53 protein-coding genes (2 of these 53 only partly in view) are annotated in these 55,264 nt (G+C 71.0%); 15 read left to right on the top strand and 38 right to left on the bottom strand.

Going from position 1 to position 55,264, the window contains the following annotated elements; all coding sequences use genetic code 11:
* The 3 genes in view from pepN to ACZ6ZP_RS01410 are tightly spaced (at most 52 nt apart) and all read right to left on the bottom strand, a layout consistent with a single transcriptional unit that may run on beyond the window.
* A protein-coding gene (gene pepN, locus ACZ6ZP_RS01400; RefSeq protein ID WP_469405164.1) for an aminopeptidase N crosses the window boundary here: on the bottom strand, positions 1-716 show its start. The gene continues 1,801 nt to the left of window position 1, outside the view; the window shows 716 of its 2,517 coding nt (coding positions 1-716); its start codon is at positions 714-716; the stop codon falls past the left edge of the window.
* A 52-nt stretch (positions 717-768) separates the two neighbouring features.
* Complete coding sequence (locus ACZ6ZP_RS01405; RefSeq protein WP_351162242.1) at positions 769-1,104, bottom strand: chorismate mutase; 336 nt, start codon at positions 1,102-1,104, stop codon at positions 769-771.
* A gap of 11 nt (positions 1,105-1,115) precedes the next feature.
* Complete coding sequence (locus ACZ6ZP_RS01410; protein ID WP_351162244.1) at positions 1,116-2,024, bottom strand: AraC family transcriptional regulator; 909 nt, start codon at positions 2,022-2,024, stop codon at positions 1,116-1,118.
* A gap of 137 nt (positions 2,025-2,161) precedes the next feature.
* On the opposite strand from ACZ6ZP_RS01410, the gene ACZ6ZP_RS01415 reads away from it, so the two are divergent.
* Positions 2,162-3,949, top strand: coding sequence for a glycoside hydrolase family 35 protein (locus ACZ6ZP_RS01415; RefSeq protein ID WP_469405166.1), 1,788 nt, complete (start codon positions 2,162-2,164; stop codon positions 3,947-3,949).
* Positions 3,950-4,022: 73 nt separating this feature from the next.
* On the opposite strand, the gene ACZ6ZP_RS01420 is transcribed toward ACZ6ZP_RS01415, so the two are convergent.
* Entirely contained in the window at positions 4,023-7,100 is a 3,078-nt protein-coding gene (locus ACZ6ZP_RS01420; RefSeq protein WP_366464533.1) for an endo-alpha-N-acetylgalactosaminidase family protein, read from the bottom strand.
* Between the two features lie 968 nt (positions 7,101-8,068).
* Entirely contained in the window at positions 8,069-8,866 is a 798-nt protein-coding gene (locus ACZ6ZP_RS01425; protein ID WP_351162250.1) for a S1 family peptidase, read from the bottom strand.
* 288 nt (positions 8,867-9,154) lie between these two features.
* On the opposite strand from ACZ6ZP_RS01425, the gene ACZ6ZP_RS01430 reads away from it, so the two are divergent.
* Positions 9,155-10,096: a hypothetical protein gene (locus ACZ6ZP_RS01430; protein WP_366464532.1), complete on the top strand. Its 942-nt coding sequence runs from the start codon at positions 9,155-9,157 to the stop codon at positions 10,094-10,096.
* A gap of 63 nt (positions 10,097-10,159) precedes the next feature.
* Here ACZ6ZP_RS01430 and ACZ6ZP_RS01435 read toward each other — a convergent pair whose 3' ends face one another.
* The 3 genes from ACZ6ZP_RS01435 to ACZ6ZP_RS01445 form a co-directional block, all read right to left on the bottom strand.
* A complete protein-coding gene (locus tag ACZ6ZP_RS01435; RefSeq protein WP_361463690.1) occupies positions 10,160-11,029 on the bottom strand; it encodes a pentapeptide repeat-containing protein in 870 nt (289 codons plus the stop codon).
* Positions 11,030-11,189: 160 nt separating this feature from the next.
* The gene (locus ACZ6ZP_RS01440) at positions 11,190-12,863 is read right to left on the bottom strand and encodes a DEAD/DEAH box helicase (protein WP_399977775.1); all 1,674 of its coding nucleotides are present in this window, start codon (positions 12,861-12,863) and stop codon (positions 11,190-11,192) included.
* 94 nt (positions 12,864-12,957) lie between these two features.
* Complete coding sequence (locus ACZ6ZP_RS01445; protein ID WP_160504463.1) at positions 12,958-13,161, bottom strand: cold-shock protein; 204 nt, start codon at positions 13,159-13,161, stop codon at positions 12,958-12,960.
* Positions 13,162-13,550: 389 nt separating this feature from the next.
* On the opposite strand from ACZ6ZP_RS01445, the gene ACZ6ZP_RS01450 reads away from it, so the two are divergent.
* Positions 13,551-14,510 carry a tyrosine-protein phosphatase gene (locus ACZ6ZP_RS01450; protein ID WP_469405169.1) on the top strand — a complete coding sequence of 320 codons (960 nt, stop codon included), beginning with the start codon at positions 13,551-13,553 and terminating at the stop codon, positions 14,508-14,510.
* Positions 14,511-14,556: 46 nt separating this feature from the next.
* Here the strand turns inward: ACZ6ZP_RS01450 and ACZ6ZP_RS01455 are convergent, their stop codons facing one another.
* Complete coding sequence (locus ACZ6ZP_RS01455) at positions 14,557-15,285, bottom strand: vWA domain-containing protein (RefSeq protein ID WP_366464528.1); 729 nt, start codon at positions 15,283-15,285, stop codon at positions 14,557-14,559.
* 83 nt (positions 15,286-15,368) lie between these two features.
* Between ACZ6ZP_RS01455 and ACZ6ZP_RS01460 the strand changes: the two genes are divergently transcribed.
* Positions 15,369-16,100, top strand: coding sequence for an SDR family NAD(P)-dependent oxidoreductase (locus tag ACZ6ZP_RS01460; protein WP_351162529.1), 732 nt, complete (start codon positions 15,369-15,371; stop codon positions 16,098-16,100).
* Positions 16,101-16,267: 167 nt separating this feature from the next.
* Here ACZ6ZP_RS01460 and ACZ6ZP_RS01465 read toward each other — a convergent pair whose 3' ends face one another.
* Together ACZ6ZP_RS01465 and ACZ6ZP_RS01470 are read right to left on the bottom strand one after the other, a co-directional pair.
* Positions 16,268-17,368: a hypothetical protein gene (locus tag ACZ6ZP_RS01465; protein ID WP_469405170.1), complete on the bottom strand. Its 1,101-nt coding sequence runs from the start codon at positions 17,366-17,368 to the stop codon at positions 16,268-16,270.
* A 21-nt stretch (positions 17,369-17,389) separates the two neighbouring features.
* Complete coding sequence (locus ACZ6ZP_RS01470) at positions 17,390-17,608, bottom strand: hypothetical protein (protein ID WP_351162265.1); 219 nt, start codon at positions 17,606-17,608, stop codon at positions 17,390-17,392.
* 124 nt (positions 17,609-17,732) lie between these two features.
* On the opposite strand from ACZ6ZP_RS01470, the gene ACZ6ZP_RS01475 reads away from it, so the two are divergent.
* The gene (locus ACZ6ZP_RS01475) at positions 17,733-18,632 is read left to right on the top strand and encodes a chitosanase (protein ID WP_351162267.1); all 900 of its coding nucleotides are present in this window, start codon (positions 17,733-17,735) and stop codon (positions 18,630-18,632) included.
* Positions 18,633-18,662: 30 nt separating this feature from the next.
* On the opposite strand, the gene ACZ6ZP_RS01480 is transcribed toward ACZ6ZP_RS01475, so the two are convergent.
* The 6 genes from ACZ6ZP_RS01480 to ACZ6ZP_RS01505 form a co-directional block, all read right to left on the bottom strand.
* A complete protein-coding gene (locus ACZ6ZP_RS01480; protein WP_383819534.1) occupies positions 18,663-19,496 on the bottom strand; it encodes a carbohydrate ABC transporter permease in 834 nt (277 codons plus the stop codon).
* Positions 19,493-20,485 (bottom strand): carbohydrate ABC transporter permease, encoded by a 993-nt coding sequence (locus tag ACZ6ZP_RS01485; RefSeq protein ID WP_351162271.1) that lies wholly within the window; start codon positions 20,483-20,485, stop codon positions 19,493-19,495. The genes ACZ6ZP_RS01480 and ACZ6ZP_RS01485 overlap by 4 nt, the downstream gene beginning before the upstream one ends.
* A gap of 19 nt (positions 20,486-20,504) precedes the next feature.
* Entirely contained in the window at positions 20,505-21,806 is a 1,302-nt protein-coding gene (locus tag ACZ6ZP_RS01490; protein ID WP_351162273.1) for a sugar ABC transporter substrate-binding protein, read from the bottom strand.
* Positions 21,807-22,078: 272 nt separating this feature from the next.
* A complete protein-coding gene (locus ACZ6ZP_RS01495) occupies positions 22,079-23,539 on the bottom strand; it encodes a glutamate synthase subunit beta (RefSeq protein ID WP_351162275.1) in 1,461 nt (486 codons plus the stop codon).
* Positions 23,532-28,118 (bottom strand): glutamate synthase large subunit, encoded by a 4,587-nt coding sequence (gene gltB / locus ACZ6ZP_RS01500; protein WP_351162277.1) that lies wholly within the window; start codon positions 28,116-28,118, stop codon positions 23,532-23,534. Before gltB ends, ACZ6ZP_RS01495 begins: the two co-directional genes overlap by 8 nt.
* A gap of 310 nt (positions 28,119-28,428) precedes the next feature.
* Positions 28,429-29,160 (bottom strand): VIT1/CCC1 transporter family protein, encoded by a 732-nt coding sequence (locus tag ACZ6ZP_RS01505; protein ID WP_351162279.1) that lies wholly within the window; start codon positions 29,158-29,160, stop codon positions 28,429-28,431.
* A gap of 213 nt (positions 29,161-29,373) precedes the next feature.
* Here ACZ6ZP_RS01505 and ACZ6ZP_RS01510 point away from each other — a divergent pair, with 213 nt between their 5' ends.
* The 7 genes from ACZ6ZP_RS01510 to ACZ6ZP_RS01540 all read left to right on the top strand — a co-directional run bounded on the left by ACZ6ZP_RS01510 (position 29,374) and on the right by ACZ6ZP_RS01540 (position 37,163).
* Positions 29,374-30,381 (top strand): ADP-ribosylglycohydrolase family protein, encoded by a 1,008-nt coding sequence (locus tag ACZ6ZP_RS01510; protein WP_351162281.1) that lies wholly within the window; start codon positions 29,374-29,376, stop codon positions 30,379-30,381.
* Between the two features lie 77 nt (positions 30,382-30,458).
* Complete coding sequence (locus ACZ6ZP_RS01515) at positions 30,459-31,658, top strand: ADP-ribosylglycohydrolase family protein (RefSeq protein ID WP_351162283.1); 1,200 nt, start codon at positions 30,459-30,461, stop codon at positions 31,656-31,658.
* A complete protein-coding gene (locus ACZ6ZP_RS01520; protein ID WP_361463701.1) occupies positions 31,609-32,796 on the top strand; it encodes an ADP-ribosylglycohydrolase family protein in 1,188 nt (395 codons plus the stop codon). The genes ACZ6ZP_RS01515 and ACZ6ZP_RS01520 overlap by 50 nt, the downstream gene beginning before the upstream one ends.
* Positions 32,793-34,244 (top strand): ADP-ribosylglycohydrolase family protein, encoded by a 1,452-nt coding sequence (locus tag ACZ6ZP_RS01525; RefSeq protein WP_469405174.1) that lies wholly within the window; start codon positions 32,793-32,795, stop codon positions 34,242-34,244. The genes ACZ6ZP_RS01520 and ACZ6ZP_RS01525 overlap by 4 nt, the downstream gene beginning before the upstream one ends.
* Complete coding sequence (gene rbsK / locus ACZ6ZP_RS01530) at positions 34,241-35,149, top strand: ribokinase (RefSeq protein ID WP_469405176.1); 909 nt, start codon at positions 34,241-34,243, stop codon at positions 35,147-35,149. Before ACZ6ZP_RS01525 ends, rbsK begins: the two co-directional genes overlap by 4 nt.
* Positions 35,146-36,333 (top strand): CaiB/BaiF CoA transferase family protein, encoded by a 1,188-nt coding sequence (locus ACZ6ZP_RS01535; RefSeq protein ID WP_469405177.1) that lies wholly within the window; start codon positions 35,146-35,148, stop codon positions 36,331-36,333. Before rbsK ends, ACZ6ZP_RS01535 begins: the two co-directional genes overlap by 4 nt.
* Positions 36,330-37,163, top strand: a complete 834-nt coding sequence (locus ACZ6ZP_RS01540; protein ID WP_351162293.1) for an HpcH/HpaI aldolase/citrate lyase family protein — start codon at positions 36,330-36,332, stop codon at positions 37,161-37,163. Before ACZ6ZP_RS01535 ends, ACZ6ZP_RS01540 begins: the two co-directional genes overlap by 4 nt.
* A gap of 60 nt (positions 37,164-37,223) precedes the next feature.
* On the opposite strand, the gene lgt is transcribed toward ACZ6ZP_RS01540, so the two are convergent.
* From lgt to ACZ6ZP_RS01590, 10 genes are all read right to left on the bottom strand, one after another.
* Positions 37,224-38,195, bottom strand: a complete 972-nt coding sequence (gene lgt / locus ACZ6ZP_RS01545; RefSeq protein WP_469405179.1) for a prolipoprotein diacylglyceryl transferase — start codon at positions 38,193-38,195, stop codon at positions 37,224-37,226.
* Positions 38,196-38,317: 122 nt separating this feature from the next.
* Positions 38,318-39,094 (bottom strand): DsbA family protein, encoded by a 777-nt coding sequence (locus ACZ6ZP_RS01550; protein ID WP_469405180.1) that lies wholly within the window; start codon positions 39,092-39,094, stop codon positions 38,318-38,320.
* Positions 39,095-39,157: 63 nt separating this feature from the next.
* Positions 39,158-39,973 (bottom strand): tryptophan synthase subunit alpha, encoded by an 816-nt coding sequence (trpA, locus tag ACZ6ZP_RS01555; protein WP_361463711.1) that lies wholly within the window; start codon positions 39,971-39,973, stop codon positions 39,158-39,160.
* The gene (gene trpB / locus ACZ6ZP_RS01560) at positions 39,970-41,256 is read right to left on the bottom strand and encodes a tryptophan synthase subunit beta (RefSeq protein WP_351162301.1); all 1,287 of its coding nucleotides are present in this window, start codon (positions 41,254-41,256) and stop codon (positions 39,970-39,972) included. The genes trpA and trpB overlap by 4 nt, the downstream gene beginning before the upstream one ends.
* A gap of 100 nt (positions 41,257-41,356) precedes the next feature.
* Positions 41,357-41,578: a tryptophan biosynthesis modulator TrpM gene (trpM, locus tag ACZ6ZP_RS01565; RefSeq protein ID WP_383819517.1), complete on the bottom strand. Its 222-nt coding sequence runs from the start codon at positions 41,576-41,578 to the stop codon at positions 41,357-41,359.
* A gap of 9 nt (positions 41,579-41,587) precedes the next feature.
* Positions 41,588-42,397 (bottom strand): indole-3-glycerol phosphate synthase TrpC, encoded by an 810-nt coding sequence (trpC, locus tag ACZ6ZP_RS01570; RefSeq protein ID WP_351162303.1) that lies wholly within the window; start codon positions 42,395-42,397, stop codon positions 41,588-41,590.
* Positions 42,398-42,581: 184 nt separating this feature from the next.
* Positions 42,582-43,025: a DUF2752 domain-containing protein gene (locus tag ACZ6ZP_RS01575; RefSeq protein WP_361463715.1), complete on the bottom strand. Its 444-nt coding sequence runs from the start codon at positions 43,023-43,025 to the stop codon at positions 42,582-42,584.
* Between the two features lie 98 nt (positions 43,026-43,123).
* Positions 43,124-43,360: an HGxxPAAW family protein gene (locus ACZ6ZP_RS01580; protein ID WP_351162307.1), complete on the bottom strand. Its 237-nt coding sequence runs from the start codon at positions 43,358-43,360 to the stop codon at positions 43,124-43,126.
* 102 nt (positions 43,361-43,462) lie between these two features.
* Positions 43,463-44,134, bottom strand: a complete 672-nt coding sequence (locus ACZ6ZP_RS01585; protein ID WP_351162309.1) for a TIGR02234 family membrane protein — start codon at positions 44,132-44,134, stop codon at positions 43,463-43,465.
* Between the two features lie 7 nt (positions 44,135-44,141).
* Positions 44,142-45,644 (bottom strand): anthranilate synthase component I, encoded by a 1,503-nt coding sequence (locus ACZ6ZP_RS01590; protein ID WP_469405182.1) that lies wholly within the window; start codon positions 45,642-45,644, stop codon positions 44,142-44,144.
* A 78-nt stretch (positions 45,645-45,722) separates the two neighbouring features.
* On the opposite strand from ACZ6ZP_RS01590, the gene ACZ6ZP_RS01595 reads away from it, so the two are divergent.
* Positions 45,723-46,190 (top strand): hypothetical protein, encoded by a 468-nt coding sequence (locus tag ACZ6ZP_RS01595; RefSeq protein WP_351162313.1) that lies wholly within the window; start codon positions 45,723-45,725, stop codon positions 46,188-46,190.
* Here ACZ6ZP_RS01595 and hisI read toward each other — a convergent pair.
* Entirely contained in the window at positions 46,171-46,551 is a 381-nt protein-coding gene (gene hisI, locus ACZ6ZP_RS01600; RefSeq protein WP_351162315.1) for a phosphoribosyl-AMP cyclohydrolase, read from the bottom strand. The genes ACZ6ZP_RS01595 and hisI overlap by 20 nt on opposite strands.
* An 82-nt stretch (positions 46,552-46,633) precedes the next feature.
* Between hisI and ACZ6ZP_RS01605 the strand changes: the two genes are divergently transcribed.
* Positions 46,634-47,269 carry a TIGR03085 family metal-binding protein gene (locus ACZ6ZP_RS01605; protein ID WP_469405185.1) on the top strand — a complete coding sequence of 212 codons (636 nt, stop codon included), beginning with the start codon at positions 46,634-46,636 and terminating at the stop codon, positions 47,267-47,269.
* Positions 47,269-47,664 (top strand): VOC family protein, encoded by a 396-nt coding sequence (locus tag ACZ6ZP_RS01610; RefSeq protein WP_351162319.1) that lies wholly within the window; start codon positions 47,269-47,271, stop codon positions 47,662-47,664. The genes ACZ6ZP_RS01605 and ACZ6ZP_RS01610 overlap by 1 nt, the downstream gene beginning before the upstream one ends.
* Positions 47,665-47,695: 31 nt before the next feature.
* Here the strand turns inward: ACZ6ZP_RS01610 and ACZ6ZP_RS01615 are convergent, their stop codons facing one another.
* The 10 genes from ACZ6ZP_RS01615 to hisD all read right to left on the bottom strand — a co-directional run.
* Complete coding sequence (locus ACZ6ZP_RS01615) at positions 47,696-48,979, bottom strand: MFS transporter (RefSeq protein ID WP_469405187.1); 1,284 nt, start codon at positions 48,977-48,979, stop codon at positions 47,696-47,698.
* Positions 48,980-48,991: 12 nt separating this feature from the next.
* A complete protein-coding gene (locus tag ACZ6ZP_RS01620) occupies positions 48,992-49,612 on the bottom strand; it encodes a helix-turn-helix domain-containing protein (protein ID WP_361463721.1) in 621 nt (206 codons plus the stop codon).
* 118 nt (positions 49,613-49,730) lie between these two features.
* A complete protein-coding gene (hisF, locus tag ACZ6ZP_RS01625) occupies positions 49,731-50,486 on the bottom strand; it encodes an imidazole glycerol phosphate synthase subunit HisF (RefSeq protein ID WP_351162325.1) in 756 nt (251 codons plus the stop codon).
* Complete coding sequence (locus ACZ6ZP_RS01630; protein WP_361463723.1) at positions 50,483-50,890, bottom strand: RidA family protein; 408 nt, start codon at positions 50,888-50,890, stop codon at positions 50,483-50,485. The genes hisF and ACZ6ZP_RS01630 overlap by 4 nt, the downstream gene beginning before the upstream one ends.
* The gene (gene priA, locus ACZ6ZP_RS01635; RefSeq protein WP_351162531.1) at positions 50,887-51,615 is read right to left on the bottom strand and encodes a bifunctional 1-(5-phosphoribosyl)-5-((5-phosphoribosylamino)methylideneamino)imidazole-4-carboxamide isomerase/phosphoribosylanthranilate isomerase PriA; all 729 of its coding nucleotides are present in this window, start codon (positions 51,613-51,615) and stop codon (positions 50,887-50,889) included. The genes ACZ6ZP_RS01630 and priA overlap by 4 nt, the downstream gene beginning before the upstream one ends.
* 17 nt (positions 51,616-51,632) lie before the next feature.
* Positions 51,633-52,274, bottom strand: coding sequence for an imidazole glycerol phosphate synthase subunit HisH (hisH, locus tag ACZ6ZP_RS01640; RefSeq protein WP_351162329.1), 642 nt, complete (start codon positions 52,272-52,274; stop codon positions 51,633-51,635).
* Between the two features lie 17 nt (positions 52,275-52,291).
* Positions 52,292-52,456: a hypothetical protein gene (locus ACZ6ZP_RS01645; protein WP_351162331.1), complete on the bottom strand. Its 165-nt coding sequence runs from the start codon at positions 52,454-52,456 to the stop codon at positions 52,292-52,294.
* A gap of 4 nt (positions 52,457-52,460) precedes the next feature.
* Complete coding sequence (gene hisB, locus ACZ6ZP_RS01650; RefSeq protein ID WP_135330188.1) at positions 52,461-53,054, bottom strand: imidazoleglycerol-phosphate dehydratase HisB; 594 nt, start codon at positions 53,052-53,054, stop codon at positions 52,461-52,463.
* Positions 53,051-54,157, bottom strand: coding sequence for a histidinol-phosphate transaminase (locus ACZ6ZP_RS01655; protein ID WP_351162333.1), 1,107 nt, complete (start codon positions 54,155-54,157; stop codon positions 53,051-53,053). The genes hisB and ACZ6ZP_RS01655 overlap by 4 nt, the downstream gene beginning before the upstream one ends.
* Positions 54,154-55,264: the 3' portion of a histidinol dehydrogenase gene (gene hisD / locus ACZ6ZP_RS01660; RefSeq protein ID WP_361463727.1), read on the bottom strand. Its footprint extends 215 nt past the window's final position; only the last 1,111 of its 1,326 coding nucleotides appear in the window; its start codon lies off the right edge, out of view; the stop codon is at positions 54,154-54,156. Before hisD ends, ACZ6ZP_RS01655 begins: the two co-directional genes overlap by 4 nt.

The raw sequence follows: 55,264 nt of genomic DNA on the forward strand, positions 1-55,264 counted from the left end.
TTCTCGTGGTACCGGTCGTAGCACGCGCGCGTGACGTCGAGGATCTCGTCGGCGTCCGCGTCCAGGAAGGGCGCGAGCGAGCGGCGGCAGTGGATGCCGAAGGGAAGGCCGCGGTGTTCGGTGCGGACCGAGTGCCAGGGGCCCGAGGCGACGGCGACGAGGTACGTGGAGATCAGCGGGGTGGCGGCGGCCCGCCACGTCCCGCCGCCCACGTGCTCGGTCACGCCGTTCGCGAGGACCGTCCAGCCCTCCGGGGCGGTGACGGTCAGCTCGAAGACGGACTTCAGGTCGGGCTGGTCGAAGGCGGCGAAGACCCGCTGCACGTCCTCCATGAACAGCTGCGTGTACGTGTACACCTCGCCGTCCGTGGGGTCGGTGAAGCGGTGCATGCCCTCGCCGGTGTGCGAGTAGCGCATGGCCGCGTCGACGCGCAGTTCGTGCTCGCCCGCGGTGAGTCCGGTGAGCGCGAGCCGGTTCTCCACCAGGCCCGCCGGGTCGAGCGGCTGCCCGTCGAGGGTGACGGAACGCAGCTCGGCCGGCTTGAGCTCGACGAAGGTGTCCACCGTGGCCGCGCTCTCGCCGAGCGCCGTGAACCGGATGACGGTACGGGAGCCGAAGGTCTCGGCGCCCTGGGTGAGGTCGAGCTCGACCGTGTACCGCTGGACGTCGATGAGCCGGGCTCGGGTCTGCGCTTCGTCGCGCGTCAGTACGGGCATGCGTCCATGCTGCCTGATGACCTCGCCGGTGATGCGGGGTGCCCTCAGATCATCAGGAAGACTTGGCGATCGTCTCGTGGTGGCGGATGACCTCCGCGATGATGAAGTTCAGCAGCTTCTCGGCGAACGCCGGGTCCAGCTTCGCGCTCTCCGCGAGCTCGCGGAGCCGGGCGATCTGGCGGGCCTCGCGGTCCGGGTCGGCGGGCGGGAGATGGTGGTTGGCCTTGAGGTGGCCGACCTGCTGGGTGCACTTGAAGCGCTCGGCGAGCATGTGGACGACGGCCGCGTCGATGTTGTCGATGCTGTCGCGCAGGCGGGACAGTTCGGCGCGCACGGCCTCGTCCGCGGCACCGGCACCGTTCGCGTCACTCGTGTGGCTGGTGGTCATGGTCCACGAGCCTACGTTGCCTCTCCTTCGCCGCCGACGGCGGAAGAGCGCAAAATCGGCGGATGGTCGGGGTCGGGAATCTGCTGCGACCAGCCGCCGGGGACCGTGCGTCCCTGCTGCTCACGGAAGCGGACGGGCGCCATGCCCACGCGGCGCGTGAACAGCCGCGAGAAGTAGGCGGGGTCGTCGTAGCCGACGCGGCGCGCGACGGCCGCCACCGGCAGCTCCGTGGCGGCGAGCAGCTCCTTGGCGCGCCCCAGGCGGATGCCGAGGAGATAGTCCTTGGGACTGCAGCCCGCTCCCCTGCGCACCGCCGTGCGCAGCTCCGCGGGTGTCATGCCGTGCCGGGACGCGTGCTCGGCGACGGAAAGTGGCTGGAAGGCGTCGCGGGCCAGGGCCTGGAGCACCGGGTCGCCGTCGGGGGCGATGTCGGCGCGGGCCCGGCGCAGCGCGACGAGGAGCTCATGGACGGCGGCGCCCGTCTCGACCTCCAGGAGCGGATTGCCGCGCCGTGCCGCGCGCGCGATGCGCCCGACGGCGGCCCGCGCCCCGGTCGCGTCGGAGAGCGGCACCACGGGCCGGCCGGGTTCGATGTAGCCGAGCTCGGTGTACGTCGCCGTGGCGGGCCCGGTGAAGTCGACGAAGCACTCGTCCCAGCCGCTCTCCGGGTCGGGCCCGTAGTGGTGGCGCACCCCGGGGGTGAGCCAGATCAGCGCGGGCGCCGTCACCGTCGTACGCCGGCCGTCGGTCCCCTGGAACCAGCCGCCGCCCGCGCTCACCACGACGGCGACGTGGTGGTCCAGGGTGCGCGGGCCCACGGTCGGCAGGGCGCCGTGCTGGAGGCCGACCCCGAGGCAGGCCAGGCCGAGGCGGTGGTGGGCCGGGCTCGGCGTGAAATACCGCATCCACGTGTGGTACATCCGCTGGTGCCCCTTTCGTCCGGGCCGCGGCCCGCTCGCTGCGTCCAACCCGCCTCGATCTTTGTCCATGGACCCTGCCGCCCGCCAGAGGTGATCGTGGCGGAGCAGTACCTGAGCGAGAGGGACACAGGGACACGATGAACGGCTTCAGGGTGGGCGAGGACGATTTCGAACTGGACGGGCGGCCCGTACGGCTGCTCTCCGGCGCGCTGCACTACTTCCGGGTGCACGAGGCGCAGTGGGGCCACCGCCTCTCGATGCTGCGCGCGATGGGGCTCAACTGCGTGGAGACGTACGTCCCGTGGAACCTCCACGAGCCGCGCCCCGGCGAGTTCAGCGACGTCGAGGCGCTCGGCCGCTTCCTGGACGCGGCCCGGGACGCGGGGCTGTGGGCGATCGTGCGGCCGGGGCCGTACATCTGCGCCGAGTGGGAGAACGGCGGCCTTCCGCACTGGCTGACGGGCGCGGTGGGATCGCGCGCGCGGACCCGCGACGCGGAGTACCTGGGGCACGTGGACCGCTGGTTCGGCCGCCTCCTGGCGCAGGTCGTCCCGCGCCAGCACGACCGGGGCGGTCCCGTGATCATGGTCCAGGTGGAGAACGAGTACGGCAGCTACGGCTCGGACCAGGTCTACCTCCGTCACCTCGCCGATCTGCTGCGCTCCGAGGGCGTGAGCGCCCCCCTCTTCACGTCCGACGGCCCCGAGGACCACATGCTCACCGGCGGGTCCGTCCCCGGTGTCCTGGCGACGGCCAACTTCGGCTCGCAGGCCCGCGCGGGCTTCGAGACGCTGCGCAGGCACCGCCCCAAGGGGCCGCTGATGTGCATGGAGTTCTGGTGCGGCTGGTTCGACCACTGGGGCGCGGAGCATGTCGTGCGGGACGCGGCGGACGCGGCCGGGGCGTTGCGCGAGATCCTGGAGTGCGGGGCCTCGGTCAACCTCTACATGGCGCACGGCGGCACGAACTTCGCCGGGTGGGCGGGGGCGAACCGGGGCGGCGGCGCCCTGCACGACGGCGTTTTGGAGCCGGACGTCACCTCGTACGACTATGACGCGCCCATCGACGAGTTCGGGCGCCCCACCGAGAAGTTCCGGCTCTTCCGCGAGGTGCTCGCCGCGTACGCACAAGGCCCGCTGCCGGAGCTGCCCGCGCCGCCGCCCTCGCTGCGGGAGCACACCCCGGTCGACCTCACCGACTGGGCGCCGCTGTCCGCCGTCATGGAGTCGCTCGGCGGCCCCGTGGCGGAGTACGCCGTGCCGCCCACCTTCGAGGAGCTCGACGTCGACCGCGGCCTGGTCCGGTACGCGCTGACGGTGCCGGGTCCGCGGCGGCCCTACCCGCTGAGCGTGCGAGGGCTTCGGGACCGGGCCGTGGTGTCCGTGGACGGGGTGCGGGCGGGTGTCCTCACCGAGGAGGAGCCGACCCTGCCCGAGCCTGTCGCGGGGCACGCGCGCGTGGAGCTGTGGGTGGAGTCCCTGGGGAGGGTCAACTACGGGCCGCGGACCGGTGAGGCGAAGGGCATCACCGGTGGGGTGCTCCATGAGCGGCAGTATCTGCACGGGGTGCGGGCGCAGGGGCTGCGGCTCGACGCGTTCGACTCGGCGGAGGGCGTGCGGGGGGTTCCCGCCAGCGGGAGCGGGGACGGGCGTCCCGGCCTGTACCGGGGGTCGGTGGAGGTGCGCGGGGCCGGTGACGCACTGCTCGAACTGCCGGGCTGGACGCGGGGGTTCGTGTGGGTGAACGGCTTCAATCTGGGGCGGTACTGGGAGGTGGGCCCCCAGACCTCGTTGTACGTTCCCGGGCCGGTGCTGCGCGAGGGCGCCAACGAGGTGTGGGTGCTCGAACTGGAGGGGGCGACGGAGACGGGCCCGATGACGCTCTCCCCGATCCCGCCCCTGCCCCTGCCCCTGCCCGAGAAGTAGAAGTAGAAGTAACCATCCCCGGACGGACGGTCTCCGGCCCGTCCGTCCGGGGAGGCGGTCACCTGCGGCCCTCTCAGACCTCACGCACCTCGAAGGCGTCCAGGACGAACTCAGCGGTCCCGTCGTCCCCGCTCTTGCGCAGCCCGACCCACGCCTCGCCCTTGGCCGGAGCGGTGAACTCGTAGCTCAGGACGGTCGGTGCGGTCGCGACGGGCAGCTCCTTGCGCTCGATCTCACGGGCCGCGGGCTCATCGACAGCGGTGATCCACGCGTACTGCCCCGCCTTCTCGTTCTCGTACCGGAAGGAGACGCGGTAGCGCTTGCCGGGCTCGAAGCGGGCGGTGTGCGGGACGGTGCGGTAGACGAGACCGGCGTTCTCGCCCCGGGACTTGAGGGACTGCCCGCCGTCGATGACGTCGTCGATCACCTTGCCGTTCCAGCCGCGCTGCGTGAACGGCGCGTGCCGCTGCGCGATGTGCGTACGCGGGTCGGTGACGTCGCCCGCGTCCCCCTTCACGAACGGCCCCCAGCCCTGCGGCACGTGCTCGAAGTCCTCGGAGACCAGGCGCCCCTCCCCGGGGGCCGCGCCGCGCGCGGCGGGGACGACACGCACGTTGTCGAAGCGCACGCGCGCGTCGCCCGCCTCGGCCCGGAGCGTCAGCTCGGCCGAGCCGCCGCCCTCGGGGACGGTGAAGGACACGAACATGCGCTGGAAGCGGGTGCCGTGCTTGCGGTCGGCCGCCACGTAGTTGCCCGCCGTGGAGGTGCGCGTCCAGTTGGCGGCGGTGACCCCGTCGGCGGTACGCACCTCCAAGGTGGCCTTCCGCTCGTCCCCGGCCTTCTCGCCGACCTCGACCTGCACGGAGGCGACGTACCTCCCTGCCTTCAGGCGCCGCAGCCGCTGGCCGACGGCGGCCTTGCCGCCCGAGGGGACGACGAGTTCGTAGTCGCCGAGCTCGCTGCGCTCGACGGACGCGGCCCCGGACACCTTCCAGCCGCGCAGGGAGCCGGAGTTGAAACCGGGGTCGTACAGCGGGGTGCCCTGCCCCCAGCGGGGATCGGGCACGGCGGCGGCACGCGAGCGGTAGAGGACGTAAGGCTGCTTGGCCTGGGCGTCGAGGGTGACCTTGCCGCCGCGGACCGGCACATCGGCGACGAAGACGCGCCCTTGATCGGTGAGCCGGTAGAGGGCGACCCTGCTGAGCCCGGCCCACCCGCGCGGCAGCTGCCAACTCCCCTTTCCGCCCTTGGGGTTGTAGTGATAGAGCTTGCCGGGGTCGGTGGCCTTGCGAGGCTCCCAGGGAAGCAGATAGCTCCCGCCCTCATAGACGACACGGCCGTCGGTGACGACCCGACGACGTCCCCCCGCGTCGGAGACGGTCGTCCCGCCCTCTCCGAAGAAACTGATCTCGTGCTCGCCCCAGGTCTTGATGGGATAGGCCTGGAGATACTTGGCGGGCAGCGAGTCGGTCCAGATCAGGTCATAGAAATAAGCCCAGTCGGTCTTGGCGACCCACCCTTCGAAGTTGCCCATGCGAGCGATGCCGAGAAGCGTCGGCCATTTGTCGGCGAAGACATCCTTCTGATGATTCCGGACGAAGCGAATCAGCCGTGAATTGATGCCGCGGGACGTGTCGGGACCGTAATCCGGCTCAGTGGCCCAGTGCGACCAGACAGAAGAGCGCTCGAATCCGTGACCCCATTCGCTGGTGACGATCCAGCCCTGCTCGCGCAGGGCGCGCTGGAGCCGGTCGGAGGTCCATCCGGACTCGCGGAAAACATCGATGTAGAGAGCATTGAGCGCGCCGTCGGCTTCCTTCCGCAGGTCGGCGAAGCGCTTGACGATGTCGCCGGACACCAGGTCCCGCCGCTGATCGATGCGGTAGCTCTGATCCAGCCAGTCCCACTGCTCATTGGCCTTGTCGACGAGTTTCTCGGAGAAGGCGTTCGCGACGGGATAGGACTCCGTGGCATTCACATGGACACTGAAGTCGCTGTTCCACTTCTTCCCTTCCACGACCAGGGTGTTCATGTCGTCGAGCCCGCCCGCGCGGACGTTGTAATTGCCCGCGTAGTCGGGGTGCGCGGAGTCGTGACCCTCGGACTGGTAGCCCTTGAGCAGCGTGTACTGCCGCAGACCATCCGTGGCCAGGTGAATCCGCTTCACCTGGTCGAGGGTCGCCAGGAACGGATTCGTGGCCTGCGAGGCGAAGTTGAACGGAATGTGCGGGACGACGCGCAGATGCTGCTCGTCGGCGCCGAGCGGCTTCACCATGATGTCGCGGAACGCGATGGCGGCGTCCTGCCAGTCGACCTTGCCGTCGCCGTTGCGGTCGCCGGTGATGACGACGGTGGCGTACGGCAGGGGCTCGGTGTCGCCGACGGCGGCGGTGGCCGCGCGGTGCGTCCACTGGCCGGGGGCGAGGCGGGCCTCCACGTAACCGCTCTTCTTGACCGTCTCCCGCCAGAGCCGGCCGTTGTCCCAGGTGGTTCCGGCCTCGGTGGTCGGCTTGTCGTAGACGGTGTTGGTCTCGAGGGCGCCGCCCAGCGTGTCGTGCGCGACGACGGCGTAGGCGCAGCCGGTGGCCGCTTCCGCTGCGGTGTCCGGCGCGAGCCTGACCTCGGTGTCGCCGCTCTTGGCCTTGTCGAGCTGGATCTTGGCGGCGAGGAGGGTGGCGCCGGGCTGATCGCTGCGTACGGAGAGGAGGGCGAGGCCGGGGATGCGGAGGGTGCCGACGCGCAGGGCATCGGTGTCATCGATGCCCGTGACGCGCCAGTGCAGTTGTCGCCCCTTCAGGGCGATCTCGACATGGATGGTGGCGCCCCCACGGAGGCCAAGGACGTACGCGACCCGACCCTCCCCATCGACCGTGCTGGTCACCGTGGGGGTGTGCGCCACCTCGTCCACCAGGAGGGTGGTGACGGCCTCCGACTGCGCGTGCAGGACCGCTTTGGTGGAGCGGTCCGTGTACGAGATGACGCGGGGGAAGTCGGTGGCGACGCGCACGTCGAGGTCGGCGGAGCGGAGGACGGCTTCTCCCGCCGCGGCGGCTGCGGTGCCGCCGAAGCCGATGGCTGCGGTGACTCCGGCCAGCGCGCCCGTGGCGACGACGGCTCTGCGGCTTGGACCGGACGTGTCTGACGGCTGCATGGCACCCCTCCGTGGGACGGATCTCGGTGCGGTCACCCTGCGCCGGAAGGCGCATGCGCGCCCATGGACAAAGCGGAAGCAGGTCTTGGACTCTCCCACCCACCCACCCGATCACCCCGCATCCACCCCTGCCCGAACACCCCCTCCCTCCCACCCACCCAAAACCCCGCATCCACCCCTCAACGAACAACCTTTCCCGCCCACCCACCCGATTGCCCCGCAGCGCCAAGAGTGATCCGAACAGCGGGTGGGGGGCGGGGGCGGAAGCGAAGAGGCGGGGCCCGATTGCCCGCAGCACCAAGGGGTGGCCCGTACAGCAAGTGGGGGGCGGGGGCGGAAGCCAAGAGACGGGGCCCGATTGCCCGCAGCACCAAGGGTGATCCGAACAGCAAGTGGGGGGTGGGGCAGAAGCCAAGAGACGGGGCCCGATTTCAAGGGTGATCCGTACAGCGGGTGGGGGCGGAGGCGAAGAGGCTGGTAGGGCTTGGGTGGGGCAGTGAATGGCGGCGCAGGTGTGACGTACGCCTGCCACGTGAGCCCGACCCTCGCGCACCCGCAGTCGGCAGCGCACGCGAGGGGACGTGCCGGTATGTCCGCCCGGAGCACAGCTCGCGGCGCTCCGGCGCCGAAGCACCCTCGCGGCCACCGGACGATAGCGAGGACGGACATACCGGCGCGGCACCGCACCCACCCACAGACCGACCCTGCAGCACGCCCCATGACCCGCACGCGGCAGCGCTCGGGAGGGGACGTGCCGGTATGTCCGCCCGGAGCACGGCTCCCGACACTCCGGTGCCGAAGCAGCCCCACGGCCACCGGACGATAGCGAGGACGCACATACCGGCACGGCACCGCACCCACACACAGACCGACCCCGCAGGACCCGCACCCGCACCCGCCCAGACGAACGCGGGGCCGGACCAACCCACTGGTCCGGCCCCGCGCAGCGCCCCGCGTCCAGCGGAGACTCAGAGCTCCGAAGCCGCCTTCTCGATGTCACCCGCGAACGTGGACACCTCGGTGTACACGCCGGGGAACTTCGGCCGCGCACACCCGTTGCCCCAGCTCACGATGCCCACCTGGACGTACTCACCGGCCTCGTCCTTGCGGAACATGGGGCCACCGGAGTCACCCTGGCAGGTGTCCGTGCCGCCCTCCGCCAGCTTCCCGGCGCAGAGCTCCTCGCCGGGCGTGAGGTCGGCGCCGTACGCGGCCTCGCAGTCCGCGTCGCTGATGAACGGGACCTTCGCCTTGAGGAGGTAGCGCTGCTGCTCGCCGCCCTCCTTGTCGGCACCCCAACCGGCGATGTCGAAGTCGCCCTCGTTGTACTTGGTGTCCTTGGCTATCTTCAGCGTGGGCTGGTCGATCGGCTTCTCGAGCTTGATCAGCGCCCAGTCCTTGCCCTTGCCGTTGTAGCCCGGCGCCTGAAGCACCTTCGTGGACTTCACGGTGATCGCGTCCGGGCTCTCCAGGTCCACGACACCACCGGTGGCGGTGATGCTCGTGTTGTCGCCCGAACCGTCCACACAGTGGGCGGCGGTCAGCACGATGTCCTGGGCGTACAGCGCGCCGCCACAGCCCATCGACAGACGGACCATGAACGGGAACTCACCCTGCTCGGCGGGGGTGCCGCCGACCACGCGCTCACCCGGAGTGGGGCCGGGGTGCGGGGCCGCGGAAGCGGCGACGGGCTGGAGACTGACGGCGGCGAGGGCGATGGCACCGAGGGTGGCGGCTCTCTTGACTCCACGCAGCTTGGTGTTCAACGGGCTTCCCTTCGTGGGGGGTTCGTGGGGGGTTCGTGGGGGTTGCTCGCGTCCGCGGGCCCATTCCCACCCCGTAGAAGCACCGGAATGGCATGAGCCCGCCAAAGCGTTGTTGCGGATTATGGAGATCGGTGTCCGCATAGAGCAAGGGGCGGTTTCCGGCCACGCCCCCGCGCGTGGGCTGGTTCCGGATACGGGGGTGCGCCTTACAGTGGAAGCGAGTTGGGGCGAGTTGCGGCAACTCGCCACGAGCTGACACGACTCGAACCGCCTTATGGGGGTGTGCGCGTGACGGACGGCGGGCCGGTGGTGCACGGCTACCCCCACCTGGAGACGGTGCGCTCCGCGATCACCGCGCTCTACAAACGCCTGTCGTACGACACCGTCCACACCTTCGACACCAGCATCACCCCGGCCGACGTCGCCTTCTCCGACCAGGACGATCTGCATCTGGGCGTACAGCGCGTGGCCCGCGAGATGGTGCGGCACCTCCACCTTCCGGACGCCCGCATGATCGTCAGCTTCCGCGAGATGGAACACGCGGCGTACGTCGAACTCGCCGCGGGCCCCGAGTACTTCATCGAACTCAACGACCGGTTCCGCACGCACCGCAGGGACATCGGCGCGGCACTCGCCCACGAGGTCATGCACGTCTATCTGCACCGGCTTGATTTGGCTTTCCCCGGCACCCGCGACAACGAGATCCTCACGGACACCGCCACCACCTACTTGGGCGCGGGGTGGCTCCTCCTGGACGCCTACCGCGAGGACGGCGCCTCGTCACAGAAACTGGGCTATCTCACGCCGGAGGAGTTCGGGTACGTACTCGCCAAGCGGGCCATCGCCTTCGGTGAGGCGCCGGAGACGTGGTTCACCAGCGCGCAGGCCTACACCGCGTACACGAAGGGGCTCGCGCAGGCCCGGCGCGACGAACAGCAGCCGCCGCTGACGGCCGCGGGGTGGGCGGGCCGACGGCGGTACGCGAAGGATCGGCGGTACGCGCAGGAGCACGGCTCCGGCGGAGCGGGGGCGAGCGCGGGGGCGGGGGCCGGTGCGGGCGCGGCGCCCCGCGGCGGTGCGTACTCGTTCTCCCCCGCGCCGGGCGGGGCCGGGCCGCTGCGGGTCTCGTTCCCCTGCCCCACGTGTCAGCAGCGGATCCGGCTGCCTGCCCGGGGCAGGATGCGGGCGCGGTGCACGTTGTGCCGGACGGTGCTGGAGTGCGACACGTGAGGGTGCGCGGCAGAGCAAGCCGAGCGAAGGGCGGTTCAGCACAAGGGACTTGAGCGCAGGGACTCAGCCCTGACCCCAGTGCGCGGGGCGCGCCAGGGCCGGCGGCAGCTTCGTCCCGGCGTCGCCCTTCGCCGCGTTCACCTGCGACTGGGTCAGGAAGATGCTGCCGGTGAGGTCCGCTCCCCGCAGGTCCGCGTCCCGGAGGTCAGCGCCGATCAGATCGGCCTGGCGGAGGTCGGCGCCTCGGAGGTCGGCGGCGATGAGGTAGGCGCCGCGGAGGGTGACGCCCCGGAGATCGGCACCCTTGAGGCGGGCGCCGAACAGGTCGGCTCCCCGGCGGTCCTTCTTCTTCTGCCGGATGCCCGTGCGGACGAGTTCGCTGGTGCGCAGGAGGAGGACGTTGACGTCCTCGCGGTGCGCGGCCACGTCCGTCTCGGCCACGGCGGCGGGGGTGCCCCGGGTGAGGTGCTCGGTCTTGTCCAGCGCGCTCCGGAGCTCGGCCCGGATCGGGCGGGCCTGCGGCAGGGCGATCGCCTCGGTCAAGTACCAGAGCAGTTCGTGGAGTTGGCGCATCACCGGGAAGACGTCGAACATCTGGCGGGCCGTGTCGGGGTCCTGCCGCCAGTCGACGCCGCCGTAGGTGGACCGGGAGACCTTCTGGCCGGCGCCGAAGCAGTCGTAGACCGTGCAGCCCGAGAAGCCCTTCTGGCGCAGCTTCTGATGGATGCCGCAGCGGAAGTCCTGCTGGAGGTTGGTGCAGGGAGTGCCCGCGGCCTTGTTGACGGGGAAGTCCGAGGACTTGGAGAAGGTGAGGGCCACGCAGCAGAGCCCGAAGCAACTGCCACAGTCGGCCCGCAGATCCTGCCGGTCGTCGCCCCGGCCGTCACCGACCACGGGCAACAGCTGACGCTCACGCTCACGCTGCTCGGACATCAGGGCCTTCCTCGGGGCGCTGCGGGGCAATCGGTCGGGCGGGCGCGAAGGCCCGTTCATCCAGAGGCGGATGCGGGGCGATCAGGTGGGAGGACGGGCCGGCGGAAGGGCGAGGCCTGTCCGGCGGCGGGGTACGGAACCCCGCCGCCGGGCACACGCACTACGCCGCCCGGCGCCCCGCGCCCCCGCTGGAGCGACCGCCGCCACGCCTCGCGCGGCCACCGCCGCCACCGGCGCCACCGCCCGCGGAAGGCCTGCCGCCCGCGGAGGGCCTGCCCCCGGCAGCGGGCCTGCCGCCGCCCTGGGACTGGGACCTGGACTGGCCGCCACCCTGGCCGCCGCCGCCCTGGGAGGACTGCGACTGCCCCTGCGGGCGAGACCTGCGCTGGCCCTGGCCACCCTGGCCACCGCCGCCGCCACCGGCGGGACGCCGCCGCCCACGCTGCTGCGGCGAGGCCTGCTGCTGGGGCACGTCGATGACCACCGGCACGCCGGAGGGCTCGCGCGCACCGGTGATGCGCGACAGTTCCTCGTCCGTGGACTTCACCCGCGCCGTCCGCGGGCTGATCTCCGCGTCGGACATCAGCCGCGTCATCTCGCGCTTCTCGTCCGGCAGGACGAGCGTGACGACACTGCCCGACTCCCCGGCGCGCGCGGTGCGCCCACCGCGGTGGAGGTAGTCCTTGTGGTCGGTGGGCGGGTCGACGTTCACGACCAGGTCGAGGTCGTCGACGTGGATGCCGCGGGCCGCCACGTTCGTGGCGACGAGCGCGGTGACCTGCCCGGTCTTGAACTGGTCCAGGGTCCGGTTGCGCTGCGGCTGCGAACGGCCGCCGTGCAGCCCGGAGGCCCGTACGCCGTTGGCGAGCAGCCGCTTGGTGAAGCGGTCCACCGCGCGCTTGGTGTCCAGGAACATGATCACCCGGCCCTCTCGGGCGGCGATGCGCAGGGCCACGGCCTTCTTGTCGGTCTCGTCGGCGACGTACAGAACGTGGTGTTCCATCGTCGTGACCGCGCCCGCGGACGGGTCGACCGAGTGCACGACCGGGTCCGTCAGGAACATCCGGACCAGACGGTCGATGTTCTTGTCGAGCGTCGCCGAGAAGAGCATCGTCTGGCCGCCCTGCTCCACCTGCTTCAGGAGCGCGGTGACCTGCGGCATGAAGCCCATGTCGGCCATCTGGTCGGCTTCGTCGAGGACCGTCGTCCGCACCTGCGAGAGATCGGCGTCGCCGCGCTCGATGAGGTCCTTGAGACGGCCGGGGGTCGCCACCATGATCTCGGCGCCGCGGCGGAGCGTGCCCGCCTGCTTGGTGATGGAGAGGCCGCCGACGACCGTCGACATGCGCAGGTTCACGGACGTCGCGTACGGCGTCAGCGCGTCCGTCACCTGCTGGGCGAGCTCACGCGTGGGGACCAGGACCAGGGCGAGGGGAGAGCGCGGCTCGGCGCGGCGGCCCGCGGTGCGGGCCAGGAGCGCGAGGCCGAAGGCGAGGGTCTTGCCGGAGCCGGTACGGCCGCGGCCGAGGATGTCGCGGCCCGCGAGCGAGTTGGGGAGCGTGGCTGCCTGGATCGGGAAGGGCTCGGTCACGCCCTGCGCGGCCAGCGTCTTGAGCAGCGCCTCGGGCATGTCGAGGTCGGCGAACGCCTCGACGGCGGGCAGCGCGGGCGTGATGCTCTCGGGCAGCGCGAATTCGCCGCCGACGGGCTTCGCCTTGGGGCGGCCGGGCTTCTTCGCGGCGCCCCTCGCCTGGCCGCCGGCCACCGGAGCCTTTCCGCGTGCGTTCGTGGAGCGCCCGCGGGCAGGACGTGCGGGGCGATCGGAGCGATTCATACGGAAATGCCTTCCTGGGCCTGGTGACAGCACAAGCCGGGACCCGCACCTTTCCGGTGCGGGCCCCGGCTATGAGGTTCGCGTGCTACGACGATCAGGCGGGAACGATGTTCTCCGCCTGCAGGCCCTTCTGGCCCTGCGTGACGTCGAAGGAGACCTTCTGGCCCTCGAGGAGCTCACGGAAGCCCGAGGACGCGATGTTCGAGTAGTGGGCGAAGACGTCGGGGCCGCCGCCGTCCTGCTCGATGAAGCCGAAGCCCTTTTCAGCGTTGAACCACTTAACGGTGCCAGTTGCCATGTCAATCTCCTCAACAGGGGCAGAGTAAGGAAAACCACGGAATTGTGGATTCCAAGCGCTGCAATGACCCCCATCCCGGAGAGACCGGAAAAAAACAATAATGCGCCCTCGGAGCATTCCCGTCAGGCGCACATAAAGTTCATGGGTACCAAAACTGCGACGCATAAGCCTAACACGGACGAGGGACCCGTTGTTCCAAGGTCCCCACAGGCCGCACGGGACAAGGGCGAACCCCTTACGCCACTCGCCGCGCGGCCGGGCCGGCCGCCGGGCGAGATACCTGCCGCACGCACCTTCCTCCTGCGGGGGCACCCCGCTACCTTCAACCAAACAATCGCTTGGTTGAGCGACGAGTGGCCATGGCGACCGCTACCGAGGAAGGCGGCCCAATGCGCATCACCCGAACACGTACGGCAGTCGGCGTCGCGGTGTCCACGCTCGCCCTGGGCGTCCTGCCCGCCTGGGCGGCCCACGCCGAGCCCGCCGCACCCACCGCACCCGAGCGCGGCACGGCCCGGCACGCCCCGCACCACCCCTCCCGACCCGCATCCGACGGCGTACGCCAGATCCCCCTCCAAGGCGCCGTCAACGTGCGGGACCTGGGCGGCTACCGCACCTACGACGGGCAGCGGGTCCGCTACGGCCAGGTCTTCCGCGCGGACGCCCTGGCGAAGCTCACCGACGCCGACGTCGCCACGCTCGGCGGACTCGGCCTGAAGAAGGTCGTCGACTTCCGGGTGCCCGCCGAGGTCCAGTACGACGGGCCCGACCGGCTGCCCGCCGGGCTCACCCCGACCTCCCGGCCCATCAGCGACAACGGCCTCTTCACGACGCTGATGACCGTGATCGGCTCCAGGGACCCGGTCAGGCAGGAGGAGATGCTGGGCAACGGCAAGGCGGACGCCTTCATGCGCGACGTCTACCGCACCTTCGTCACCGACGCCCCGAACCGCGCGCAGTTCACCGCGACGCTGCGCGACATCGCCCACGGCGGCAAGGCGTCGCCGCTGCTCTACCACTGCACGGCGGGCAAGGACCGCACCGGCTGGACCAGTTACTTGCTGCTGCGTGCCGTCGGCGTCCCCGAGCACACCGCCGTACGCGACTTCCTGGCGTCCAACACCTACCGGGCGGCGTACGACGCGAAGGTGCGCGAGGGCCTGAAGCAGGCCGGTCTGATGCAGAACCCGGATCTGCTGATCCCGCTCCAGGAGGTCCGCACCGGCTATCTGGAGGCCGCGCTGGCCGAGGTGAAGGGGACGTACGGGAGCCTCAACGGCTATCTGAGGAAGGGACTCGGGCTTGATACGCGGACGATTCTCGCGCTGCGGGAGCGGATGGTCGACTAGGGCGCTCGGTACGCGGGGGTCGCAGGGGCCGCGGGAGCCGCAGCGGTCAGGCGGTGGTCACGATCCCCTGCGCCCGCGCCGCCGCGAGCCAGGTCGGGAACTCCCCCACCAGTTGGTCGTACAGGCGGTCGTCCGGGACCGCGAGAGGGTCGTGCCCCGCGTGGAAGAAGCCCGCGTTGTCGACGGCGCGCTTGGCGGGAACGGCGAGTTCGTCGAGCTTGCGGAGGTAGTCGAACTGCTTGCTCTGCGCGTCGCCGAAGCCGATGAACTGCCAGAACAGCGGCAGCTTCGACGCCTTGCACAGATACCGCTCGGCGGCGAGCTTGTTGATGGGGCCGCCGTCGGTCTGGAAGACGACCAGGGCGGGCGCCGTGGAGCCGCTGTCCACGTAGTGGTCGATCACGGCGTCCATCGCCAGGTGGTAGCTGGTCTTGCCCATGCGCCCGAGCCCGGCGACGATCTCCTCGATCCTGCCGTGGTGGCGGTCGAGGGCGATCTCCGTGACGGCGTCGACGTCCGTGGAGAAGAAGACCGTGGGCACGGTGCCGTCGTCGTCGAAGTGCGCGGACAGGCCGAGCACGCGGTCGGCGAGGGCCTGGACGGTGCCGTCCTTGTAGTACGGCTTCATGGAGCCGGAGTAGTCGACGACGAGGTAGACCGCGGCGCGCTCGCCCGCAAGGCCGTGCTTGTGGAGGCTGACTCCGGCGGTCTTGTAGAGGCTCACCAGGGCGGGCGCCGCCTCCTCCACCTTGCTGAGACTGATCGCCGATCCCATGCGCCGCTCCACTCCTGTTCGTCCCGTCCGTCCCGTCCCTGCCAGACGGCCGAGGGTACGGGAGAGACCGGAGGCGTGACGTGATCTCTTACGGGCTCGAGGGCAAGGCCGTACTGATCACCGGCGCGGGCCGGGGCCAGGGGGCGGCCGAGGCGCGGCTCTTCGCGGAGGCGGGGGCGCGGGTCGTGGTCACGGACGTGCGGGAGGAGGAGGGCCGGGAGGTCGCCAAGTCCCTTGACGGCCAAGGCCTGTTCGTACGCCATGACGTCACGGACGCGGAGAGCTGGGCGTCGGCGGTCGCGGCCGGGGTGGCGGCCTTCGGGCGCCTGGACGCGCTCGTCAACAACGCCGCGCTGTGGCGGACGGCGCCCGTGGAGGACGAGACGTACGAGAACTTCGAGACCTTGATCCGGGTCAATCTGCTTGGCCCGTTCCTGGGGATCCAGGCGGTGCTGCCCGCGTTGCGGGAGGTGGGTGGCGGGTCGATCGTGAACGTCTCGTCGACGGCTGGGCTCGTGGGGATACGGGGGCATGCGGCTTACGGGTCGACGAAGTTCGGGCTGCGGGGGCTGACCCGGTCCTCCGCGCTGGACCTCGCGGGGTACGGGGTGCGGGTCAACTCCGTGCATCCCGGGGCGATCGACACTCCGATGATCTCGGCGGCGTCGGCCGGGCGGGACTGGTCCCATCTGCCGCTGGGGCGGATGGGCCGCCCCGAGGAGGTCGGGGAGCTGATTCTCTTCCTTGCGTCCGAGGCGTCCTCGTACATCACGGGGGCGGAGTTCGCGGTGGACGGGGGTTCGACGGCGGGGTGAATTGTCCCCAACCTGAATTGTCCCCAACCCCTCCCCTTCCCGAAAACCCGCTCGGCGCGGGGGCCTTGGTGACCGTCGTCACCGGCTCCGCCGAGTTCGTCCTCAAACGCCGGACGGGCTGGAAATCCAGCCCGTCCGGCGTTTGAGGACCGGGGTCTTGGACCGCCTTACCCCGCCTGCTCCTGGAACGCCGGCAGCTCGAAGATCCGCGTCTTGGCCTCGTCGTCCATCAGCTCGACCAGCGGCATGACCAGCTCCCACAGGTCCTGCTTGTCCACCTCCAGGGCGAGCGCGTCGAGGTCGGAGGCGGGCAACGCCCCCGCCTCGTCCGCCACCACCTTCCGCCCCGCCTCCGGCAAGAGACCCACCAGCGGCAAGAACTCCGCCCAGAGTCCAGTCGTCACCACCGCCCGCACCACCCCACCCAGCACCCCCGCGTCCCGCAGCGAAGGAAGCACGGCCACCGCTCTCCGTTCCTCGTCCCCCAGCAGCGCCACCAGCGGCAGCAGCGACTCCCACAGGTCCTGCTCCGCCACCGTCACCACCAGGGAGTCCAGCCGCTCCTGCGGCTGCGCGGCGGCGAGCGACGCGATGCGCCCGCGCTGCTCCCCCGTCACCATCCCGGCCACGGCCAGCGCCTCCGGCCACAGCCCCTCCCCCGACGCCGAGGCGATGACCGAGGCCAGCCGCTCCGCGCCCATCAGGTCGATGATCTGGCCGAGCCGTTCGGGCACGTCGATCGTGAAGCCGGTCCGCAGGACCGCCGCGTCGTCCACCTGCGGCAGGATGCGGGTCAGTGCGGAGTCCCGGAGGTAGCCGACGAAGCGGCCCATCGTCAGGTGGTCGCCCCGCTCGGCCAGCGCCACCGCGATCCGTACCACCAGGCCCTCGTCGAGCCGGTCGACGATGCCCTTGATCCTGCGCGGGTCGAGATGCCCGCACGACTCCGCCGTGAACGGCACCGGCAGCTTCTCGATGATGTCCGCGGCCCGGGTGGGTTCGAGCCGTCCGGCGACCCCGGCGGCGAGCCGTGGCCCGAGCGCCTTCTGCGAGATCGCGGCCGCGACCCCGGCAGGCACCAGCTTCGTCGCTGACGCGATCCGGTCCAGCATCTCGGGCGTACGGTCGAAGAGCGCCGCGACGCAGCTCTCGCGGAAACGGCGTACGTCCTCGACGGGCAGTGCCTGGAGGAAGGCGAGGTCGTCCGGCTCCACGTCGAGCAGGCGCGCGATCTTCAGGGTCTCCGCCCTGTTCCGCAGCTTGTCCATGGTCTGCTCCCCTCCCTGTCGCTATCGGAACAGAATCCGGCGTACGGGACCCCGGGCCAGCGCGGGCACCAGTTTCAGCGCCTCCTCGGCGGCCTCGTTCAGGCCCGAGGCGCGACTCTCGCGTTCCCGCTTCAGCGCGTCGGACAGGAGCGCCAGCTGCTCGGGCGCCAACTGCCCGAAGGATTTGGGTGGTTCGTCCCGCAGCTCCTTGCTCAGCCGCTCCCGCTCTTCGGTGCTCATAGGGCCTCCCATGACCAGTACGGATGCCGAGACTGGTCCCGAGACTGAGGCGAAATTGACTAATAGTCAATAGAGCCGGATCCGGAAGGCGCGCTACCGCAAAACCACCCGTAATCTTGTGCGAATGAAACGTGCAGGCCTCCTTCTTCTCGCCGTCGCCCCGCTCGCCACCGTCGCCGTCTACCTCATGGGCGGGGACTCGGACAGCGATGCCGCCGGAGCGGACCAGCGGGGGCCAAGCACCCAGCGGCCCTACGACAAGGACAAGTCGGCGGCCGAGATCAAGGCCGACGACGAGCTGATCGCGGACCTCCCCGCGGGCCTCGCGTCGCCCGCCAAGAAGGAGCTGGCCCAGCAGCTGATCGCCAGCGCGGAGAACTCCACGCTGAACTGGCGCGGGCAGTACGGCTACATCGAGGACATCGACGACGGGCACGGCTACACCGCCGGGATCATCGGCTTCTGCACCGGCACGCACGACCTGCTGACCCTCGTCGAGCGGTACACGAAGGACCACCCGGACAACGGCCTCGCCCGCTATCTGCCCGCCCTGCGCAAGGTCGACGGCAGCGACTCGCACGAAGGTCTCGACCCGGGCTTCACCAAGGCCTGGAAGGCGGAGGCCCAGGAGCCCGACTTCCGCAAGGCCCAGAACAGCGCGCGCGACCGCATCTACTTCGACCCGGCGGTGCGTCTGGCCAAGCTCGACGGGCTGGGCACGCTGGGGCAGTTCATCTACTACGACGCGATGGTCCTGCACGGCCCCGGCACCGGCCCGCGCGGCTTCTACGGCCTGCGCGAGGCGGCCCTGAAGGAGGCGAACACGCCCGCGCAGGGCGGCAAGGAGAAGGCGTACCTCGACATCTTCCTGGACATCCGCCGCGCGGCGATGAAGTCCGAGAAGGCGCACCGCGACACGACACGCGTGGACACGGCGCAGCGGCAGTTCCTCTACGACGGCAATCTGAGCCTGAAGACGCCGCTGACCTGGAAGGTGTACGGGGAGACGTTCAGGGCTCCGTAACCCTGTGACCCTGAACGCCCCCCGCAGGGCTCAGCCCTTCACCGCTCCCGCCGCCAGGCCCGAGCCGAGCTTCCGGTGCACGATCACGAAGAAGATCATCACCGGCACGGTGACCAGCGTGGAGCTGGCCATGACCGGGCCCCAGGCCGTGGAGTTCTCACCGAAGAACTGGTAGATGCCCACGGCGGCCGTGTACTTGTCGCTGCCCTTCATGAAGGTGTACGCGAAGACGAACTCGTTCCACGCCGTGATGAAGGCGAAGATCGAGGTCGCGACGAGTCCGGGCGCCACCAGCGGCAGCAGCACCGACCGGAACATCCGGAACCAGGAGGCACCGTCGATGTACGCCGCCTCCTCGACCTCCTTGGGCACGGTCTGGACGAACCCGCGCAGGGTCCAGATCGCGAAGGGGAGCGAGAGGGCGATGTAGACGATGGTCAGGCCGAGCAGCGAGTTGAGCATGTCGTAGTCCCGCATCTGGATGAAGAGCGGGATGACGAGCGCCTCCAGCGGCACCATCTGCACGATCAACACCATGATCAGTACGGAGGTGCGGAAGCGGAACTTGAAGCGGGCCACCGCGATGGCCGCGAAGAGCGAGAGCACCGCGGCGGCCAGGATCGTGCCGAAGCCGACGAGCGCCGAGTTCAGCAGGTAGGTGCCGAAGTTGCCCTTCTCGAACACGTAGGTGAAGTGCTCGAAGCTGATGTCGCTGGGCAGCACGTCCGAACCGCGGGTGACCGCCTTCGGGTCGAGTGCCGTGGAGATCATCCAGTAGACGGGGAAGAGCGTGAAGAGCAGCAGCGCGGCGACCGCCACGGGCAGGCCGAAGCGTGCGGCGGGTGTGGTGCGACGGGAGCTCACAGGTCCTCCTCCCCCTGGCGGAACAGCGTACGGATGTAGACGATCGTGATGGCGAGGAGCAGCAGCGTCAGCAGGACCGCGGCCGCCGCGCCCGTGCCGTAGTCGTTCTTGGCGAAGGCTTCGATGTACGAGAAGACGCCGAGGTTGTAGACGTCCGGATTGGAGCCGTCGCCGCCCGGCATCAGATAGATCTGGGTGAAGACCTTGAAGTCCCAGATGGTGGAGAGGATGGTCACCACGAGGAAGACCGGCTTGATCGTCGGCACCGTGATCTTCCAGAACCGCTGCCAGGCGTTCGCCCCGTCCAGCTCCCCCGCTTCGTAGAGCTCCTTGGGGATCGTCATCAGGCCCGCGAGGACGGTGATGGCGACGAAGGGGAAGCCGTGGTGGATGACGTTCAGCGTCGCGATCGCGTAGAACGGGCCGCGCTCGGTGAACCAGTTGGTGGTCTCGGGATCGATGAGCCCCATCGAGCCCGCGATCTGGCTGACCATGCCGTCCTGCGGCTGGAAGAGCCAGATCCACACGTATGTACCGGTGACGGCGGGCATCGCCCAGGCCGCGAGGATCGCGATGGAGCAGATCAGCCGCCAGGCCGGGCCCAGGCGGTTGAGCAGCAGCGCGACGAGCGTGCCCAGGGCGACGGTCAGGCCCACGCAGGCGATCGCGAAGAACGCCGTGTTGGGCAGGACCGTCTTCCACAGGAGCCCGCTGCCGAGCAGGTCGGTGTAGTGGTCGAAGCCGATGAAGGTGCCCACTCCGCCGCCGAACTTGACGGCGTAGTCCTGCATCGAGAGCTTGCCGACCTGGATCAGCGGCCAGAGCAGCAGGCCCGTGAGGACCAGGAGGGAGGGGGCGAGGAGCAGCCACGGCCGGGCGATGCCGACCAGCTTCTTCTTGCGGATGGCTGCTTCGTGTTCCGGTCGGGTGGCGGGGCGGCGGTCCGTGGTGTCTTCCTTCGGACCGCCGCCGACGAGCGTGTCTTTCACAGTGCCGACTCGCCCCTGCCTACTTGTCCTTGGCGAAGATCGCGTCCATGTCCTTGGCGGCCTTGTCCGCCGCCTCCTGGACGGAGGACTTCCCGGTCAGGATGGACTGCACCATGCCGGGGATGACCTTCGAGGCCTGGATCTCGCCGTACGCCTTGGTCTTGGGGACGGTCGCGCCGGCCTCCAGCATCTGCTTGGCGAACGGCTCGACCAGCGGGTCCTTCTTCGCCTCGATCTTCTTCAGCTCGGAGTTCTGACCCGGGAAGTAGTTGGTCTCCTCGGCCCACTTGGCCGCGAAGTCACCCGTGGTCAGCATCTTCACGAACTCCCAGGCGAGGTCCTTCTTGTCCGTGTTGAACGTGGACAGGTAGGAGCCGCCGAGGAAGGACTTGCTCATGCCGCCGGTCTGGCCGGGGATCGGCACGGCGCCGAGCTTGCCCTTGAGGTCCGGGTTGGCCTCGACGATGGCCTTCGGGGTCCAGTTGCCGTTGACGGACATCGCGACCTCGCCCTTGCCCCAGGCGTCGCCGACCTCCTTCTCCGTCCATGTGTTGACCTTGGCCGGGGAGACCTTGTCCTTGGTGGCGAGGCCCGTGTAGAACTCGATGCCCTTCACGGCTTCCGGGGAGTTGATGCCGGACTTCCACGAGCCGCCCTGCTCCGTGGCGAGTTCGCCTCCGGCGCCCCAGATGAAGGGGGTGGCGAACATTTCGGCGCCGCCCGCGACCGGGAAGGGGATCATCCCGGGCTCCTTGTCCTTCAGCGTCTTGGCCGCGGACTGGAGCTCCTTCCAGGTGGTGGGCGCCTTCAGGTCGTGCTTCTCGAAGACGTCCTTGCGGTAGACGATGCTGCGTACGCCCGCGTACCACGGCATGCCGTACTGCTTGCCGTCGAGCGTGCCCGCGTCCTGGAGGCCCTCGACGAGGTCGTCGCCGAGGCCCGACTTCTTGACCTCGTCGGTCACGTCGACGAGCGCGTCGGTCTCCGCGAACTGCGGGACCCAGGTCGTGCCGACCTCGGCCACGTCCGGGACCTGGTCCTCGCCGCCCTCGATGGCGGTGGTGAACTTCTTCTGCGCGGTGGCCCACTGCTGGTACTCGACGTGGATCTTTGCGCCGGTCTTCTTCTGGAACGCCTTCCCGGCCTCCTTGAAGAAGGGCCTGGCGTCGGGGTTTGTCCCCTCCATGATCCATACGGTCAGGGTCTTGCCCTTGCCGTCGGTCGCGCTGTCGCCGCCGTCGCTCCCGTCATCGCTGCCGCATGCCGTCGCGGTCAGTCCGAGCGTCATGGCGATACCTGCCGCGATGACCCGTCGCTTCATACCGGCCCCCTCATGGGTTCGTGCTGAATCCTGCGCCGATCCGTTCGTGGGAGCGATTGTGGTCACAGGCGCTCGGCGCGGTCTAGACCCATTCGGCTAAGCGGGGCCGAAACGTGATTTGCGTTGCAAGCAATGCGCGTTGCGCAGGATGCAACGCATGGGTACGCCTTCACGGCCCGGAAACGCCACGACGCCCGCCCAAGTCCGGTCGGGGACAAGGCGGGCGTCGCTCAGTTCCGTACGCCGTTGTACGGGACGTATCAGGGGGCGTACTAGACCATCAGTGAACGGTCCGTGGGGCGGATCGGCGACGGCAGGTCGCTCGCGCCGGTGAGGAAACGGTCCACGCCCTGCGCGGCCGAGCGGCCCTCGGCGATCGCCCAGACGATGAGCGACTGACCGCGGCCCGCGTCACCGGCGACGAAGACGCCGGGAACGTTGGTCTGGAAGTCGCCGTCGCGGGCGACGTTCCCACGCTCGTCGAGCTCCAGGGAGAACTGGTCCACCAGACCGTTCTCGCGGTCCGTACCCGTGAAGCCCATGGCGAGGGTGACCAGCTGGGCGGGGATCTTGCGCTCCGTGCCCGGCTTCGGGGTCAGCTTGCCGTCGATGAACTCGACCTCCGTGAGGTGCAGGAACTGGACGTTCCCGTCCTCGTCGCCCTCGAAGTGCGTGGTCGAGACGGCGTAGACCCGCTCGCCGCCCTCCTCGTGCGCGGAGGTCACCTTGTAGAGCATGGGGAAGGTCGGCCACGGCTGGTTGGCGCTGCGCTCCTCGCCCGGACGCGGCATGATCTCCAGCTGCGTGACCGAGGCCGCGCCCTGGCGGTGGGCGGTGCCCACGCAGTCCGCGCCGGTGTCGCCGCCGCCGATGACCACGACGTGCTTGCCCTCGGCCGTGATCGGGGGCGCCACGAAGTCGCCCTCCTGGACCTTGTTGGCGAGCGGCAGGTACTCCATGGCGAAGTGGATGCCGTTCAGCTCACGGCCCGGCACCGGCAGGTCGCGGGAGATCGTGGCGCCCGCGGCGATGACCACCGCGTCGTACCGCTTGCGCAGCTTCGCCGCGTCGATGTCGCGGCCGACCTCCACACCCGTACGGAACTTGGTACCCTCCGCGCGCATCTGCTCGATGCGGCGGTTGATGTGGCGCTTCTCCATCTTGAACTCGGGGATGCCGTAGCGCAGCAGGCCGCCGATGCGGTCCGCGCGCTCGTACACGGCGACCGTGTGACCGGCGCGGGTCAGCTGCTGGGCGGCGGCGAGACCCGCCGGGCCCGAGCCGATGACCGCGACCGTCTTGCCGGACAGGCGGTCGGGCGCCTGGGGCAGCACGTCGTTGGCGTCCCACGCCTTGTCGATGATGGAGACTTCGACGTTCTTGATGGTGACGGCCGGCTGGTTGATGCCGAGCACGCACGCCGACTCACAGGGCGCCGGGCACAGCCGCCCGGTGAACTCCGGGAAGTTGTTCGTGGCGTGCAGCCGCTCGGAGGCGGCCGACCAGTCCTCGCGGTACGCGAAGTCGTTCCACTCCGGGATCAGGTTGCCCAGCGGACAGCCCTGGTGGCAGAACGGGATGCCGCAGTCCATGCAGCGCGACGCCTGCTTCGAGATGATCGGGAGGAGGGAGCCCGGAACGTAGACCTCGTTCCAGTCCTGGACGCGCTCGCCGACCGGGCGGGTCTTCGCGACCTCGCGGCCATGGTTCAAAAAGCCCTTGGGATCAGCCATTGGTCGCCGCCTCCATCATCTTCTCGGTGATCTCGGTCTCGGAGAGACCGGCTCGCTCGGCGGCGTCCTTGGCGGCGAGCACTGCCTTGTACGTGCTGGGGATGATCCTGCTGAAGCGCTCCACGGCGGTGTCCCACTCGGCGAGCAGCTTCTCGGCGACGGTCGAGCCCGTCTCCTCCTGGTGGCGGCGCACGACGTCGTGCAGCCACTGCTTGTCGGAGTCGTCCAGGGCCTCGACGGCGCCCAGGTTGCCGGAGTTGACGTTGTCCCGGTCGAGGTCGATGACGTACGCGATGCCGCCCGACATGCCGGCCGCGAAGTTGCGGCCCGTCTCGCCGAGGACCACCGCGTGGCCACCGGTCATGTACTCGCAGCCGTGGTCGCCCACGCCCTCGGACACGACCGTCGCACCGGAGTTGCGGACGCAGAACCGCTCACCGGTACGGCCACGGAGGAACAGCTCGCCGCCGGTCGCGCCGTACGCGATGGTGTTGCCCGCGATCGTCGAGTACTCGGCGAGGTGGTCGGCGCCGCGGTCCGGGCGGACGATGATCCGGCCGCCGGAGAGGCCCTTGCCGACGTAGTCGTTGGCGTCGCCCTCCAGACGCAGGGTCACGCCGCGCGGCACGAACGCGCCGAACGACTGGCCCGCCGAGCCGGTGAAGGTGATGTCGATGGTGTCGTCGGGCAGGCCCGCGCCACCGAACTTCTTCGTCACCTCGTGGCCGAGCATGGTGCCGACCGTGCGGTTGATGTTGCGGATCGCGACCTGGGCGCGGACCGGCTGGGCGTCGGTCGCGCTGGAGGCGGAGAGCGCGTCGGCGGCGAGCTTGATCAGCTCGTTGTCGAGCGCCTTCTCCAGGCCGTGGTCCTGGGCGGCGATCTGGTGGCGCACGGCGCCGCCGGGCAGCGAGGGCACGTGGAAGAGGGGCTCCAGGTCGAGGCCCTGCGCCTTCCAGTGGTTCACGGCGCGCTCGGTGTCGAGGAGTTCGGCGTGGCCGACGGCCTCCTCGATGGTGCGGAAGCCCAGCTCGGCGAGGATCTCACGGACCTCTTCGGCGATGAACTCGAAGAAGTTGACGATGTACTCGGCCTTGCCGGAGAAGCGCTCGCGCAGCGCCGGGTTCTGCGTGGCGATGCCGACCGGGCAGGTGTCCAGGTGGCAGACGCGCATCATGACGCAGCCGGAGACGACAAGCGGCGCGGTCGCGAACCCGAACTCCTCGGCGCCCAGCAGCGCGGCGATGACGACGTCACGGCCGGTCTTGAGCTGGCCGTCGGTCTGCACCACGATGCGGTCGCGCAGACCGTTGAGCAGGAGCGTCTGCTGGGTCTCGGCGAGGCCGAGCTCCCAGGGACCGCCCGCGTGCTTGAGCGAGGTCAGCGGCGAGGCGCCCGTACCGCCGTCGTGTCCGGAGATCAGGACGACGTCCGCGTGCGCCTTGGAGACACCCGCGGCGACCGTGCCCACGCCGACCTCGGAGACCAGCTTCACGTGAATCCGCGCCTGCGGGTTCGCGTTCTTCAGGTCGTGGATCAGCTGGGCCAGGTCCTCGATGGAGTAGATGTCGTGGTGCGGCGGCGGGGAGATCAGGCCCACGCCCGGCGTCGAGTGACGCGTCTTGGCGACCCACGGGTAGACCTTGTGGCCGGGCAGCTGGCCGCCCTCGCCGGGCTTGGCGCCCTGCGCCATCTTGATCTGGATGTCGTCCGCGTTGACCAGGTACTCGGAGGTCACGCCGAAGCGGCCGGAGGCGACCTGCTTGATGGACGAGCGGCGGGCCGGGTCGTACAGGCGCTCGGCGTCCTCGCCGCCCTCACCGGTGTTGGACTTGCCGCCCAGCTGGTTCATCGCGATGGCGAGGGTCTCGTGCGCCTCGCTGGAGATCGAGCCGTACGACATGGCGCCGGTCGAGAACCGCTTGACGATGTCGGCGGCCGACTCGACCTCGTCGATGGAGATCGAGGGGCGGTCCGACTTCAGGTTGAACAGGCCGCGCAGCGTCATGAGGCGCTCGGACTGCTCGTTCACGCGGTCCGTGTACTTCTTGAAGATGTCGTAGCGGCGGTTGCGCGTGGAGTGCTGAAGGCGGAAGACCGTCTCGGGGTCGAAGAGGTGCGGCTCGCCCTCGCGGCGCCACTGGTACTCGCCGCCTATGTCGAGCGCGCGGTGCGCGGAGGCGACGCCGGAGACCGGGTACGCCTTGGCGTGCCGGGCGGCGACCTCCTGCGCGACGACGTCGATGCCGACTCCGCCGATCTTGGACGTCGTGCCGACGAAGTACTTCGCGACGAAGTTCTCCTGGAGGCCGACGGCCTCGAAGACCTGCGCGCCGCGGTAGGAGGCCACGGTCGAGATGCCCATCTTGGACATGACCTTCAGGACGCCCTTGCCGAGCGCGTAGATCAGGTTCCGGATGGCCTGCTCGGCCTCCATGCCCGGCAGGAAGGTGCCCGCACGGACGAGGTCCTCGACGGATTCCATCGCGAGGTAGGGGTTGACCGCCGCCGCGCCGTAGCCGATGAGGAGGGCCACGTGGTGGACCTCGCGGACGTCGCCCGCCTCGACGAGCAGGCCCACCTGGGTGCGCTGCTTCGTACGGATGAGGTGGTGGTGGACGGCCGCGGTGAGCAGCAGCGAGGGGATCGGCGCGTGCTCGGCGTCGGAGTGCCGGTCGGAGAGCACGATCAGGCGGGCGCCCGCCTCTATGGCGGCGTCGGCCTCGGTGCAGATCTCCTCGATGCGGGCGGCAAGGGCGTCGCCGCCGCCGCTGACGCGGTAGAGACCGGAGAGGGTCGCGGCCGTCATGCCGGGCATGTCGCCGTCGGCGTTGATGTGGATGAGCTTGGCGAGCTCGTCGTTGTCGATCACCGGGAAGGGCAGCGTGACGCTGCGACAGGTCGCGGCGGTCGGCTCCAGGATGTTGCCCTGCGGGCCCAGCGAGGAGTGCAGCGAGGTGACGAGCTCTTCACGGATGGCGTCCAGCGGCGGGTTGGTGACCTGCGCGAACAGCTGCGTGAAGTAGTCGAAGATCAGCCGCGGGCGCTCGGAGAGCGCCGCGATCGGGGTGTCCGTGCCCATGGAGCCGAGCGGCTCGCCGCCGGCCTTGGCCATCGGCGCCAGGATGATGCGCAGCTCTTCCTCGGTGTAGCCGAAGGTCTGCTGGCGGCGCGTGACGGAGGCGTGCGTGTGCACGATGTGCTCGCGCTCGGGCAGGTCGGAGAGCTCGATCTCGCCGGCTTCCAGCCACTCCTGGTACGGGTTCTCCTCGGCGAGGGCGGTCTTGATCTCGTCGTCCTCGACGATGCGGTGCTCGGCGGTGTCGACCAGGAACATCTTGCCGGGCTGGAGGCGGCCCTTGCGGACGACCTTCGCGGGGTCGATGTCCAGGACGCCGACCTCGGAGCCGAGGACGACGAGGCCGTCGTCGGTGACCCAGTAGCGGCCGGGGCGCAGACCGTTGCGGTCGAGAACGGCGCCGACCTGGGTGCCGTCGGTGAAGGTGACACAGGCCGGGCCGTCCCAGGGCTCCATCATCGTGGAGTGGTACTGGTAGAAGGCGCGGCGGGCCGGGTCCATCGAGCCGTGGTTCTCCCACGCCTCGGGAATCATCATCAGGACCGAGTGCGGAAGCGAACGTCCACCGAGGTGGAGGAGTTCGAGCACCTCGTCGAAGGACGCCGAGTCGGACGCGTCCGGCGTGCAGATCGGGAAGACGCGGTCCAGCTTGTCGGTGCTGCGCTCCCCGGCGGAGGCGAACAGGTCGGAGGCGAGCTGCGACTCGCGCGCCCGCATCCAGTTCCGGTTGCCCTTGACCGTGTTGATCTCGCCGTTGTGCGCGACGAAGCGGTAGGGGTGCGCGAGCGGCCAGCTCGGGAACGTGTTGGTGGAGAAGCGCGAGTGGACGAGCGCGACGGCCGTGGCGAAACGGCGGTCGGACAGGTCGGGGAAGAACGGCTCCAGCTGGCCGGTGGTCAGCATGCCCTTGTAGACGATGGTCCGGGCGGAGAGCGAGGGGAAGTACGTCCCGGCCTCACGCTCGGAGCGCTTGCGCAGGACGAAGGCCTTGCGGTCGAGCGCGACGCCGGAGCTCTCGCCGTCGGCCACGAAGATCTGCCGGAAGACCGGCATCGTCGAGCGGGCGGTGGCTCCGAGCAGCTCGGGGGCGACGGGAACGTCGCGCCAGCCGAGGACCGTCAGGCCCTCCTCGGAAGCGATCGTCTCGATCTGTGAGACAGCGGCATCGGTCGTACCCGCGGTGTCGACCGGCAGGAAGGCGATGCCGACGGCGTAGGAACCGGCCTCGGGAAGCGCGAAACCGGTGACCTCGCGCAGGAAGGCGTCCGGCACCTGGAGCAGGATGCCCGCGCCGTCACCGGAGTCCGGCTCGGAACCGGTGGCACCACGGTGTTCGAGATTGCGCAGTACGGTCAGCGCCTGTTCGACCAGCTCATGGCTGGCTACACCGGTGAGGGTGGCCACGAACCCGACACCACAGGCGTCGTGCTCGTTACGGGGGTCGTACATGCCCTGAGGGGCGGGGCGACCGTCCATGGGCGACCAGGCGTGCGTACGCATTGGCTCTCCCGTCGTCGTCGTGGCATAGGCAAAAAGCGAGGGACGACGTTGGCCCAGGCGAAATTTCGTGCAGGTTACATGATGGAACGCTTCTCGAAAAGCGGATAGCTCATTCCACCATGTGGACACCGCTCATAGCTGTGGAGAGCGGCAGGGAAGGGACCTATGCGGACAGATCCATGACCGAAGGGCCCGAGAGCGGCACAGGCCTCATTGCCCGCAGCGCTTACGGCTCATGCCCGGTGGTTAAGGACTCGAAACCGCCGAGTAACGGCTAGTTATGCAGGACCCCGCATAGGACTGCAAGGGTTCATCCTACGGCGGTACCGAACAAGCTGCCCAGGGCGTACGTCACACCCGCCGCCGCGCCGCCCAGCGCCAACTGCCGAAGCCCGCTGAACCACCAGGACCGCGCGGTCACCTTCGCCACCACCGCACCGCAGGCGAAGAGCCCGATCAGGGCGAGGAGCAGCGCGGGCCAGAGCGTCTGGGCGCCGAGCAGATACGGCAGCACGGGAAGCAGCGCGCCGAGCGCGAAGGCACCGAAGGAGGAGACCGCGGCGACGGTCGGCGAGGGCAGATCTCCGGGATCGATGCCCAGCTCCTCGCGCGCGTGGATCTCCAGGGCCTGCTCGGGGTCCTTGGAGAGCTGCTTGGCGACCTCGCGGGCGAGCTTCGGCTCGACGCCACGCGACTCGTACAGCTCGGCGAGCTCCTTCTCCTCGTCCGCGGGGTGCTTGCGCAACTCCCGCCGCTCCACGTCGAGTTCGGCCTCGACAAGCTCACGCTGGGAAGCGACGGAGGTGTACTCGCCGGCCGCCATGGAGAAGGCGCCCGCGGCGAGGCCGGCAAGACCCGTGATGACGATGGTCTGCTGCGAGACGGCTCCACCGGCGACACCGGTCATCAGGGCCAGATTGGACACCAGGCCGTCCATCGCGCCGAAGACGGCGGGGCGCAGCCAGCCGCCGTTCACGTCGCGGTGGGTGTGGTTGTCGCGGTGCGCTTCGTGCAGCGTCGCTTCGGTCTCGATGATCGCCATGGTGGGCCCCCTCAGTGCTTGGACGATCTCGAAAGTACGCGCGAAAAATCGCCCTCGCCAGCAAGGAAGGCCGTACTTACCTGCGCGAACGCGGGTTCCTCGAACCGGTGATCGCATGCGTCGGAGGGGTGATGTCGGCGGTCCGGATGCTCGCGTCGGGGGTGCCGCGTGGGAGGGATACAGCCACACGTCTCGGCACCATGGAGGCACAGCATGACGGGCTTGACCGGTGTGACTGAAGTGACCGGCGCGACCGGAGCGACCGGCCTGAGAGAGCGGGCGCGCGGCGCGCTCCTGGGCCTGGCGGTAGGCGACGCGCTGGGCGCGCCCGCCGAGAACATGAAGCCGTCGGAGATCCGCCGCCGTTGGGGCCGCATCACCGGGTACGTCGCCGAGCATCCCTCGGGCACGGACGACACCGAGTACGCGATCTTCTCGGGGCTCCTCCTGGCCCGGCACGGCTCGGCGCTCACCGTCGCGCACGTCGAGGCGGCCTGGCACGAGTGGATCGCCGACCTGGACGAAGGCCCCTTCCGGGGCGCGGGTTTCAGCGAGCGCGGCACGCTGGAGAACCTGCGCCGCGGCCTTGCGGCGCCCATCTCGGCGCAGCACCGGCACGCGTGGAGCGACGGCCTCGCGATGCGGGCCGCCCCCTTCGGGATCTTCGCCGCGGGCCGGCCGGCCGAAGCGGCCCGGCTCGTCGCGATCGACGGCTCGGTCAGCCACGACGGCGAGGGCATCTACGGCGGGCAGGCGGTGGCGGCGGGCGTCGCGGCCGCGATGGTCGGGGCGCAGGTGGCGTCCGTGGTGGCCGCGGCCCTCTCCGTCATCCCGATGGACTGCTGGACGTCCCGTTCGCTGCGGCGGGCGGTGGCGGTGGCCCACCGGGGCGAGCGCGCGGTGCGCTCCGCGGTGGTGATCGGCGGCTACCCCTGGACCGACCTCGCCCCCGAGGCGGTGGGGCTCGCCTTCGGCGCGTACGCGTCGGCCTCCGGCCGATTCCCTGACGCGGTGCTGACCGCGGTCAACATGGGGCGGGACGCGGACACGACTGCCGCTGTGGCCGGGGCGCTCGCCGGTGCCACCTGCGGGGCCTCGGCGATTCCACCGCCGTGGGCGGCGGCCATCGGCCCCGCGCGGGGCAGCTGCCTGCCTTCGATGCGGGGGCATCATGTGCTGGACGTGGCGGAGTTGCTCGTTCCTGGCCAGGGGGCCTCGTGACCGCCGACAAGCCTGCAGTAGACGCCCTCGCTGTGGGCAGGCGTTCCGCACGGCGGAACGGGTGGGCACAGCCCACGATGCCGGGTGCGGATACACGAGGCGCTCAGCAAATCGAGGGCCTGCTTCTGGGCCTCGCGGCGGGCGACGCCGCCGGTTGGCCCGCCGCCAGGCACCGCGCGGCACGCATGCCCGAGTGGACCCGCAGACTCACCCGCGAACTGGACACCTTCGCCGAGCAGAACGCCACCACCACCCTCCCCGTCCCCATCGCCCTCAACCAGCCCCCGGAGCCCCTCCGCCTGGGCCCCTCCGACGACGCCGAATGGGCCGTCTTCACCGCCGAATCACTGCTCCGCGCCGCGGACGGGACGCTGGACCCCCAGCTGCCCCCGGACCGCCGGGTCCGCGCGGCGCTGGACCTCGCCTGGAACTCCCTCGCCGGCAAAATCGCCGCCGCGGCGGCCCGCGCCCCCGAGGTCGAGTCCGCCGTACTCCCCCTGCGCGCCCGCATCTCCGTTCGCGCGGGCCTCGGCAACCTCGCCGCCGGTCTGCGCCCGCCCGCCACCGGCCACGACAACCCCCACTACTTCGACGACGCGGCCTGCGTACGCGCCTGCGTCCTCGCCCTGGTGCACCCGGGCGACCCCGAACAGGCCGCCGACCTCGCCGAGTTCGACGCCCGCTACACCCAGGACGGCGACGGCGTGCACGGCGCCCGCGCCATGGCCGCGGCGATCGCGGCGGCGCTGGGCGGCGCGGACGTCGACGCGACCGTGGACGCCGCTCTCGCCCAGCTCCCCGAGCACACCGAGATCGGCCGCAACGCCTGGCACGCCGTCAAGCTCGCCCGCACCCAGCCGGAGGACGGCGCCTTCGGCATCGTCCCGCTCCTGGAGCACCAGATCGTCGACCACGTCTACAGCTACGGCATCGCCGCCGCCGAGACCGTCCCGGTCGCCCTCGCCCTGGCCACCGCGGCCCGCGGCCGCATCCGCGACGCGGTGCCCGCCGCCGCCTGCCTCTCCCGCGTCGCCGACTCCGCACCCGCCCTGGCCGGCGCCCTGACCGGCACGCTCGGCACGGCCGCCGCCGTCCCCGAGGCCTGGCGCGACGCCTGCCGCACCCTCTCCGGCTGCGCGCTCCCCCGCCTCGCGGGCACCGACCTGGTGGAACTCGCCGGGCACCTGGCAGCCACGGAACCGACCACCCCGGGAGGACAATTCCGACATGACGTCACCAACGCCCCGGACCCGGCCCATCGACCCCCTCCCCACTGACCTGACCCTCCCCGAACGCATCACCGCCTGTCTGGTCGGAGCCGCCGTCGGCGACGCCCTCGGCGGTCCGGTCGAGGGCTACTCCCCCGAGCAGATCGTCGAACGGCACGGCGGTCGCGTACACGGCATCGTCGGCCCCTGGAACGGCGACCGATGGCGCACCGCCCGCCCCATCGCGCCGTACCACAAGGGCGACGGGAACGTCACCGACGACACCTTGATGACGCACGCGCTCATCCGCGTGTACGCCGCCGTCCGCGACCACTTGGACGCCTACGCGGTCGCCGACCACCTGGTCCCCGACCTCATGACGAACCCCCGCTGGATTCCGGAACTGGAGACGGAGACCATCCCGCTCCACCGCGTCTTCCTGGCCGAGAAGTGGATCGTCGCCCGCATCCACTACGGCCACGTCGACCCGCGCGAGGCGGGCACCGGCAACATCGTCAACTGCGGTGCGGCGATGTACATGGCGCCGGTCGGCCTGGTCAACGCAGCGAACCCGGCGGCCGCGTACGCCGAGGCCCTCGACGTCGCGGGTGCGCACCAGTCGTCGTACGGACGGGAGGCGGCCGCGGTCTTCGCGGCGGCGGTGGCCGCCGCGTGTGCGCCGGGCGCGACGCCGACCTCCGTGATCGACACCGCCCTCTCCCTCGCGAAGGACGGCACGCGGGCCGCGATCGAGTCGGTGGCCGAAGTCGCCGCGCACCACCGGGACTTCGAGTCGGCGCTCGTCCCCCTCCGCACCGCGGTCAGCCCCTTCGACACGGTCGGCCAGGACTACCGCGCCCCGTCCCTCGGCGCCCGCCGCCCCTCCCGCCTGCACGCCATCGAGGAACTCCCGATCGCGCTCGGCATGCTCCTGGTGAACGACGGCGACTACCGCCACACGGTCCTCGGCTCGGTCAACTACGGCCGCGACTGCGACTCCATCGCCACGATGAGCGGCGCGATCGCGGGCGCCCTGGGCTCGGTCGCACCGCCCGAGTGGTCGAAGACGGTCGCGGAGGCCAGCCGCCTGGACCTGCACGCCCCCGCGAGGACGCTCACGGAGGTCACCCAGGAGATCTTCACCCGCGACGTACGCCGCCGCCGGGCCCACGAATCGGCGTACGCGGCCCTGACGGCAACCCCATGATCCGCCTCACCTGGGTCCAGCCGGAGGACTTGATCGGCCACGAACTCCACCAGTCGGAACAGGAGGGCAAGGACGTACGCGACATCCGCTCCCGCTGGCAATCAGCAGGCGGCCACCTGGCTCCCCCCAGAGCCGGAGCCTCCCCAACGCCCCCTTCCCCCCACCTACGGGCCTTGGCGGAGCAGCTCCTGAACGAACTGTCCACACCGTTGTGGGCAGGCGTTCCGCAGGGCGATGGGGGTCCCCCCGCTCGAACGAAGTTGAGAGTGGGGGAGGGTGGGCACAACACCACCCACCGACCCGCACCCCGGAACAAGGCCCCGCGGCAGGCGGTTTCGGGAAGGGGCGGGATTGGGGAAGAGAACGCCCTACGCCACCGCCTGCACGCGGCCTGGCTAGGCCGAGCCGCAGGCTGCCTCCTGGGCAAACCGGTGGAGAAGCTCCCCCTGGCCGCCATCAGAAGCCTCGCCAAGGCCACAGGCAACTGGCCCCTCACCACGTGGTTCACGGAAAAGGGCCTCCCCCCGGAGCTCGCAGCGGCCCACCCCTGGAACAAGCGCTCCGCACAAACCTCCCTCGCCGAGAACATCAACGGCATGCCCGAGGACGACGACCTCAACTACCCCCTCCTCAACCTCCGTCTCCTCCAACGCCACGGCAGAGACTTCACCACCACGGACGTGGCGAAGCTGTGGCTGGACGAGCTCCCCGCGGCCCGCACTTTCACCGCCGAACGCATCGCCTACCGCAACCTCCTCAACGGCATCGAGCCCCCGCACACCGCCACCCACCACAACCCCTTCCGTGAATGGATCGGCGCCCTGATCCGCGCCGACGTGCACGGCTGGACCCACCCCGGCGCGCCCCGGGCCGCGGCCGACAGCGCGTACCGCGACGCGACGCTCACCCACACCGCCAACGGCGTGTACGGGGCGATGTTCGCCGCGGCCACCATCGCCGAGGCGGCGGCGGGCACCGGCGACGTCCACCACTGCCTGCGCACGGGCCTCGGCGTCGTACCGCCGGACTCCCGCCTGGCCCGAGCGATCCGCCACGCCGTCCAACTGGCCACCCGGACACCGGACTTCGACCACGTGGTGGACGACCTGCACGCTGCCTACGGTCACCATCACTGGGTACACGTCATCCCCAACGCCGCCCTCCTGTCCGCCGCCCTCACCCACGCCGAAGGCGACTTCACCGGCTCCATCACCCGCGCCGTCTCCGGCGGCTGGGACACCGACTCGAACGGCGCGACCGCGGGCTCGATCGCGGGCCTGCTCGCGGGCCACCCGGACGCGCTGCCCGACCGCTGGACGTCACCGCTCGACAACCGCATCGCCAGCTCCGTCCCGGGCTTCGACGGCATCGGCTTCGACACCCTCGCGGACCTCACCACCGAACTCGCCGCCCTCCCCGAATACGCCCAGGAGAGACCCCACCCATGACCCACATCGCCGTGCTCGGCAGCACGAACATGGACCTCGTCGCGTACGTCGCCAAGGCCCCGCAGCGCGGAGAGACCGTCACCGGGCGCGAGTTCCGTACGCTCCCCGGCGGCAAGGGCGCCAACCAGGCCGTCGCCGCGGCCCGCGCGGGCGCCGACGCCGTGTCGATGATCGGCGCGGTCGGCGCCGACGCCTTCGGCACCCAGCTCCGCGCCGCACTCGACCACTCCGGCGTCGACACCGACCTGCTGCGCACCGTCGAGAAGACCGCCACCGGCACCGCGCACATCGTGGTCGACGACGAGGGCGGCAACGCGATCGTCGTCATCCCCGGCGCCAACGGCACCCTCACCGCGCTCGCCCCCGGCGACGAGGGCCTGATCGCCTCCGCCGACACCCTCCTGCTCCAGCTGGAGATCCCCGTCGAGGGGGTGCTCGCCGCCGCGCAGGCCGCCCGCAGGCACGGCGTGCGCACCATCCTGACCCCGGCTCCCGCCCAGCCCCTGGAACCCGAACTCCTCTCCGCCGTCGACCTGCTGGTCCCGAACGAGCACGAGGCCGCCACGCTCACCGGCCTGACCGACCCGCACGCGGCCGCCCGATCTCTCCTCTCCCAGGTGCCGGAGGTCGTCGTCACGCTCGGCGCGCGCGGCAGCCTGTACGCCGCCCGGGGCGCCGAGCCGGTCCTGGTGGAGGCCCCGCACGTCACCGCCGTGGACACGACCGGGGCGGGCGACACGTTCGTCGGCACCCTCGCGGTGGCGCTCGCCGAGGGCGCTTTGGTGCCGGACGCGCTCGCGTGGGCGTCGTCGGCGGCGGCGCTCTCCGTCCAGCGTCCGGGGGCGTCGGCGTCCATGCCGTTCCGCTCCGAGATCGACACCGAGGCGAACGGAACGGCTTCATGACGGCCCCCCTCACCGGCCTGCGCGTCCTCGACCTGGCGACGCTCTTCGCGGGCCCCCTCGCCGCCACGATGCTCGGCGACTTCGGCGCCGAGGTCATCAAGGTCGAGCACCCGCGCAAGCCCGACCCGTCCCGTGGGCACGGCCCGTCGAAGGACGGCGTCGGCCTCTGGTGGAAGCTCCTGGGCCGCAACAAGCGCACGATGACGCTCGACCTCTCCACACCCGGCGGTCGCCAGACCCTCCTGCGCCTGGCCGCCACGGCGGACGTGGTCGTCGAGAACTTCCGCCCGGGGACGTTGGAGAAGTGGGACCTGGGCTGGGAGGAGCTGAGCGCGGCGAACCCCCGCCTCGTCCTGACCCGCGTCACGGGCTTCGGCCAGTTCGGCCCGTACTCCCGCCGCCCCGGCTTCGGCACCCTGGCGGAGGCCATGAGCGGCTTCGCCGCGATCACCGGCGAACCGGACGGACCGCCGACCCTGCCGCCCTTCGGCCTCGCCGACTCGATCGCGGGTCTCGCCACGGCGTACGCGGTGATGACGGCGCTGGCGGCCCGCGACCGGACGGGCAGGGGCCAGGTGGTGGACATGGCGATCATCGAGCCGATCCTCACGGTCCTGGGCCCGCAGCCGCTCTGGTACGACCAGCTGGGCCACGTCCAGCCCCGCACCGGCAACCGCTCGGCCAACAACGCGCCCCGCAACACCTACCGCACGGCGGACGGCAGTTGGGTCGCCGTCTCCACGTCGGCCCAGTCGATCGCGGAACGCGTGATGCGCCTGGTGGGCCGCCCGGAGCTGATCTCCGAGCCGTGGTTCGCGACGGGCGCGGAGCGCGCGGCCCACGCGGACGTCCTCGACGGAGCGGTCGGCGGCTGGATCGCCCTGCACACCCGCGCGGAGGTGATCGAGGCCTTCGAGAAGGCCGAGGCGGCGGTCGCCCCCATCCAGGACGTACGCGACGTGATGACGGACCCCCAGTACGCGGCCCTGGACACCGTCACCACGGTCGACGACCCGGAGCTCGGCCCGCTGCGCATGCAGAACGTCCTCTTCCGCCTCTCCGAGACCCCCGGCTCGATCGGCTGGGCCGGCCGCCCGCACGGAGCGGACACGGCGGAGGTCCTGACCGAACTGGGCCTGTCGGAACGGGAGATCGTGGGCCTGCGCGAGGAGGGCGCACTGTGAAGGACACTCCTCTGACCTGGCTGTACGCGCCCGGCGACCGGCCGTCCGTAGTGGCGAAGGCCCTGCTCGCGGGCGCCGACGTCGTCATCGTCGACCTGGAGGACGCGGTCGGCCCCGACCGCAAGGAGTACGCGCGAGCGGCCACGGCCGAGCTGCTCTCCGAGACTCCCCCGGTCCCGGTCCACGTCCGCGTGAACGCCCTGGACGGCCCGCTGGCCGATGCCGATCTCCGGGCGATCGCGCACCTGCCCGGGCTCTCCGGCCTGCGCCTGCCCAAGGTGACCTGCCCCGCCGACGTCGTCCGCGTCGCGGAGCGGTCGGCCCCGGCGGACGGCGGCGCCCCCGCCCTGCACGCCCTCATCGAGTCGGCCGTCGGCCTGGAGCACGCCTTCGCCATCGCCACCGCGCACCCGGCCCTGCACGGGCTCTCCATCGGCGAGGCGGACCTCCGCTCGGACCTGGGGGTACGTGACGACGCGGGCCTCGACTGGTCCCGTTCGCGCGTGGTGGTGGCCGCACGGGCGGCGGGTCTGGCACCACCCGCGCAGTCCGTCCACGCCGACATCCGTGACATCGCGGGCCTGACGGCGTCCTGCGCGCACGGCCGTGCCCTGGGCTTCCTGGGCCGCGCCGCGATCCACCCCCGCCAGCTCCCGGCCATCGAGCGCGCCTACCTCCCCACCCCGGAGGAGATCGACCACGCCGAGCAGATCGTCAAGGCTTCCACCACGGAGGCGGGCGCGCTGGCCCTCCCGGACGGCACGTTCGTGGACAAGGCCGTGGTGGAGGGCGCGCGGCGGGTCCTGGACCTCGCGCGGCGGTGCCCATAGCGACGGGGCCGCCGGATCGGTGATCCAGCGGCCCCGTCGACGTACGCGGCAGGGAGCGTGTCAGCCCTTCTTGGCCGACTCGGCTCCGGCGCCGTCCTTGTCCGTGCCCTTGTCCCCGGCGGCCCCGGCGTCCCCGCTGTCCGCCGAGTCCTCGGCGTCCTTGGACGGTTCGGCGTCGTCGTCCTTGGAGGAACCCTCCGAGGGCTCCTCGCCGTCGGGCACGGGCTCGACGATCTCCTCGCGCCCCGGACGCTTCTTCGCCGAGAGCACGAAGTACACGACGGCGAGCACGAACACCGCGATCGCGGTCCACACGTTGAGCCGCAGCCCCAGGACGTGGTGGGCGTCGTCCACCCGCATGTACTCGATCCAGCCGCGCCCGGCGCAGTAGGAAGCGACGTACAGGGCGAACGCCCGGCCGTGGCCCAGCTTGAAGCGGCGGTCGGCCCAGATGACCAGGAAGCCGACGCCGATGCACCAGAGCGACTCGTAGAGGAACGTCGGGTGGTACGTGCCCGGTACCCGGCCGTCCTCCGCCGACGTGATCTTCAGCGCCCACGGCAGGTCCGTGGCCTTGCCGTAGAGCTCCTGGTTGAACCAGTTGCCCCAGCGGCCGATCGCCTGGGCGAAGGCGATGCCGGGGGCGAGGGCGTCGGCCCAGGCCGGCAGCGGGATGCCGCGCCGGCGACAGCCGATCCAGGCACCGACCGCGCCGAACGCGATCGCGCCCCAGATACCGAGGCCGCCCTCCCAGATCTTGAAGGCGTCCACCCAGTCACGGCCCTCGCTGAAGTACAGCTGGTAGTCCGTGATCACGTGGTAGAGACGCCCGCCGACGAGGCCGAACGGCACGGCCCAGACGGAGATGTCGGCCACGGTGCCTGGGCGGCCCCCGCGAGCGATCCACCGCTTGTTGCCGAGCCAGACGGCGACGAAGACGCCGATGATGATGCAGAACGCGTAGCCGCGCAGCGGAATGGGTCCGAGTTCGACCACACCGCGCGACGGGCTGGGAATGAAGGCAAGGTCCATGGCAGGTCCGACGCTACCGTGCCGGGCGGTGCCCCAGGCAACCAGCCCGGCTACGTCTCCATAACAGGGGTTCATGACAGGGGTTCCCGAGAGGGCCCCGCGAGAGGCCCGATCCCAGGCTCCTAGCCCCTGTTCGCCTCCTCCACCTTCGCCTTCAGCTTCGCCGGGGTCAGCGGATTCTTCTGGTCACCGAAGATGTTCTTGCCGTCGAGGAGCACGCTCGGCGTGCCCTGCAGGCCCGCCTCCTGGAAGGCCTTGTTCGACTTCGTGGCCCAGCTGTCGTGCTTGCCGTCGTTCACGCACTTCTTGAAGGAGTCGGTGACGAGGCCGTCCACCTTGCTCGCGAGCTCGAGCAGCTTGCTGTTCTTGCTGAACGCGTCGTCCGTCTCCGCGGGCTGGTTCGTGAACAGCACGTCGTGGTACGGCGTGAACTTCCCGGCGTCCTGGGAGCAGGCCGCCGCGTTGGCCGCGCGCAGGGAGCCGCTGCCGCCCATGTTCCCGTCGATGATCGTCGCCAGGTGGTACTCGACCTTGAGCTGGCCCTTGTCGGTGAGCTCGTGGATCGTGCTGCGGTAGGTGTCCTCGAACTGCTTGCAGGCGGGGCAGCGGAAGTCCTCCCAGATGGTGAGGGTGGACTTGGCGCTGTCCTTGCCGACCGGGATCGCGAGCTGATCCTCGCCGGTCGCCCCCTTGGGGACGGACAGCGGGCCCGAGGTGTCCTTGTCGTCACCCGAGTTGGCGGCGACCAGACCCGCCACGGCGGCGAGCGCCAGGACGCCCACGACGGCGGCGCTCACGATCAACACCCTGCGCTGCTTGTCCCGCGACTTCTGCCGCTCTCGCTCTTCCGCCAGCCGGTCGCGGGCCGCGCGCTTTCCCTCACGGTTCTTGTCGCTCACACCCCGCCAACGAACCGGGGAGGCACGAGCATGCCTCCCCGGTCCCAGGTCCACCCGTACGAGTTACGCGTTGCCGCGAACTCCCTGGGCGAGGTCACTCGCGAGCGCGCGGACGGCGGCAAGGCCCGCCGCCTCGTCCTCGGCGTCCAGCATCCGCTGGACGAAGGCGGAGCCGACGATCACGCCGTCGGCGAAGCCCGCGACCTCGGCGGCCTGGCGGGCGTTGGAGACGCCGAGGCCGACGCAGACCGGCAGGTCGGTGGTGGCCTTGGTGCGCCGCACCAGTTCCTGCGCCTGCTCCCCGACGGACTCACGGGTGCCCGTGACGCCCATCAGCGACGCCGCGTAGACGAAGCCCGATCCCGCCGCCGTGATGGTGGCGAGCCGCTCGTCCTTGCTGCTCGGCGCGACCACGAAGACCGTGGCGAGGCCGTGCTTCTCGGCGTGCTCCCTCCAGAGCGCCGACTCCTGGACGGGCAGGTCGGGCAGGATGCACCCGGCGCCGCCCGCCTCGGCGAGCTCGGCGGTGAAGCGCTCGACGCCGTAGCGGTCGATCGGGTTCCAGTACGTCATGACGAGCACCGGCTTGCCGGTCGCCTCGTACGCCTCACGCACCGTGCGCATCACGTCGGCGATCTTCAGGCCCGCCTTGAGCGCGATGTCGTCGGCGGTCTGGATGACGGGACCGTCGAGGACCGGGTCGCTGTGCGGCAGACCGACCTCCACGACGTCGGCGCCGCCCTCGAAGACGGCCTTGATGGCCGCGATGCCGCCGTCCACGGTCGGGAACCCGGCCGGGAGGTAGGCGATGAGGGCGGACCGGCCCTCGGACCTGGCCGCGGCGAGAGTCTCGTCCAACAGCTGGATGTTGCCGCTCACTTGGCGTCCCCTTCGATCTCCGCGCCGGTGCCGGCCGCGTCCGCCTCGACGGCGGCGTCCGTGTCGTACAGGCCGAAGTAGCGCGCGGCCGTGTCCATGTCCTTGTCGCCGCGCCCGGACAGGTTGATGATGATCAGCCCGTCCTTGCCCAGCTCCTTGCCGACGTCGAGCGCCCCGGCGAGCGCGTGGGCGCTCTCGATGGCCGGGATGATGCCCTCGGTGCGCGACAGGAGACGCAGGGCCTGCATCGCCGCGTCGTCGGTGACCGCGCGGTACTCGCCGCGGCCGCTGTCCTTGAGGTAGGCGTGCTCGGGGCCGATGCCCGGGTAGTCGAGTCCGGCGGAGATCGAGTAGGGCTCGGTGATCTGCCCTTCCTCGTCCTGGAGGACGTACGACCTGGAGCCGTGCAGGATGCCCGGCTCGCCGGCGGTCAGCGTGGCCGCGTGCTCGCCGGTCCCGATGCCGTGGCCCGCGGGCTCGCACCCGATGAGCCGGACGTCGGCGTCCGGGATGAAGGCGTGGAAGAGGCCGATGGCGTTCGAGCCACCGCCCACGCACGCGACGGCGGCGTCGGGGAGCCGTCCCGCGCGCTCCAGGATCTGCCGCCTGGCCTCCACCCCGATGACGCGGTGGAAGTCGCGCACCATGGCGGGGAAGGGGTGCGGTCCGGCCACGGTCCCGAAGAGGTAGTGCGTGCGGTCCACGTTGGCGACCCAGTCGCGGAACGCCTCGTTGATGGCGTCCTTCAGGGTCCTGCTGCCGGACTTCACGGCGATGACCTCGGCGCCGAGCATGCGCATGCGGGCCACGTTCAGGGCCTGGCGCTCGGTGTCGATCTCGCCCATGTAGATGGTGCATTCGAGGCCGAAGAGCGCGCAGGCGGTGGCAGTGGCGACGCCGTGCTGTCCGGCGCCGGTCTCCGCGATGACGCGGGTCTTGCCCATGCGCTTGGTGAGCAGGGCCTGGCCGAGCACGTTGTTGATCTTGTGCGAGCCGGTGTGGTTCAGGTCCTCGCGCTTGAGGAAGACCCGCGCGCCACCTGCGTGTTCGGCGAACCGGGGCACTTCGGTGAGGCTGCTGGGGCGGCCGGTGTAGTTGACCAGGAGGTCGTCGAGCTCGCGGGCGAACTCGGGGTCGCTCTTGGCCTTGTCGTACTCGACGGCGACCTCGTCCACGGCGGCGACGAGGGCCTCCGGGATGAACTTGCCGCCGAACGCGCCGAAGTAGCCTTCGGCGCTGGGGATGTGACCCTCGGGGTCGGGATGGAAGTACTCGCTGGACATGCCTCTACCTCACGTGGCGTGAATGGGTGATCTGCGATGCGATCGACCCCGCCAGGGGCGCGGGGAACTGCGCGAGCAAGCCCCACCGGGGTGAGGACGGCTACGCGCCGTGAAGGGCAGACGATTCGTCCGGCCGACGCGACGCCGTGGCTGGTCGCGCAGTTCCCCGCGCCCCTGACGGGGCGCTCGGCCATCGCATCCCGTTCACCTGGCCCGGCTCATCGCCGATGACGTACCGCACCCTGCGGCCCCGCACGCGCCGCGCGGGCGCCCGGCAGCCGCGAGGGCGGCAGCCGGGTGCGAGGCGGGCGAAGGCGGTCATCGGGAGGGGTCAGCTCCGCCCGTGCCGCAGGGCCGGGTGCGCGCCCGCGGCGACCAGGTCGGAGACCGCGGACTTCGGGTCGCGGCCGGTCACCAGGGACTCGCCGACCAGCACCGCGTCGGCGCCGGCGTTGGCGAACGCGATGAGGTCGTGCGGACCGCGCACACCGGACTCGGCGATCTTGACGACGCTGTCCGGCAGCTCGGGCGCGACGCGCTCGAAGGTGGAGCGGTCGACCTTCAGGGTCTTGAGGTCGCGATTGTTGACGCCGATGACCTTCGCGCCCGCGTCCACGGCCCGCTCGGCCTCGTCCTCGTCGTGCACCTCGACGATCGGCGTGAGGCCGATCGAATGGGCGCGCTCGATGAGCGACTCCAGGGCGGGCTGCTCCAGGGCGGCCACGATCAGCAGGGCGAGGTCGGCGCCGTACGCCCGCGCCTCCCACAGCTGGTACGAGGTGACGATGAAGTCCTTGCGCAGCACCGGGATGTCGACCTTGGCCCGGACGGCCTCCAGGTCGGCGAGCGAACCGCCGAAGCGGCGCTCCTCGGTGAGCACGGAGATGACGGCGGCGCCGCCCGCCTCGTAGTCGGCGGCGAGTCCCGCGGGGTCGGCGATCGCGGCGAGCGCGCCCTTGGACGGGCTGGAGCGCTTGACCTCGCAGATGACCTTGACGCCGTCGCCGCGCAGCGCGGCGACCCCGTCCTTGGCCGCAGGAGCCTTCGCCGCGCGCTCCTTGAGCTCGTCGAGGCTGACGCGCGCCTGCCGCTCCGCGAGGTCGGCACGGACTCCGTCGATGATCTCGTCGAGCACACTCACGCGAGCGGCCCCCTTCCCAGACGGTGAAGCTTTTGTTTGAACCTCAAGCTGTCGGCTGCCTCATCAGGCATTCCGATGGTCACTGCGATGGTATCCGCAGGAGGGCGAAGGCCCCGCATCCGGTTGACGCCAGTCCCACGTCCTGGACACTCCGCACCGCTGCGGCCTGCGGTTTCGTCGTACGTCAAGGGTGCAGCCATGCCCCGAACGGCAGATTGCGCACGAGGGTGAACACGGCGATCAGCACGCCGATTCCGTACAGCTGTACGGGCCCCAACTCGATCCGCAGCCGTCGTCCGCGCGCCGCGCGGGCCGCCCAGAGGCTCCACACCACAGCGAAGACGCCGTACCCGACGACGGCGAGCGCGTTGGCGCCCAGTGCCGCGGTGAGGTCGCCGTGGACGAAGGCGTGGGCGCTGCGCAGTCCGCCGCAGCCGGGGCAGAACACGCCGGTGAGCTGGAGCAGCGGACAGGTGGGGTAGTGCCCCGGCTCGTTCGGGTCGACCGTCCCGACGTAGGCGAAGGCGGCGATCACCGAGCCGAGCACGCCGACGGGCACGGCCAGCCTGCGCAGTGCGGTGCCGGCGGGTGGTGCCGCGCTCCCGGGTTCAGCGTTCACCCGATGCATTCTGCCCTTCGGCGGTGGCCCGTGCCCGGCAGGGAAACGCGAAAAAGGAGGCCGCCCCGGCGCCTGCCGGGACCGCCTCCCACGTGCGTCGGTGGAGCTCAGCCCTCGGAGTGCGCGAGCTGACCCTGCGGCTGCCGCTGGCGCTTCGCCTGGCCGAGGCCCGCGGCGCGCATGACCATGCCCACGACGCCACCGGCGGCGACGATGACCATGCCGGCCCAGAAGCCCAGCGGGTTGGCCATCACCATGAAGGCACCCGATACGCAGAAACCGATGAAGGCGATGATGACACCGGTCCAGGCGGCCGGGGTGTGTCCGTGGCTCGTGCCCGCCATGACTTGCTCCTCGTTGCTGTATGCGTGGTGGTGATGCGTGGGGTGAGCCGAACGCTCACCGCTCCATTGTCCCGTACTCGCGCGCGTGCCGTGAGCGCGGGGTCATGCCTCGCGCGTCGGGTCCTCGCCGCGGTCCAGGGCCTTCCACAGGTCCTCGGGCCGGTTGGGGTCGACCGTGGGCGGCGCCTTGCGCGGACGCGGCGCGCCGTCGCGTTCGTAGCGTCCCGACATCGCGGGCCAGGACCTGCCGTACGTGAGGGCGAGCAGTCCGGCGATCAGGAGCAGCACGCCCGCGCCGGCCGCGGCGTAGGGCCAGGCCGTGTGGCTGAGATCACCGATCGTGGCGGCGGTGTCGCCGGAGGCCTCGGCGGCCTTCTCGTCGAGCGCGCCGCTGTCGTTCGCGGCGAGCAGGGCGGCGGCCACGGTGCCCGCGCCGCTCAGCGCGAGCAGCAGCGAGACCAGCGTCCGGCCGGCCTTGCGGACGGCGAAGACGGCGACGAGCGCGGCGAGCCCCACTATCGCCAGGGCCGCGGGCACGCCCGTGACATCGCTGCCCGTGGCGCTCAGCGGCAGGTCGCCGCCGGCCACCGAAGCGGTGCCGTTGGCCCACGTCTGGCGGGACGCGAGCAGGGCGAGGGCCGCGCCGACTGCGCCGAACAGCAGGGCCACGGCGATGCTGCGTCGGCCGCTGCGCTGGGCCCGGGTCTCGGGCTCTGCGTCGGGCTCGGCGGCGTCGGCGGCCTGGGTGCGGGGCGGTGGTACAGCAGAAGTCACGCCTCCACTATCCCTCACGTCCGTCGGGGCGCCGCAGCCGGTTGGCCGTGTGGACGGCCCGCAGGACCGCCGCCGCCTTGTTGCGGCACTCGGTGTCCTCGGCGACGGGATCGGAGTCGGCAACGACCCCGGCTCCGGCCTGGACGTATGCCGTGCCCTTGCGCAGGAGCGCGGTGCGGATGGCGATGGCGGTGTCGGAGTCGCCGGCGAAGTCGAGATATCCGACACAGCCGCCGTACAGGCCGCGCCGGGAGGGTTCGAGCTCGTCGATGATCTGCATCGCGCGGGGCTTGGGGGCGCCGGAGAGGGTGCCCGCGGGGAAGCAGGCGGTGAGCACGTCGAAGGCGGTGCGTCCCTCGGCGACCCGTCCCGTGACGGTCGACACGATGTGCATGACGTGCGAGTACCGCTCGATGGACATGAAGTCGACGACCTCGACGGAGCCCGGCTCGCAGACGCGCCCCAGGTCGTTGCGGCCCAGGTCGACCAGCATCAGGTGCTCGGCCCGCTCCTTGGGGTCGGCGAGCAGCTCGTCGGCGAGCGCCTGGTCCTCCTGCGGGGTCGCGCCGCGCGGCCGGGTGCCCGCGATGGGGTGCACCATGGCGCGCCCGTCCTCGACCTTGACGAGGGCCTCGGGCGACGAGCCGACGACGTCGAACCCGTCGAAGCGGAAGAGGTACATGTACGGCGAGGGGTTGGTGGCCCGCAGCACGCGGTAGACGTCCAACGCGCTGGCGTCACAAGGGGTTTCGAAGCGCTGCGAGGGCACGACCTGGAAGGCCTCGCCCGCGCGGATGCGCTCCTTGATGTCCTCGACGGCCTCTTGGTACTGCTCGCCGCCCCACAGCGCGGTGTACGCCGGGAGCTCGGACGGCGGGAGGGCGGCCGGGGGCTGCGAGACGGCCCGCGACAGGTCGGCCTCCATGGCGTCGAGCCGGGCCACCGCGTCGGCGTACGCCTCGTCGACGCCCGTCTGAAGGTCGTTGTGGTTGATCGCGTTGGCGAGCAGGAGCACCGAGCCGTCCCAGTGGTCGAGTACGGCGAGATCGCTGGTGAGCAGCATGGTCAGCTCGGGCAGCTGGAGGTCGTCGCGCTCACCGGGGCCGATCTTCTCCAGGCGCCGCACGATGTCGTAGCCGAGGTATCCGACCATCCCGCCGGTGAAGGGCGGCATCCCGGACGCCAGGTCGCGCGGTGTGTGCAGGGCCTCGACGGTGGCACGCAGGGCGTCGAGCGGGTCACCGGAAGTGGGGACGCCGACGGGCGGGGTGCCCAGCCAGTGGGCGTCGCCGTCGCGGGTGGTCAGGGTGGCGGCGCTGCGGACGCCTACGAAGGAGTAGCGAGACCAAGAGCGGCCGTTCTCCGCGGACTCCAGGAGGAACGTGCCGGTCCGCTCTGCGGCCAGCTTGCGGTAGAGCCCGACCGGAGTGTCGCCGTCCGCGAGGAGCCTGCGGCTGACGGGGATCACTCGGCGGTCGCTCGCGAGCTTGCGGAAGGTCTCGAGATCCATGGGAGGAGCTTACGGCCGTGCGGGTGGCCGCCGGTGTTTCTGGCCGACAGGTGGAACACCGGCCACTAGAACGGGACGATGACCAACCGCCGTACGCTGCCCGCCCTCGCCCTCCTCCTCGCGTCGACCGCGTTCGCGGCCGCCGCACCCGAGCCCGTGGTGTGGCCCGCCCCCAAGGACGTACCCGAGAGGGTGCGGGCCGCGGGCCTGACGATGCTCGACTCCGAGGCGATGGACATGCACATCCACACCACCCTGAAGGTGTTCTCCGGCCGCAGTCCCGTCACGGTCCCCGCGGACATCGGCATCGACCGCTCGGGCCCCAGGCCCCGCTACAGCCCGCTGCACACGCACGACACGACGGGCACCCTGCACGTGGAGTCGGAGGAGTGGCGGGACTTCACCCTGGGTCAGTTCATGACCGAGTGGGGCGTGAGCGGCGTACGGGAGAAGTGCCGCGCCGATGTCGCCGGGCGCGCCTGGGCCGGCGATCCGTCCCGCATCGTGCTGCGGGACGGCGAGACGATCACTCTCCGATGCCGGTGAAGGACACCGTGAGGGAGTCGGAGTCGAAGCACGTGCGGGTGCCCGTGTGACAGGCGGCGCCGATCTGGTCGACCTGGACCAGGACGGTGTCCGCGTCGCAGTCCAGGGCCACGGACTTCACGTACTGGAAGTGCCCGGACGTGTCGCCCTTGACCCAGTACTCCTGGCGGCTGCGCGACCAGTACGTGCAGCGGCCCGTGGTGAGCGTGCGGTGCAGCGCCTCGTCGTCCATCCAGCCGAGCATCAGCACCTCGCCGGTGTCGTACTGCTGGGCGACGGCGGGGACGAGTCCGTCCGCGCCGCGCTTGAGGCGGGCGGCGATCTCGGGGTCGAGGCTGCTGGGCGGGGGCGTGGCGGTCATGGACCCATTGTGCCGCGCCCTCGGGGCCCCGCCGGGCCACGTCCACTGGGCGGACCCCGTACCGAGTCGTAGGCTGGGTGGCATGTCGACCCATGCCAAGCGTGAACGACTTCTCCTCGCCGACCTGTTGGAGGCCGAGGGTCCCGATGCCCCCACCCTCTGTGAGGGCTGGAACACCCGTGATCTCGCGGCCCATGTGGTGGTCCGCGAGCGCCGCGCGGACGCCGCGGGCGGGCTGGTGATCAAACAGCTGGCCTCGCGTCTCGAACGGGTGCAGGCGGAGTTCGCCGCGAAGCCCTACGAGGAACTGATCCAACTGATCAGGACGGGGCCGCCGCGCTTCTCCCCCTTCTCCCTCAAGCAGATCGACGAGGCGTCGAACGCCGTCGAGTTCTACGTACACACCGAGGACGTGCGCCGCGCCCGGCCCGGCTGGACGCCGCGCGAGCTCGACCCGGTCTTCGCGGACGCCCTGTGGTCCCGCCTGGAGAAGATGGCCCGCCTGGTGGGCCGCAAGGCTCCGGTGGGCGTGGTCCTGCGGCGCCCGGACGGCCAGACGGCGGTGGCGCACCGCGGCACTCCCGTGGTGACGGTGACCGGAGAGCCGTCCGAGCTGCTGATGTTCGTGCACGGACGGCAGGACGCGGCCGACGTCGAGCTGGACGGGGACAAGGACGCGATCGCCCGACTGCACGAGACGAAGCAACTGGGCATCTGATGATCAAGATCGCCATGACCGGCGTGTACGTCGACGACGTGGCCAGAGCCCACGCCTTCTACACGGACGTACTCGGCTTCGAGACCCGCCACCACGTGGACATGGTGGGCGGGCAGGTGTTCGTCACCGTGGGGGCGGCGGGCGGTCAGGGCGATGTGGAACTGCTCCTCGAACCGGGCGAGGGCCCCATCGCGGAGCCCTACCGCAAGGCGCTGCACGAGGCGGGAATCCCGTGCATCGTCTTCGGGGTCGACGACGTACGGGCCGAGCACGAGCGGCTGCGGGGCCTCGGGGTGCGGTTCGCCCAGGGGCCGGAGGAGCAGGGGCCGGTGATCACCGCGGTGCTTGACGACACGGTGGGGAATCTGGTGCAGCTGATGGAGACCAAGGCGTAGGCCTCCCCCGGCTCCGTTGCCCGGCCGTGTGTCATGGCCGGGGCGGGGCGGTCACGGCCGGGGTGGTCGGCAGCTCGGCCGCACGAAGCCCTCGCGAGCCCAGCCCGTAGAGACCGGCGAGCGCGCAGGTCGCCGCGCTGGCGGTGAACACGGGGGCCGTCCCCCAGACGCCCACGGCCCATCCCGTCAGGGGGTACGTCAGCGGCGCCACGCCCAGGCTGACGAGGCCGGCGACCGCGGTGACCCGGCCGATGTACGCGGGGTCCGACTCGGTCTGCACCAGCGCCGAGGACAGGGCACCGGTGAGTCCCACCAGGAGACCGACCAGGAGCGCCACCCCGGCCGCGACCGGCAGGCTCGGCAGATAAGCCACGGCGGCGATCCCCGCGGCCCCCACGGCACACGTCCCGGACAGCACGAGGCCCGCCCGCGGCAGCCTCCCCCGCACGGTCAGCAGCAGCGCCGACACCCCTGCCCCCAGGCCGAACCCGGCGAGCACCACGCCCATCCCCGACGCACCCCAGCCGCGCTCGTCGGCCAGCATGGTGAGCCCGATGTTCAGGGGTCCGACGAAGCCGAGATCCCCCAGGGCGACGACCACCATCAGCGGGGCCAGGACGCGGTGGCGTCGGATGTACCGGAGCCCGTCGCCCAGTTCGCTCCACGCGGTCCTGCCGCCCTGCGCCGTCTCCTCTGCGGGCAGCTCGGCCATGCGGACGGACACCAGCAGCGGCAGCGACACCGCGAAGAGCAGCCCGGCGACGCCGAAGGCCGTGGCCGCCCCGCCGAGTGCCACGCCGAGGCCGCCGAGCGGCGCCCCCACCACGTTGGCGAGCCGGATCACCAGGCCCCGCATGCCCTGCACGCGCGCCAGCTGGTGCCGCACGGTGATGCGTGCGGGCAGCGCGCCCACGGCAGGCATGAACAGCGCGTCGACCACACCGAAGACGAACCCGAGCGCGACGAGCAGCCACACCCCGGGGCTCGTCCCGATGAGCGCCCCCGCCACCGCGAACACCGCGACGCACCGGACCGCGTCGCTGCCGATGACGACCTTGCGCGGCCCGAACCGGTCGGCGACGACCCCGCCGCCCAGCATCAGGAGCGCACGCGGCACGGCGCTGACGGCCATGACCACGCCCGCCTGCGCAGGGCTTCCGGACTGGAGGGCGGCCCAGGAGAGCGCGAGGTAGTAGACGTTGTCGCCAACCGCGGACGCGCTGTACGCGCCGAGCCAGCGCAGGACGTTGGCGTCCCGGTACGCGGGCTTCTCGGGGGCGGGGACGGGAGCCGTACGTATGCCGGTGGTGGTCATGGCGCCGCCCTCTCAGATCCGGAACGGGAAACTGGCCAGATGCACCGCGACGTTCTCGCGCCCCTCGGTGTCGCCCGCCGCCTCGGCGGCCTTGCCCTGCTCCTCGTACGTCTTGACCAGGGCGTGGATCTCGGCGTTGAGCCGGGTGAGTTCGGCGGGGTTGAGGCGGGCGAGGAAGTCCGACTGGTCCGCCGCCGTGCGCCACTCGGCGCCCCAGGCCGCCTGCTGGTCCAGATAGGTGTTGTACTGCTCCTCCCGCTGGGCGATCAGAGCGCGGACGACGGCCGTGTGCGTGGCCGCCCCCTCCGGCGTGTCCTTGAAGTCCTCGTGCCGGAAGCTCAGGGTGTCCTGCGCCGCCTGCCACCATCGCTCCCGCGCGTCCCCGCTCTGCACCTCCGCCTCCACGATCAGGCCGTGCTCCGCCAGCTTGCGGAGGTGGTAGCTGACCAGTGAGACGGCCTCGTCGACCTGCGAGGCGAGTTGGGACGCGGTCGACGGGCCCGCCACCCGCAGCGTGCCGTAGACCTTCAGACGCAGCGGATGCCCGAAGGCCTTGAGCGTGCCGACGTCGGTGATGCGGCGGGACTCTTCACGCTTGGGCTTGGGATTGGGCTCGGGCTGCTTGTCGTTCATGGCTTCACCGTAGATAGAAAAGAAAACTTGCGCAATATAAATTGCGCAAGTTTCCCTTCCTATCTGGGCGACGCAAAGCCCTGGCCACCCAGTGACCAGGGCTTGTGCGAGGAACCGCTCAGCGGACCGGGTTGCCCGCCTCCCGCAGGGCGTCCTTCACCTCGCCGATCCGCAGATCACCGAAGTGGAAGACCGACGCGGCGAGCACCGCGTCCGCGCCCGCCGCGATCGCGGGCGGGAAGTGTTCCAGGCGGCCCGCGCCGCCGGACGCGATCACCGGGACGGTGACGTGACGGCGTACCGCCGCGATCATCTCGATGTCGTAGCCGTCCTTCGTGCCGTCCGCGTCCATCGAGTTGAGCAAGATCTCGCCCGCGCCCAACTCGGCGGCCTGGTGCGCCCATTCGACGGCGTCGATCCCAGCGGACTTGCGGCCGCCGTGGGTGGTGACCTCGAAGCTCCCGGACGGAGTGCGCCTCGCGTCCACCGAGAGGACGAGCACCTGGCGCCCGAAACGCTCCGCGATCTCGCGGATCAGCTCCGGGCGGGCGATGGCGGCCGTGTTCACGCCCACCTTGTCCGCGCCCGCGCGCAGCAGCTTGTCGACGTCCTCGGCGGTGCGGACGCCGCCGCCCACCGTGAGCGGGATGAAGACCTGCTCGGCGGTGCGGCGGACCACGTCGTACGTCGTCTCGCGGTTGCCGGAGGACGCGGTGATGTCCAGGAAGGTGAGCTCGTCGGCGCCCTCGGCGTCGTACACCTTGGCCATCTCGACGGGGTCGCCCGCGTCGCGCAGGTTCTGGAAGTTGACGCCCTTGACGACGCGGCCGTTGTCCACGTCCAGGCAGGGGATCACGCGTACGGAGAGGGTCATGCCGTCACCCCTGCCCGCGGGCCGTACGCCTCGACCTCGACCTCGACGACCAGGCTCGGGTCGATGAAGCCGGAGACGATGAGCATCGACGCGGCGGGGCGGACGTCGTCGAAGAGCTCCTTGTGGGCCCGGCCCACCTCCTCCACGTCCCGCGCGTGCGTCAGGTACATACGGGTGCGTACGACGTGCTCGCGGCCCAGGCCCAGCTTCTTCAGCGCCTCGATGGCCACGTGGAAGGCGTTGGCCGCCTGCTCGTAGGGGGTTCCGGCGTCTATCACGCCGTCCACCACCGACGTGCAGCCCGACACCAGGACAAGGCCGTTGGGCAGCTCGACGGCGCGGGAGTAGCCGATCGCCTCCTCCCACGGTCCGCCCGAGCTCACCCTGCGGACGACGTCACTCATGACGACGCCACCGCCGCGAGGGCCTCTTCGAGCGTGAAGGCCTTCGCGTACAGCGCCTTGCCGACGATGGCGCCCTCGACGCCCTGCGGGACGAGCTCGGCGATCGCGCGCAGGTCGTCCAGGGACGAGACGCCGCCGGAGGCCACCACCGGGCGGTCCGTGGCCGCGCAGACGTTGCGCAGGAGCTCCAGGTTCGGGCCCTGGAGCGTGCCGTCCTTGGCGATGTCGGTGACGACGTAGCGGGCGCAGCCCTCGGAGTCGAGGCGCTCAAGGGTTTCGTAGAGGTCGCCGCCGTCGCGGGTCCAGCCGCGGCCGCGCAGGGTCGTGCCGCGCACGTCCAGGCCCACCGCGATCTTGTCGCCGTGCTCGGCGATGACCTTGGCGACCCACTCCGGGGTCTCCAGGGCGGCGGTGCCCAGGTTCACGCGGGTGCAGCCGGTGGCCAGGGCCGCGGCGAGCGTGTCGTCGTCGCGGATGCCGCCGGACAGCTCGACCTTGATGTCCATGGCGCCCGCTACCTCGGCGATCAGCGCGCGGTTGTCGCCGGTGCCGAACGCGGCGTCCAGGTCGACCAGGTGCAGCCACTCGGCGCCCGACCGCTGCCAGGAGAGGGCGGCCTCCAGCGGGGAGCCGTAGGAGGTCTCCGATCCGGACTCGCCGTGGACGAGGCGCACGGCCTGGCCGTCGCGGACGTCGACGGCGGGAAGGAGTTCGAGCTTGCTCACAGAGATCCCTGACATTCCTAGAGGGTTCCGATCCAGTTGGTGAGGAGCTGGGCGCCGGCGTCGCCGGACTTCTCGGGGTGGAACTGCGTGGCCCACAGCGCGCCGTTCTCGACGGCGGCCACGAAGGGCTCGCCGTGCGTGGTCCAGGCGACCTTCGGGGCGCGGAAGGCGGGGTTGCCCGCCTCGAAGTCCCAGTGGTGCACGGCGTACGAGTGCACGAAGTAGTAGCGGGCGTCGGCGTCCAGGCCCGCGAACAGCTGCGAGCCCTCGGGCGCCTGGACCGTGTTCCAGCCCATGTGCGGGACGATGTCGGCCTTGAGCGGCTCGACGGTGCCGGGCCACTCGTCGAGGCCCTCGGCCTCCACATCGTGCTCGATGCCGCGCGCGAAGAGGATCTGCATGCCCACGCAGATGCCCATCACGGGGCGGCCGCCCGCGAGCCTGCGGCCCACGATCCAGTCGCCGCGCGCCTCCTTGAGCCCCTGCATGCAGGCGGCGAAGGCGCCGACACCGGGGACGAGGAGACCGTCGGCGTTCATGGCCGTGTCGTAGTCACGGGTTATCTCGACCTCCGCGCCCGCGCGCGCGAGGGCGCGCTCGGCGGAACGGACGTTCCCGAAGCCGTAGTCGAAGACGACGACCTTCTTGGGAGCGGTCATACGTGGATCAGCTCCCCTCAGTTCCAGTAGTCGAGCCGCATGACGCCCGCGACGATGCACATGGCCGCGCCGATGGAGAGCAGCGTGATCAGGCTCTTGGGCATCCCCTGCTTGACGAAGGAGATGATGCCGCCGACCAGGAAGAGACCGACGACGATCAGGATGGTGTTGAGACCGGTCATGGCTTTACAGCGCGCCCTTCGTGGAGGGGAGGATCCCGGCGGCACGCGGGTCGCGCTCGGACGCGTAGCGCAGCGCGCGGGCGAGGGCCTTGAACTGGCACTCCACGATGTGGTGGGCGTTGCGGCCGTAGGGCACGTGCACGTGCAGGGCGATCTGGGCCTGCGCGACGAAGGACTCCAGGATGTGCCGGGTCATCGTCGTGTCGTACGTGCCGATCATCGGCGCCATGGTCTCGGGCTCGGTGTGCACGAGGTAGGGGCGGCCGCTGAGGTCGACGGTCACCTGGGCGAGCGACTCGTCCAGCGGGACCGTGCAGTTGCCGAAGCGGTAGATGCCCACCTTGTCGCCGAGCGCCTGCTTGAAGGCGGCGCCCAGGGCGAGGGCGGTGTCCTCGATGGTGTGGTGCGTGTCGATGTGCAGGTCGCCCTCGGTCTTGACCGTGAGGTCGAAGAGGCCGTGGCGGCCGAGCTGGTCGAGCATGTGGTCGTAGAAGCCGACACCCGTCGACACCTCGACCTTGCCGGTGCCGTCGAGATCGATCTCGACGAGGACCGACGTCTCCTTGGTGGTGCGTTCGACCCGTCCAACGCGGCTCATGCCTGCTGCTCCTTCTTCAGTTCGCGTACCGCATCGAGGAACGCGTCGTTCTCTTCGGGGGTTCCTGCGCTGACGCGCAGCCAGCCCGGTACTCCGTTGTCCCGGACCAGGACGCCCCGGTCGAGGATCCGCTGCCAGACCGTGTGGGAATCTTCGAATCGCCCGAACTGCACGAAGTTGGCGTCGGAGTCGGTCACTTCATAGCCGATCGCACGCAGCTCGCCCACCAGGCGGTCGCGCTCCCGCTTCAGCTGCTCGACGTACTTCAGGAGCGTGTCGGTGTGCTCCAGGGCGGCGAGCGCGGTGGCCTGCGTGACGGCCGACAGGTGGTACGGCAGGCGTACGAGCTGTACGGCGTCGACGACCGCCGGGTCGGCCGCGAGGTAGCCCAGGCGCAGCCCGGCCGCTCCGAAGGCCTTCGACATGGTGCGGGAGATCACGAGGTTCGGCCGTCCCGCGAGCAGCGGGAGCAGCGAGTCGCCGTGGCTGAACTCGACGTACGCCTCGTCCACGACCACCATCGACGGCTTGGCGGCCTGCGCGGCTTCGTAGAGCGCGAGGACCGTGTCGCCGGAGACGGCGTTGCCCGTGGGGTTGTTGGGCGTGGTGATGAAGACGACGTCGGGCCGGTTCTCGGCGATGGTCCTCGTCGCCGCCTCGACGTCGATCGTGAAGTCGTCGCCGCGGGGGCCGGAGATCCAGCCCGTGCCGGTGCCGCGCGCGATGAGCCCGTGCATCGAGTACGAGGGCTCGAAGCCGATGGCGGTGCGGCCGGGCCCCCCGAAGGTCTGCAGGAGCTGCTGGATGACTTCGTTCGAGCCGTTGGCCGCCCAGACGTTCGCCAGGGTGACCTCGTGGCCGCCGGTGTCCGTGAGGTAGCGCGCGAGCTCGGTGCGCAGCTCGACCGCGTCGCGGTCGGGGTAGCGGTTGAGGTCGCGGGCCGCATCGCGGACGCGCTCGGCGATGCGCTCGACGAGGGCGTCGGGGAGCGGGTAGGGGTTCTCGTTCGTGTTCAGTCGTACGGGTACGTCGAGCTGGGGCGCGCCGTAGGGGGACTTGCCGCGCAGCTCGTCGCGTACCGGAAGGTCGTCGATGTGGGTCACTTGGTCTCCGGCACCTTCCATCCGAACCGGGCCTTGATCGCCGCGCCGTGCGCCGGCAGGTCCTCGGCCTCGGCGAGCGTCACCACGTGGCGGGCCACGTCGGCGAGCGCGTCACGCGTGTAGTCGACGATGTGGATGCCGCGCAGGAAGGACTGGACGCTGAGCCCCGAGGAGTGGCAGGCGCAGCCGCCCGTCGGCAGGACGTGGTTGGACCCGGCGCAGTAGTCGCCGAGCGAGACGGGCGCCCACGGTCCGACGAAGATCGCGCCCGCGTTCGTCACGCGCTCCGCGACGGCGGCGGCGTCCGCGGTCTGGATCTCCAGGTGCTCGGCGCCGTACGCGTTCACGACGCGCAGGCCCTCCTCCAGGCCGTCGACCAGGACGATCGCGGACTGCCTGCCCTCCAGGGCGGGGACGATCCGGTCCTCGACGTGCTTGGTCGCCGCGACCTGCGGCTCCAGCTCCTTGGCGACCGCGTCGGCCAGGGCCACGGAGTCGGTGACCAGGACGGCTGCCGCGAGCGGGTCGTGCTCGGCCTGGCTGATCAGGTCGGACGCCACGTGCACGGCGTCGGCCGTGTCGTCGGCGAGGACCGCGATCTCGGTCGGGCCCGCCTCGGTGTCGATGCCGATGCGTCCGGTGAAGTAGCGCTTGGCGGCGGCGACCCAGATGTTGCCGGGTCCGGTGACCATGTCGGCGGGTGCGCAGGTCTCGGTGCCGTACGCGAACATGGCGACGGCCTGGGCGCCGCCCACGGCGTACACCTCGTCGATGCCCAGGAGCGCGCAGGCGGCGAGGATCGTCGGGTGCGGGAGGCCGCCGAAGTCCTTCTGCGGCGGGGACGCGAGCGCCATCGACTCGACGCCCGCCTCCTGCGCCGGGACGGCGTTCATGATCACGGAGGACGGGTACACGGAGCGGCCGCCCGGGGCGTACAGCCCCACGCGCTCGACCGGGACCCACTTCTCGGTGACCGTGCCGCCGGGCACGACCTGCGTGGTGTGCGGGGCGCGGCGCTGCTCGCGGTGGACGATGCGGGCCCGCCGGATCGACTCCTCGAGCGCCTCGCGCACGAGTGGGTCGAGGCCGGTCAGGGCCTCGGCGATG

The organism is Streptomyces sp. NPDC054047, from assembly GCF_055585065.1.

Bases quoted from the DNA above. Each gene is read 5' to 3' on its own strand.
- ACZ6ZP_RS01610 (WP_351162319.1), top strand. From the start codon at position 47,269: ATGATCAAGATCGCCATGACCGGCGTGTACGTCGACGACGTGGCCAGA.
- ACZ6ZP_RS01520 (WP_361463701.1), top strand. From the start codon at position 31,609: ATGACGTCACCAACGCCCCGGACCCGGCCCATCGACCCCCTCCCCACT.
- ACZ6ZP_RS01450 (WP_469405169.1), top strand. From the start codon at position 13,551: ATGCGCATCACCCGAACACGTACGGCAGTCGGCGTCGCGGTGTCCACG.
- ACZ6ZP_RS01495 (WP_351162275.1), bottom strand. From the start codon at position 23,539: ATGGCTGATCCCAAGGGCTTTTTGAACCATGGCCGCGAGGTCGCGAAG.
- ACZ6ZP_RS01415 (WP_469405166.1), top strand. From the start codon at position 2,162: ATGAACGGCTTCAGGGTGGGCGAGGACGATTTCGAACTGGACGGGCGG.
- ACZ6ZP_RS01440 (WP_399977775.1), bottom strand. From the start codon at position 12,863: ATGAATCGCTCCGATCGCCCCGCACGTCCTGCCCGCGGGCGCTCCACG.
- gltB (WP_351162277.1), bottom strand. From the start codon at position 28,118: ATGCGTACGCACGCCTGGTCGCCCATGGACGGTCGCCCCGCCCCTCAG.
- trpM (WP_383819517.1), bottom strand. From the start codon at position 41,578: ATGACCGCCTTCGCCCGCCTCGCACCCGGCTGCCGCCCTCGCGGCTGC.
- hisH (WP_351162329.1), bottom strand. From the start codon at position 52,274: ATGACCGCTCCCAAGAAGGTCGTCGTCTTCGACTACGGCTTCGGGAAC.
- ACZ6ZP_RS01505 (WP_351162279.1), bottom strand. From the start codon at position 29,160: ATGGCGATCATCGAGACCGAAGCGACGCTGCACGAAGCGCACCGCGAC.
- ACZ6ZP_RS01605 (WP_469405185.1), top strand. From the start codon at position 46,634: ATGTCGACCCATGCCAAGCGTGAACGACTTCTCCTCGCCGACCTGTTG.
- ACZ6ZP_RS01445 (WP_160504463.1), bottom strand. From the start codon at position 13,161: ATGGCAACTGGCACCGTTAAGTGGTTCAACGCTGAAAAGGGCTTCGGC.
- ACZ6ZP_RS01630 (WP_361463723.1), bottom strand. From the start codon at position 50,890: ATGAGTGACGTCGTCCGCAGGGTGAGCTCGGGCGGACCGTGGGAGGAG.
- ACZ6ZP_RS01490 (WP_351162273.1), bottom strand. From the start codon at position 21,806: ATGAAGCGACGGGTCATCGCGGCAGGTATCGCCATGACGCTCGGACTG.
- trpB (WP_351162301.1), bottom strand. From the start codon at position 41,256: ATGTCCAGCGAGTACTTCCATCCCGACCCCGAGGGTCACATCCCCAGC.
- ACZ6ZP_RS01535 (WP_469405177.1), top strand. From the start codon at position 35,146: ATGACGGCCCCCCTCACCGGCCTGCGCGTCCTCGACCTGGCGACGCTC.
- ACZ6ZP_RS01510 (WP_351162281.1), top strand. From the start codon at position 29,374: ATGACGGGCTTGACCGGTGTGACTGAAGTGACCGGCGCGACCGGAGCG.
- ACZ6ZP_RS01465 (WP_469405170.1), bottom strand. From the start codon at position 17,368: ATGGACAAGCTGCGGAACAGGGCGGAGACCCTGAAGATCGCGCGCCTG.
- ACZ6ZP_RS01525 (WP_469405174.1), top strand. From the start codon at position 32,793: ATGATCCGCCTCACCTGGGTCCAGCCGGAGGACTTGATCGGCCACGAA.
- ACZ6ZP_RS01615 (WP_469405187.1), bottom strand. From the start codon at position 48,979: ATGACCACCACCGGCATACGTACGGCTCCCGTCCCCGCCCCCGAGAAG.
- ACZ6ZP_RS01470 (WP_351162265.1), bottom strand. From the start codon at position 17,608: ATGAGCACCGAAGAGCGGGAGCGGCTGAGCAAGGAGCTGCGGGACGAA.
- ACZ6ZP_RS01580 (WP_351162307.1), bottom strand. From the start codon at position 43,360: ATGGCGGGCACGAGCCACGGACACACCCCGGCCGCCTGGACCGGTGTC.
- hisF (WP_351162325.1), bottom strand. From the start codon at position 50,486: ATGACCCTCTCCGTACGCGTGATCCCCTGCCTGGACGTGGACAACGGC.
- ACZ6ZP_RS01405 (WP_351162242.1), bottom strand. From the start codon at position 1,104: ATGACCACCAGCCACACGAGTGACGCGAACGGTGCCGGTGCCGCGGAC.
- ACZ6ZP_RS01575 (WP_361463715.1), bottom strand. From the start codon at position 43,025: ATGCATCGGGTGAACGCTGAACCCGGGAGCGCGGCACCACCCGCCGGC.
- ACZ6ZP_RS01645 (WP_351162331.1), bottom strand. From the start codon at position 52,456: ATGACCGGTCTCAACACCATCCTGATCGTCGTCGGTCTCTTCCTGGTC.
- ACZ6ZP_RS01620 (WP_361463721.1), bottom strand. From the start codon at position 49,612: ATGAACGACAAGCAGCCCGAGCCCAATCCCAAGCCCAAGCGTGAAGAG.
- ACZ6ZP_RS01410 (WP_351162244.1), bottom strand. From the start codon at position 2,024: ATGTACCACACGTGGATGCGGTATTTCACGCCGAGCCCGGCCCACCAC.
- ACZ6ZP_RS01590 (WP_469405182.1), bottom strand. From the start codon at position 45,644: ATGGATCTCGAGACCTTCCGCAAGCTCGCGAGCGACCGCCGAGTGATC.
- hisB (WP_135330188.1), bottom strand. From the start codon at position 53,054: ATGAGCCGCGTTGGACGGGTCGAACGCACCACCAAGGAGACGTCGGTC.
- ACZ6ZP_RS01515 (WP_351162283.1), top strand. From the start codon at position 30,459: ATGCCGGGTGCGGATACACGAGGCGCTCAGCAAATCGAGGGCCTGCTT.
- ACZ6ZP_RS01435 (WP_361463690.1), bottom strand. From the start codon at position 11,029: ATGTCCGAGCAGCGTGAGCGTGAGCGTCAGCTGTTGCCCGTGGTCGGT.
- lgt (WP_469405179.1), bottom strand. From the start codon at position 38,195: ATGGACCTTGCCTTCATTCCCAGCCCGTCGCGCGGTGTGGTCGAACTC.
- ACZ6ZP_RS01595 (WP_351162313.1), top strand. From the start codon at position 45,723: ATGACCAACCGCCGTACGCTGCCCGCCCTCGCCCTCCTCCTCGCGTCG.
- ACZ6ZP_RS01420 (WP_366464533.1), bottom strand. From the start codon at position 7,100: ATGCAGCCGTCAGACACGTCCGGTCCAAGCCGCAGAGCCGTCGTCGCC.
- ACZ6ZP_RS01475 (WP_351162267.1), top strand. From the start codon at position 17,733: ATGAAACGTGCAGGCCTCCTTCTTCTCGCCGTCGCCCCGCTCGCCACC.
- hisI (WP_351162315.1), bottom strand. From the start codon at position 46,551: ATGACCGCCACGCCCCCGCCCAGCAGCCTCGACCCCGAGATCGCCGCC.
- ACZ6ZP_RS01455 (WP_366464528.1), bottom strand. From the start codon at position 15,285: ATGGGATCGGCGATCAGTCTCAGCAAGGTGGAGGAGGCGGCGCCCGCC.
- rbsK (WP_469405176.1), top strand. From the start codon at position 34,241: ATGACCCACATCGCCGTGCTCGGCAGCACGAACATGGACCTCGTCGCG.